The sequence below is a fragment of the Cupriavidus sp. FW306-01-F10A genome (genome assembly GCF_058782785.1).
Genome location: NZ_JBYSYA010000037.1, coordinates 1 through 42,161, shown reverse-complemented (window position 1 = coordinate 42,161; position 42,161 = coordinate 1). Strand labels below are relative to the sequence as shown.

34 protein-coding genes and 2 pseudogenes are annotated in these 42,161 nt (G+C 66.1%); 22 read left to right on the top strand and 14 right to left on the bottom strand.

The genetic code is table 11. The annotated features are described in order from the left end of the window. Nucleotides 1-371: 371 nt before the first annotated feature. The 8 genes and pseudogenes from AC3WLF_RS29945 to AC3WLF_RS29910 all read left to right on the top strand — a co-directional run. Nucleotides 372-1,673, top strand: a pseudogene (locus AC3WLF_RS29945) (type VI secretion system Vgr family protein); the annotation flags it as partial. Further along, nucleotides 1,615-1,776: pseudogene (locus tag AC3WLF_RS29940) on the top strand (hypothetical protein); the annotation flags it as partial. The pseudogenes AC3WLF_RS29945 and AC3WLF_RS29940, both read left to right, overlap by 59 nt. Nucleotides 1,777-1,785: 9 nt before the next feature. Continuing rightward, on the top strand, nt 1,786-2,982 hold the full coding sequence (locus AC3WLF_RS29935; protein ID WP_492359230.1) for a DUF2345 domain-containing protein: 1,197 nt from the start codon (nt 1,786-1,788) through the stop codon (nt 2,980-2,982). Further along, nucleotides 2,972-4,798, top strand: a complete 1,827-nt coding sequence (locus AC3WLF_RS29930; RefSeq protein ID WP_492356790.1) for an esterase/lipase family protein — start codon at nt 2,972-2,974, stop codon at nt 4,796-4,798. Before AC3WLF_RS29935 ends, AC3WLF_RS29930 begins: the two co-directional genes overlap by 11 nt. Further along, nucleotides 4,795-6,009, top strand: coding sequence for a T6SS immunity protein Tli4 family protein (locus AC3WLF_RS29925; RefSeq protein ID WP_492317693.1), 1,215 nt, complete (start codon nt 4,795-4,797; stop codon nt 6,007-6,009). The genes AC3WLF_RS29930 and AC3WLF_RS29925 overlap by 4 nt, the downstream gene beginning before the upstream one ends. Then, a complete protein-coding gene (locus AC3WLF_RS29920; protein ID WP_492317694.1) occupies nt 6,006-6,152 on the top strand; it encodes a hypothetical protein in 147 nt (48 codons plus the stop codon). Before AC3WLF_RS29925 ends, AC3WLF_RS29920 begins: the two co-directional genes overlap by 4 nt. A 101-nt stretch (nt 6,153-6,253) precedes the next feature. Beyond that, on the top strand, nt 6,254-6,898 hold the full coding sequence (locus AC3WLF_RS29915; protein WP_492317695.1) for a TetR/AcrR family transcriptional regulator: 645 nt from the start codon (nt 6,254-6,256) through the stop codon (nt 6,896-6,898). A gap of 7 nt (nt 6,899-6,905) precedes the next feature. After that, entirely contained in the window at nt 6,906-8,015 is a 1,110-nt protein-coding gene (locus AC3WLF_RS29910) for an alkene reductase (protein WP_492317696.1), read from the top strand. Nucleotides 8,016-8,169: 154 nt separating this feature from the next. Here the strand turns inward: AC3WLF_RS29910 and AC3WLF_RS29905 are convergent, their stop codons facing one another. Beyond that, complete coding sequence (locus AC3WLF_RS29905) at nt 8,170-8,553, bottom strand: hypothetical protein (protein WP_492359229.1); 384 nt, start codon at nt 8,551-8,553, stop codon at nt 8,170-8,172. Between the two features lie 360 nt (nt 8,554-8,913). On the opposite strand from AC3WLF_RS29905, the gene AC3WLF_RS29900 reads away from it, so the two are divergent. Beyond that, the gene (locus tag AC3WLF_RS29900; RefSeq protein ID WP_492359228.1) at nt 8,914-10,119 is read left to right on the top strand and encodes a M48 family metalloprotease; all 1,206 of its coding nucleotides are present in this window, start codon (nt 8,914-8,916) and stop codon (nt 10,117-10,119) included. Beyond that, nucleotides 10,116-15,638: an AAA domain-containing protein gene (locus AC3WLF_RS29895; RefSeq protein WP_492359227.1), complete on the top strand. Its 5,523-nt coding sequence runs from the start codon at nt 10,116-10,118 to the stop codon at nt 15,636-15,638. Before AC3WLF_RS29900 ends, AC3WLF_RS29895 begins: the two co-directional genes overlap by 4 nt. Nucleotides 15,639-15,668: 30 nt before the next feature. Here AC3WLF_RS29895 and tolA read toward each other — a convergent pair whose 3' ends face one another. The 3 genes from tolA to AC3WLF_RS29880 all read right to left on the bottom strand — a co-directional run bounded on the left by tolA (nt 15,669) and on the right by AC3WLF_RS29880 (nt 17,514). After that, the gene (gene tolA, locus AC3WLF_RS29890) at nt 15,669-16,421 is read right to left on the bottom strand and encodes a cell envelope integrity protein TolA (RefSeq protein ID WP_492317700.1); all 753 of its coding nucleotides are present in this window, start codon (nt 16,419-16,421) and stop codon (nt 15,669-15,671) included. A gap of 41 nt (nt 16,422-16,462) precedes the next feature. Further along, nucleotides 16,463-16,987, bottom strand: a complete 525-nt coding sequence (locus tag AC3WLF_RS29885) for a hypothetical protein (protein ID WP_492317701.1) — start codon at nt 16,985-16,987, stop codon at nt 16,463-16,465. 158 nt (nt 16,988-17,145) lie between these two features. Then, nucleotides 17,146-17,514: a VOC family protein gene (locus AC3WLF_RS29880; RefSeq protein WP_492317702.1), complete on the bottom strand. Its 369-nt coding sequence runs from the start codon at nt 17,512-17,514 to the stop codon at nt 17,146-17,148. A 217-nt stretch (nt 17,515-17,731) separates the two neighbouring features. Between AC3WLF_RS29880 and AC3WLF_RS29875 the strand changes: the two genes are divergently transcribed. Together AC3WLF_RS29875 and AC3WLF_RS29870 are read left to right on the top strand one after the other, a co-directional pair. Then, entirely contained in the window at nt 17,732-17,911 is a 180-nt protein-coding gene (locus AC3WLF_RS29875; RefSeq protein WP_492317703.1) for a hypothetical protein, read from the top strand. Continuing rightward, entirely contained in the window at nt 17,908-18,894 is a 987-nt protein-coding gene (locus AC3WLF_RS29870) for a tripartite tricarboxylate transporter substrate binding protein (protein WP_492352937.1), read from the top strand. The genes AC3WLF_RS29875 and AC3WLF_RS29870 overlap by 4 nt, the downstream gene beginning before the upstream one ends. A gap of 222 nt (nt 18,895-19,116) precedes the next feature. Here the strand turns inward: AC3WLF_RS29870 and AC3WLF_RS29865 are convergent, their stop codons facing one another. Continuing rightward, on the bottom strand, nt 19,117-19,941 hold the full coding sequence (locus AC3WLF_RS29865) for a hypothetical protein (protein ID WP_492352938.1): 825 nt from the start codon (nt 19,939-19,941) through the stop codon (nt 19,117-19,119). Nucleotides 19,942-20,058: 117 nt separating this feature from the next. Here AC3WLF_RS29865 and AC3WLF_RS29860 point away from each other — a divergent pair, with 117 nt between their 5' ends. After that, nucleotides 20,059-20,622 carry an NADPH-dependent FMN reductase gene (locus tag AC3WLF_RS29860; protein ID WP_492317706.1) on the top strand — a complete coding sequence of 188 codons (564 nt, stop codon included), beginning with the start codon at nt 20,059-20,061 and terminating at the stop codon, nt 20,620-20,622. Between the two features lie 64 nt (nt 20,623-20,686). Here AC3WLF_RS29860 and AC3WLF_RS29855 read toward each other — a convergent pair whose 3' ends face one another. From AC3WLF_RS29855 to AC3WLF_RS29845, 3 genes are all read right to left on the bottom strand, one after another. Continuing rightward, nucleotides 20,687-21,565 (bottom strand): SphA family protein, encoded by an 879-nt coding sequence (locus AC3WLF_RS29855; RefSeq protein WP_492359226.1) that lies wholly within the window; start codon nt 21,563-21,565, stop codon nt 20,687-20,689. Nucleotides 21,566-21,678: 113 nt separating this feature from the next. Beyond that, entirely contained in the window at nt 21,679-22,068 is a 390-nt protein-coding gene (locus AC3WLF_RS29850; RefSeq protein WP_492317708.1) for a DoxX family protein, read from the bottom strand. Nucleotides 22,069-22,173: 105 nt separating this feature from the next. Next, complete coding sequence (locus AC3WLF_RS29845; protein WP_035827404.1) at nt 22,174-22,812, bottom strand: hydrolase; 639 nt, start codon at nt 22,810-22,812, stop codon at nt 22,174-22,176. 333 nt (nt 22,813-23,145) lie between these two features. Between AC3WLF_RS29845 and AC3WLF_RS29840 the strand changes: the two genes are divergently transcribed. Beyond that, entirely contained in the window at nt 23,146-23,442 is a 297-nt protein-coding gene (locus AC3WLF_RS29840; RefSeq protein WP_492317709.1) for a putative quinol monooxygenase, read from the top strand. Nucleotides 23,443-23,464: 22 nt separating this feature from the next. Here AC3WLF_RS29840 and AC3WLF_RS29835 read toward each other — a convergent pair whose 3' ends face one another. The 4 genes from AC3WLF_RS29835 to AC3WLF_RS29820 are packed head-to-tail and all read right to left on the bottom strand — an operon-like array spanning nt 23,465 to nt 28,186. Beyond that, nucleotides 23,465-24,340 carry an efflux RND transporter periplasmic adaptor subunit gene (locus AC3WLF_RS29835; RefSeq protein ID WP_492359225.1) on the bottom strand — a complete coding sequence of 292 codons (876 nt, stop codon included), beginning with the start codon at nt 24,338-24,340 and terminating at the stop codon, nt 23,465-23,467. 29 nt (nt 24,341-24,369) lie between these two features. Further along, a complete protein-coding gene (locus AC3WLF_RS29830; protein WP_492359224.1) occupies nt 24,370-24,570 on the bottom strand; it encodes a DUF1656 domain-containing protein in 201 nt (66 codons plus the stop codon). An 18-nt stretch (nt 24,571-24,588) separates the two neighbouring features. Then, nucleotides 24,589-26,061 (bottom strand): efflux transporter outer membrane subunit, encoded by a 1,473-nt coding sequence (locus tag AC3WLF_RS29825; protein ID WP_492359223.1) that lies wholly within the window; start codon nt 26,059-26,061, stop codon nt 24,589-24,591. Then, nucleotides 26,051-28,186, bottom strand: a complete 2,136-nt coding sequence (locus AC3WLF_RS29820) for an FUSC family protein (RefSeq protein WP_492317713.1) — start codon at nt 28,184-28,186, stop codon at nt 26,051-26,053. The genes AC3WLF_RS29825 and AC3WLF_RS29820 overlap by 11 nt, the downstream gene beginning before the upstream one ends. A 256-nt stretch (nt 28,187-28,442) precedes the next feature. On the opposite strand from AC3WLF_RS29820, the gene AC3WLF_RS29815 reads away from it, so the two are divergent. The 6 genes from AC3WLF_RS29815 to aceE all read left to right on the top strand — a co-directional run bounded on the left by AC3WLF_RS29815 (nt 28,443) and on the right by aceE (nt 37,148). Then, nucleotides 28,443-29,402, top strand: a complete 960-nt coding sequence (locus AC3WLF_RS29815; protein ID WP_492359222.1) for a pirin family protein — start codon at nt 28,443-28,445, stop codon at nt 29,400-29,402. 266 nt (nt 29,403-29,668) lie between these two features. Next, nucleotides 29,669-30,619: a VOC family protein gene (locus tag AC3WLF_RS29810; protein ID WP_492317715.1), complete on the top strand. Its 951-nt coding sequence runs from the start codon at nt 29,669-29,671 to the stop codon at nt 30,617-30,619. 107 nt (nt 30,620-30,726) lie between these two features. Continuing rightward, complete coding sequence (locus AC3WLF_RS29805) at nt 30,727-31,590, top strand: fumarylacetoacetate hydrolase family protein (protein WP_492317716.1); 864 nt, start codon at nt 30,727-30,729, stop codon at nt 31,588-31,590. Between the two features lie 31 nt (nt 31,591-31,621). Further along, nucleotides 31,622-33,400 carry an FAD-dependent oxidoreductase gene (locus tag AC3WLF_RS29800; protein ID WP_492359221.1) on the top strand — a complete coding sequence of 593 codons (1,779 nt, stop codon included), beginning with the start codon at nt 31,622-31,624 and terminating at the stop codon, nt 33,398-33,400. An 80-nt stretch (nt 33,401-33,480) separates the two neighbouring features. Beyond that, the gene (locus tag AC3WLF_RS29795; protein WP_235205969.1) at nt 33,481-34,272 is read left to right on the top strand and encodes a GntR family transcriptional regulator; all 792 of its coding nucleotides are present in this window, start codon (nt 33,481-33,483) and stop codon (nt 34,270-34,272) included. A gap of 194 nt (nt 34,273-34,466) precedes the next feature. Beyond that, on the top strand, nt 34,467-37,148 hold the full coding sequence (gene aceE / locus AC3WLF_RS29790; protein WP_492359220.1) for a pyruvate dehydrogenase (acetyl-transferring), homodimeric type: 2,682 nt from the start codon (nt 34,467-34,469) through the stop codon (nt 37,146-37,148). Nucleotides 37,149-37,157: 9 nt separating this feature from the next. Here the strand turns inward: aceE and AC3WLF_RS29785 are convergent, their stop codons facing one another. Then, on the bottom strand, nt 37,158-38,120 hold the full coding sequence (locus AC3WLF_RS29785; protein ID WP_492352947.1) for a LysR family transcriptional regulator: 963 nt from the start codon (nt 38,118-38,120) through the stop codon (nt 37,158-37,160). Nucleotides 38,121-38,270: 150 nt separating this feature from the next. After that, entirely contained in the window at nt 38,271-39,167 is an 897-nt protein-coding gene (locus AC3WLF_RS29780; RefSeq protein ID WP_492352948.1) for a VOC family protein, read from the bottom strand. Between the two features lie 308 nt (nt 39,168-39,475). On the opposite strand from AC3WLF_RS29780, the gene AC3WLF_RS29775 reads away from it, so the two are divergent. After that, a complete protein-coding gene (locus AC3WLF_RS29775; RefSeq protein ID WP_492359219.1) occupies nt 39,476-41,104 on the top strand; it encodes an FAD-dependent monooxygenase in 1,629 nt (542 codons plus the stop codon). Between the two features lie 28 nt (nt 41,105-41,132). Then, nucleotides 41,133-42,161: CDP-6-deoxy-delta-3,4-glucoseen reductase (locus AC3WLF_RS29770; protein WP_492359218.1), on the top strand; the 1,029-nt coding region annotated here is incomplete at its 3' end.

The window sequence follows — 42,161 nt, the reverse complement described above, 5'->3', positions numbered from 1 at the left end:
CGTGTGAAAGTAGGTCATCGCCAGGCTCTTATTCCCAAAACCCCTCGACAGCGTGTGCTGCGAGGGGTTTTGTCTTTGGTGGTCCGGAAAACGTTCTGGCAACTTTCGACAAAATGTGCGCTGGCTACCCGGCGAGAGAGCCGCCCTTGATCGGGCTTCCGATCATCGGGGCTGGGCGGCACTGCTGGCAGCAGCGGAAAATGCTGCATGATGGCTAGGAATCGTCTTAATTTGCTGTGGCTTGGATAAACGTTGCAATCTTTGACACGTGTAACGTCCGTTTTGCGGATAACATCGCCTGCGCTCCGCAGATGGTGCTTCGCGCGTAACACGGGTGCCATGCGGTAATCCTCTCTCAGGAGGCCGCTCGCATGGGTATCCGCGACAATCTGCCTTTTCCCGCCCGCACCGTCACGGTCTCCGGCCCCGCCTTGCCGGAAATTCTCGGGCAATCCCCCTTCACCTTCGTACGCCTGGAGGGCAAGGAAGGCGTCTGCGGCCTGTTCGAATACGACATCGAACTGAAAACGCCAGACAAGGCCTACAACTTCCACGGCCCGGAAGGCAACTTCGACTTGCGCGAGATGAACGGGCGCGAGCTGACCGTGCATATCGAACTCGACGGCATGGGTACGGGGTTGGCGGGACACATTGGCGCAGGCACGCGCGAGATCAGCGGCATTGTCGATCGTGCCCGCTACCTGCGCGCCGAAGGGCGGCACTTCGTCTACGGACTGACGCTGCGTCCCTGGCTCTGGATCGCCTCCCAGAACAGGAACAGCCGCGTCTTCGAGAACCGCACCGATATCGAGATCATCGAAGAGGTCCTGTCTGCGTACTCCTTTCCGGTTGAGCGCAGGCTCGACGTGGCGAAATACCCCAGACGGGTCTACCGCACCCAGTGCGACGAGAGCGACTACACCTTCATCGCCCGCCTCATGCAGCACTGGGGAATATCGTGGTTCTTCGAACATTCTGACGGCAAGCACCGCCTGGTTCTGGTCGATCACGTCGGTGGTTATTTCAGCATGCAGAGCGAGGCGTATCAGGTGCTGGAAATCCTTCCGCCTGGCGTCAGGGTCGATCAGGAACACCTCGATGCTTTTTCGGTCGTCGATGCCGTGGTCGCAGGCAAGTACACGACCAATGCCTACAGCTTCACCCAGCCGCGCGGCAACCTGACCGCCTGCAGTTCGGACCCGCGAGACACGGGCCTGAACACTGGCGCGCTGCACCAGGAAGTGTACGACTTCCCTAGCGAGCATGCCCAGCCGGCCACGGACAACCGCCCGTGGGACGAAGGCGACATGATCGCGCGCATCCGCATGGAGGAGATCCGTTCGCGCGGCCTGCGCTGCTTTGGCACCGGCAACCTGCGCGCGGTGGTGCCCGGCTGCACCATGCACGTGAAGGGACACCCCCAGCAGGCGGCCAACCGCGAGTACGTGGTGCTTGGCGCCAACCTCAGGCTGGAAGACGTGGCCGAAGCCTCGGGTGAAGGCCAGCGGTGGCAATGCCGCGTCGAATTCGAGTGTCACCCCACCCATGAGGTCTTCCGCCCGGCACTGAGCATCCCGTGGCCAGTGGTCACTGGCCCGCAAAGCGCGACGGTAGTTGGCCCCGAAGGCCATACCGTATGGCCCGACCGCTTCGGGCGCGTGCGCGTGCAGTTTCCGTGGGACCGCTTCAACAAGATGTCCTGCTGGGTGCGCGTGGGCGACGCCATGGGCGGGTTCGCAGTACGGCCAGGTCAGCATCCCGCGCATCGGCAGCGAAGTGCTGGTGATGTTCCTGGACGGCGGCGACCCCGACAGGCCCATCGTGACGGGCGCGGTGCCGAACAGCCTCAACATGCCGCCGTGGCAGCTACCGCATCAGCATGCGCTGACCGGCATCCGCAGCCGTGAGCATGACGGCTCCAGCAGCGGTCATCTGGTGTTCGACGATACCAAGGGGCAAATCCAGTCCCAGCTGTCTTCGGACTACCAGCGCTCGCAACTGAGCCTGGGCTACCTGAGCCGCATCGAGGACAACCGGGGTCGCCAGGATCATCGGGGCAACGGCTTCGAACTGCGCACCGATGGGCACGGTGCCGTGCGCGGCGGCGATGGCCTGCTGATCAGCACCGAGGCCCGGCCCGATGCCAGGGCGCACCACAAGGACATGGGCGAGACGGTTGACCGGCTGCAGCAGGCCCAGCATGCCCACGACATCATGGGCCAGCTCGCGCAGCACCATCACGCGCAGGATGAGGAACAGCAGGACGTCGCCAAGGCGCTCAAGGCCCAGGATGAAGAAATCCGCGGTTCGGGCGAGGTCAATGGCGAGTTGACCGCGCCTCATCTCGTCCTTGCGTCGGCAGCAGGATTGGCCGCGACGACCGCCAAATCCACCCAATTGCACAGCGGCGAGCATCTGGCTGTCACGACTGGCAAGCACGCATCCATCGTCAGCAGCGGCGGCATCTTTGCCAGCGCGGCGCGACGGATTGCGCTGTTCGCGCACAGCCTCGGCATACGGCTGGTGGCCGCCACGGACCACATTGCGCTCGAAGCGCAGGATGGCGACATCAAGGGCACCGCCAAACGCAACATTCATTTCCGCGCGCTTGGCGACATCGTTCTCGAGGCCGACCAGGGCATTCTGTTGAAGGTCGGACAGACCTATATGCGCGTGACTCCCTCGCAGATCGTCGAGGGCATGAGCGGGGTAAGGCAGATTCACGCGACCGATTTCAGTGTCGATGGCCCGGATGGCATGAACCCCAGCGCCCTGGCGCTACCGCAGAGCGATTTCGATCAGGAAGTGTACTTGCATCTGCCCGACGGCTCGCCCGCCAGGAACCGGAAATTCCGCCTGACGCAATCCGACGGCAGCGTGATCGAGGGCGTCACCGGCCCCGATGGGCTGACCAAGCTCCAGCAAAGCCAGGGCGCCGAAAACATCATGATTCAGATTCTGGAGTCCGCAAGTGGCCGCTGATCGCATCCATCTGAAAACCGGCGAAGAAATTGGCGGGCACGCCGGAGCCGTCGTTGCACTCACACCTTCGACCGACACGCGCCGCGTCAGTCTGCCGGTGCCGCCTGACAAGGTGATTCCGGTCATCTTCCTGCCGGGCATCATGGGGAGCCACCTTCGCATGAGCCGGAAGCGGCAGGAGGATCTCAAGCGCGATGACAACATTGCCTGGCGGCCGGATGACACTGGGGACACGCTTGCCCGCCGCAACGACTCTCCGGGCCGGCGGCAAATGAACTTCGATCCCGACGAAACCGAAGTGGACCGTTACGAGATCACCGAGGACGCCGGAAGGTTCGACATGACCGGCAAAGAGACGGTCAATTCCGACAAGCGGCACGGCAACGTCCCCGATGGGCTGCCCGATATCGGCTTGCTGATGAGCGCGCCACTGCCGCCTGCCGCCGAGCAGTGGAAGGCCAGGCGCGGCAAGCACGAGGCCACCGCCGCGCAGAAGGCCCGCTGGCGCGGCTGGAGCGAAGTCATGTTCGAGACCTACGGCGAGGTGATCAAGCTCATGGAGGCTCACCTGAATGACATGCTGGTGGCCAGGGATCTCTCGCCGACCTGGAAGGAGGGCAAGAAGGTGGAAGTGCTGGGCGTCACCCCCGCCTATTGGGGCGGCGCCGGCGATACGCTGACCGAGGCCGATGTCCTGCGCGTGGCGAACTGCTGGTATCCGGTCTACGCGATGGGCTACAACTGGCTGGAAAGCAATGGCACGTCCGCAAAGAAGCTGGCCAGGCGCATCGACGAAATCATCGGGATGTACACGGCCAACGGGCGGCAGTGCAAAAAGGTGATCGTGGTCACGCACTCGATGGGTGGCCTGGTGGCTCGCGCACTGCTGCATCCGGACTACGGCAACGCGCAGGACAAGATTCTCGGCGTCTACCATAGCGTCCAGCCTGCGCTCGGGGCTGGGGCGGCCTACAAGCGCGTGCGCACAGGGTCCGACGTGCAGGACAATCTGGTTGGGAACATTGCCCGCAATGTCATGGGCAGAACGGGCAAGGAAGTGACGGCGGTATTTGCCAATGCCTCGGGGCCGCTGGAGCTGCTGCCGACCGCCTCCTATCCGCGAGGATGGTTGCGTCTGCAGACCGGCGACTACCGGCAGGCCATGGCGCTGCCGATTACCTCGGATGCACCGTTGAAGGCGTATCTGAGCGATCTGGACTTGCATCAGAAGCTGGGCGTGGACAAGCCTGCGCCGCCGATGGCGGTGGGCGATCCGGTCTACGATATCTACACGCGCAATCCTCAGGCATGGTGGCGGCTGCTGAATCCGGAATGGATTAATCCGGCAGATAAGGATCTTAGAGGGGCGGAGCCGTACGCACTTGCGAAGAAGCGGATTGCCGCCGCGCAGCTTTTCCACAAGAACATCAAGGACCTGTACCACCCCACGACCTATGCCAGCTACGGCGAAGACAGTTCGCAGAAGTCCTACGGCAGCGTGACCTGGCGGGCGGAGACGGCCGATCTGGCGCCACATGGCGACCCACTCACGTGGACCATCGAGAGCGAGGATGCCGAGGGCCGCATCGTGGTGCGCACCAAGAGCAGACAGCCGCTGACACTTTGCCTGGAGCCACCGATTGACGCAGGTGACCAGACGGTGCCTGCCAAGGCGTCCGCCGAAGCCGTGCGCGGTACGCTATTCCGGCAAACTGGCTACGAGCATCAGGGCAGCTATCAGAATGACCAGGTGCTGGCGAGCGCGCTGTATTCGATCATCAGGATTGCCAACACTGCGACATGGTGGGGCCAATGACCCGCCGCGGCTTCACCAAGGTCTTGGCTGGCCTGCTGCTCGCGGGCTGCCAATCGTTTGCGTATCCGGAGAACAAGATGTCGGAACCCGTTGCGCTGTCGCCGCGCCTGCAGACCCTTTTCGCCAAGACCAAACCGGTGTGCTTTGGCCGCTATGTGATGGAAGTCCCGGTCGAAGCCGAGATGCTGTGGGGATTCCGGGAGTTTCCCGGCAAGATTATTACGCACGTCGGACAAGCGGAGCGCTTGAAAGAACGAGCGGAGTCATTTCGCCGCGAGATTCTTAGTAAGGATCGAACTGCCAAGATTAGCTATTTTGGTCAGGCGGCGACTTCGCGAAGCTGGGAAATTCGATATTTTGAAGACCAGCTCTCGATCGACTACGGGGTGGAAATGAAGCATACCTTCGTAGCATCTGGTTCGAATCTGTTCGAGTGGTTTACTGGTGGCGATAAGCTCGCCCCCTTAGTGCGTGGTATCCGGGCACGCGACAACGCAGACATCCCCACGGCCCCCGGCGTCTGCATCGACCACGGCTTCGTCGCGGACGCGTCCGGCAGCTATCAGGAGATCTTTGGCGCAGGCATTCGGCTGCCCAGCCTGCCCGATGTCAGCTTTTCGGTGGACTCCAACAAGCTGGCCAGCGTGGACGGCGAACCTGGTCTGCTGACTTCGATTGCCGAGCAAAGGAAGTACCTGGGTAGCCGCTACCCGAAATTGACGACCCTGCGCGAGGGCAAGCGCACGGTCGGCGTCTGGCAAGGGGAAGAATCGCTGGTCCGCCGTGCGGATGGCACGCATGACTTCGAGTGGGAAGCTGTTGGCAGGGAGCGAACGACGCTGCATCCAGCGGTGATCGGCGCCAAGATGTACACCAAGGTGGCGGCCAATCGCATCGGCGCTGCGGATCAGGCCTCGCTGACGGACGAGGAAGCCGTGGCCCTCTGGGACAGGCTGCTGGATGGTGTGCGCTTCCGCGTGAACGCACCGCCGACGCAGACCGGCGATCCGGTCACGGTGCGCCCAGGCGAAACCACACCTCTGTCCGGCATCTGGCGCGCCTCGCTTCCGACCGGACACCCTCAGGCGGATTGGGTGGCCAGCAAGTCCGGCATCCTGCGGCAAAAAGGGATGCCGATGATCCGCTTCGGGCTTTCGCCATCTGATGAAGCGCTGGTTGTCTGGACGTGGATGGGCGAGGCCAGCACATGAGCCGACGCATCATCGCGGTTGACGATATGACCGACCATGGCGTGGTGGGCACGGGTTTTTCCAAATACCAGCTCCAGGGGCGCGCCGTGGCGCGGCCGCATGACGAGGTGGATTGCCCCAGAATACGCCCACGCCACAAGTAGCCCGCACCCAATTCTGGGTGCCCGCAACTGCATACCGTAAAGATAGCCGCGATGACCAGGATCGTTTGACTTTTTAAGACGACTGGTCATATTATTTAGCCATGGCACGCACCGCAGACAAGACCGACATCCCTGACCGCCTGACGAAGGCAGGGCGCGAACTGTTTTCGCGCCACGGCTACAACGCCACCGGCATCCAGCAGATCACCGACCACGCCGGCGTGCCCAAAGGCTCGTTCTACAACCATTTCGAAAGCAAGGAAACGTTTGCCGCGGTCATCGTCGCGCAGTACGCGGACTACCTGCAGCGGTCGTGGGAAGTCATGATGGAGGCCGCGCCGCCAGAGCCGATGGCGGCAATCCGCTACGTCTTCACCCAGATGATTGCCTACCACCTGTCCAGGACGGTGCAGGCAGGGTGCCTGATCGGCAACTTTGCGGCGGAGATTGCCTTGTCGAGCGACACCTGCCGGACCGCCCTGCAGGCAGCCCAGATGGCCTGGCGCGAACGCCTGGCCGGCATGATCAGCGAGGCCCAGGCGCACGGCGCAATCCGTACGGACATTGCGCCTGCCGACCTCTCCGGGCTGGTCTGGGATGCCTGGGAGGGCGCCTTGCTGCGCATGAAGCTCGAACGCTCGGTCGAGCCGCTGCGCCGCAGCGTCGACCTGATGTTCGACCACCTGTTCCAGCCGGCCGCTACCAACGTTGTGGCCGCTGCAAGCCATAGACCAACCACGGAGTAAGCCATTCATGGGCGCACAGAAAGAAGCCTTTCTCGCGGATGCTTTGTTCCAGCCGATCAGGCTGGGCAAGCTCGAACTTGCCAACCGCATGGCCATGGCGCCGCTCACGCGCAGCCGCGCCGACGACAACCTGGTGCCGACCGACATGGTGGTCGAGTACTACAGCCAGCGCGCCAGCGTCGGCCTGATCATCGCTGAAGCCACGCAGGTCTCGACCACAGCCCAGGGCTACACCAATACGCCGGGCATCTATACCCCCGAGCAGATCGCCGCCTGGACGAAGGTGACCGACGCGGTCCACGCGCAGGGCGGCAGGATCTTCCTGCAGATCTGGCACACCGGCCGCATGTCCCACACGCACTTCCAGCCGGACAACCAGGCCCCGGTCGCACCGTCGGCCATCGCTGCCAATGCCAAGACCTATATCAACGGCAAAGGCTACGTCGAATGCTCGGTCCCGCGCGCGCTCGAGACGGCCGAGATCGCTGGTATTGTCGATGACTTCCGCACCGCTGCAGCCAATGCCATCCAGGCCGGCTTCGACGGGGTCGAAGTCCATGGCGCGCACGGCTACCTGCTTGACGCCTTCCTGCGCGATGGCACGAACAATCGCACCGACGCGTATGGCGGCAGCATCGAAAACCGCGCGCGCTTCCTGCTCGAAGTCATGGCTGCCGTGGTCAATGAGATCGGTGCCGACCGGGTCGGCATTCGCTTGGCACCGGTTTCGCCCGTCAACGACGCGCTGGAGAGCAACCCACAGCCACTGTTCGAACATGTCGTGCGTGAACTGGAGAAGCTGCATCCGGTGTATATCCACGTCGTAGAAGGCCACACCGGCGGCCCGCGCGACAACGCGCCTTTCGATTATGAAGCGCTGCACCGCCTGTACACCGGCGTATGGATGGTCAACAACGGCTACTCCAGGGAGATGGCCGAAGAGGCGATTCGCAGCGGCAGTGCCGACATGGTCTCGTTCGGCCGCAAGATGATCACCAACCCCGACCTGCCGCGCCGCTTCCGCGAAAACAAGCCGCTGAACCGCCCCTTTGAGGACGCTTCACTGTACGGCGGCAATGGTGCGCACGGTTACGTCGACTACCCGGCGCTGGGCTGACGCGGGCTCCGGCCCGGACGCCGGCGGCGCGCCGCACTGCCGGCGTCGTGCCAGCAAAAAAGCGCCCTTTGGAGCCGGGAGAAATACGTTCCAAAGGGCGCACAAGCGCGTTTGACGATGGCTGCCTGCCTGGGGCAGGCTCACTGAGCGTGGGCTATGCCAGGGCGCCGTCGGTATAGACGTCGAACTTGCGCGCGGGATCGGCTGAAGGACCGCTGCGGTCCATGCCGGCCAGGGCGCCGTCAGTGTAGATGTCGAATTTGCGGGCAGGATCGGCCGACACGCCACTACGGTCCAGGCCAGAAACCGAGTGCTCCTTGACGGGTGAAGCCTCGACGCGGGTGCCGTCGATGAAGACGTCGAAGCGGCCGGCCCGCGCACTGTTGCTATAGACGTCGCGCATGTCGACGCGGAAGGTGCAGCCGGACCTGTCGCCGGCAGCAGCGCTGTCGCGGGCGGCGGCATGGGCAATGCCGGCAGTGCAGGCGACTGCAATCGCGGCGGTGGCGAAGATCGTGTTGGCGAGCTGGCGGATCATGGCGGTACTCCGATTTGCGGTAAGAAGGGCAGAACGCGGCGGCGTCCTCTCGCTTATACGCAGAAGCTGTGCCACCGGATGCGGACCGACAAAAATGGAGCGGCAGCCCCGTCATCAGCGAATTCCGCCCGATTGGCGGAGCAAATGTTGGGCAGAAACAGACTTGCGGCGTATCAGCCGCCCACCCAAACCAACAGCTTCAGCCGTCAGCCACTTCCCGCGCCGGCATTCCCGTCTCCGACTACCCCCGACAGCGTCAAGCTGGCCATGCCCATACGGGCATGGCCCGCGCTGATGGATGGCGCCAACGCCATGCTCCCCCTGTAGAATCGGCTTCCACGCAACCCTGGAACGTCCCGCATGGACTCTCACGCCCCGGATCGCGGCGCGCTGGTGCCGCCGGCCTATCACGCAACGGTGGTCGACTACCTGCGTCGCCATGAGCCCGAGGTCTGGCGCTGGGCCGGCGCCCGTGCAACCGGCGCCGATCACCGCGAGGCACTGCGCTCGATGCTGCTGCGCGACACCTACCGCATCGAGGCGGACGCGCACGCCGACGTGCACGCGGCGCTGGCCGAGGCGATGGCGCGGCTCGGCATCGACGCGCCCGCCACGCTCTACCAGTCCCCGGGCCTGGACATGAACGCCTCGCTGGTCTACGTGCCCGCGGAGGTCCACATCGTCCTGCAGGGGCCGCTGCTGGAACGGCTGTCGCCGCCGGAGCTGCTGGCGGTGTTCGGCCATGAACTGGCCCACTACCTGCTGTGGTCGCGCGACGACGGCCAGTTCCTGCTGGCCGACCGCATCCTGAACGATGCGCTGGCCGCGCCCGGCGCCAGCGCCAGCCATCGCGAGACCTGGCGCCGATACGCGCTGCACACCGAGCTGTTCGCCGACCGCGGCGGCGCCGTGGCCGCCCGTGCGGTGGCGCCGGCCGTATCGACGCTGGTCAAGGTGCAGACCGGCATAGGCAGCGTGGACGCGGCCGCCTACCTGCGCCAGGCGGCCGAGATCGAAGCCCACGAAGCGGGCGCGAGCGCCGCCCACAGCCATCCCGAGACCTTTATCCGGGCGCGCGCGCTGGCGCTGTGGTGGGAGGGCGCGGCCGGTCTCGATCCGTGGATCGAAACCCGCCTGCACGGCCCGCTGGCGCTGGAGAAGCTGGACCTGCCGGGACAGATCCGGCTGCAGGCGCTGACGCGCGGCTTCCTCGCCCACTTCCTCGCCGGCACGCCGCTGGCGAGCGAGGCAGTGCTCGCGCAGGTGCGCATGATGTTCCCCGACTGGCGCGACGACGAACCGGCGATCGGCCCCGAGGGGGTGGGGCCGGACGTGGCCGACGACAGCGTGCGCGGCTACCTCAACGCGCTGATGATGGATCTGGCGCTCGCCGACCCCGACCAGCAGGACGCGGCGCTGCTGCGCGCCGGCCAGGTGGCGCAGGCGCTCGGCAGCCTGGAAGCGCTGCAAGGCAACCTGCGCCGCGACGCCGGCTTCGGCAAGCGCGAGCTGGACCGCTACCAGCGCCAACTCCACCGCGAACTGGCCAGGGAGGGCCGGGCATGACTGACAGCACGACCCACGGCACCAACACCATTCCGGATATGGCCGGCAGCAGCGAGCCGCGCACGCTGCGCGCCCTGGTCGACGCGCAGGCTGGCGCGGCGCTGCCCACCGACGACGTCCTGGTGCTGGTGCTGCCCCTGTTCGCGCAGGTTGCCGCGCTGCACGCGCAGGGCAGGGTGGCCGCGCTCGATCCCGACAGCATCCTGGTGGACGAGGAAGGCGCGCTGCGCCTGCGCCGGCCCGATGGTGAAGCACCGGTCATGGACATCGGCGCGGTGCATCGCGTGCAGCCGCATCCGGCCTCGGGCCTGAACATCGTCGGCGCGCTGCAGCTCGGCCACGCCGACGACGGGCAGCGCGACCAGACCGACCTGGTGCTGCAGCTTGACGCTACGGCGCCGGTCGAACGTCCGGTCTATCTACGCGGCCCGGCCAGCTGGGAACGCCTGCTTGGCCACCACGACGAGATCGGCGACGTCTTCCTGCTCGGCATGGTGCTCGCCAGCCTGGCCTGCGGCCTGGACTTCGCCGACGAGGACGACCTGCGCAGTTTCGTGGCGCATCGCCGCAACCTGTTCCTGCTGCACGAGCGCTTGCATCCGATCGTCGCCGCGGTGATCGTCGAGATGACCGAGATCAACCGCCACGACCGCGCCACCGATGTCGCCGCGCTGGCGACCCGGCTGCGCACGTGGCGCGAGCAGCCGCTGGGACTGGACGTCGAACGCGCGCTGGCCGGCACGAACGGTGCCACGCCGCGCCGCGCCGCCGTGCTCACGCACCTGCGCGACCGCCTGTTCGATCTGTCGCGGCGCAACCGCCTGCTGCACTTCCGTCCGACCGCGGCCACCGTCAACGTGACCGTGGCCAGCGTGCCGCTGATGCTGCAGATCGAAAGCGTGCGGCCCGAGCATATCTGCACCTGGGGCGGACCGTTCGCCGCCGACCTGGTAGCGGGCAAGCCGGTGTCGCTGCAGCGCTGGCTGCGCTTCGACGACCAGCCATACCTGCCGGCGTCGCTGGACCGCCTGATCGCCGAGACCCGCCGCGACCGCGCCGAGTACGGCTTCAGCAACCTGCGCCTGGTGGTGGCGTTCCTGCGCTGGCACAACCTGAAGGAGGCGCCGGACGAGCGCATCGTGACGCCGCTGCTGTGGCTGCCGGTGGAGCTGGTCAAACGCAAGGGCGTGCGCGACCAGTACGTGATCCAGTGCGCAAGCGGCGAGGCCGAGTTCAACCCGGTGCTGCGCCACTACCTGAGCCAGCTGTACGACATCCGGCTGGATGAGACGGTGGATCTCGGCAAGACCTCGCTCGAGGAGATCCATGCCGGCATCCTTGCGCAGATTCGCCGCTCGGAGCCCTCGGTGGAGCTGCGCCTGGTCGACAAGGCCGCGGTGCGGCTGGTGCGGCAGAAGGCGCTGCAGCGGATGCAGCAGTTCCAGCGCCGCAAGCCGGGCCCGGCCGCCGCGCGCACCGGCGGGTGGCGGCCGCCGTACAGCTATGCGCAGGACGACTACCGGCCGCTGGGGCGCGCTCTGTTCGAGCATTGGGTGCGGCCGAGTGAGCTGCCACAGCGCTTCGAGGCGGGCGCCACACCGGGAGCCGGTCCGCGCCAGCCGCACATGAGCGGCCCCGCCGCCGCTGAAAGCGACGAGCGCCAGGGCTACGTGCTCGAGGAGTCCGAAGGCCACCGTTATGCCTGGGACCTGGACCTGACGCAGGTGACGCTCGCCAACTTCAACTACCGCAAGATGTCGCTGGTGCGCGACTACACGCAGTTGCTGGACGAGCCCGGCGCCAATCCGGCGTTCGACCGCGTGTTCTCGATCGATCCGCGCGACGTGGAGACCGAAGTGCCCGCGCCGCTCGCACCGGGCGAGCAATGGAACGTGGTGGCGGCCGATGCGACGCAGAACGCCGCCGTCGGCCTCGCGCGCAGCCAGCGCAGCTTCATCATCCAGGGCCCGCCGGGAACGGGCAAGTCGCAGACCATCACCAACCTGATCGCCGACTACGCCGGACGCGGCAAGCGCGTGCTGTTCGTCTGCGAGAAGCGCGCCGCGCTCGACGTGGTGTTCCACCGGCTCAAGCAAAGCGGACTGGATTCGCTGTGCTGCCTGATCCACGACTCGCAGACCGACAAGAAGGCCTTCATTGCCGACCTGCGTGCCTGCTACGAGCAGTGGATCGCGCAGCCGCACGATGGCGACACGCTGGCGGCCCGCCGCACGCAGGTCGCCGAGGCGCTGGACGCATTCCAGCAGCGCATCGACGCATTCGAGTCGGCGATGGCCAGCGCGCCCGAGGCACTCGGCGACAGCGTGCGTGCGCTGCTGCGCCGCGTGGCTGCGTTGCCCGCTGTGCCCGAGGCAGGGCCTGCGCTGCGCGAACGCCTGCCGGCGCTGGCCGCCTGGGACCGCCAGCGCGATCTCGCGCACCGCGTGCACCGCGCGATGCGCGAGCGCTTCGGTGTCGACAGCCTGGCCGCGCATCCGTTCGCGCGCCTGTCGCCGCAACTGCTGGCCGACGAGCGCGCCTATGGCCGCGCCGAGCAGCTGTGCCATGACGCCGAGGCGCTGTTCGATGCGCTCGACCCGCTGCTCGACAGTACCGCCAGCCTGACCGGCCAGGACACCGCGCTGGAACAGGCACGCGCAATTGCCGCCGACAGCCAGTGGCTGCTCGACACGGGCCTGGCCGCGCATCTGGACCTGCTCGATCCGGCTTCGCCGGCGCAAGGCGCGCTGCGCGAGATCCGGGCGGACCTGGAGCGGCGCGCGCAGGCACTCGCCGACGCGCAAGCCGCAACGTCGAACTGGCAGGACAAGCTGAGCCCCGGCGATACCGAATCGGCGCTGGCGCTCGCGCGGCGGCTGGAGCCGTCGTTCGCGCGCTGGCTGCAGCCCGCATGGTGGCGGCTGCGCGGCGAACTGAAGCGCCGCTATGACTTCGGCAAGCACGCCGTCCATCCGGGCTACGGCAAGGTGCTGGAAGCGCTGGCCGCCGAGCATGCCGCGAGCGCCGCGCTGGCCGCGGCCGATGCCGACAGCCGCCGGCGCTACGGCGTCAGCGAGATGCAGGCCTTCCTGCGCGCGCTCGGCGAACTCGAGCAGCGCCTGCAGTCAGGCGCAGGCCCGCGCGAACTGGTCGCGCACCTGCGCCAGGCCGTCGACCCGGTCGCAGCGGCGCGCGCCGAGGCCGGTGCGCGCGAGGCGCTGGAGAAGCTCGCGCAGCGCGTGCGCGACGGCCTGGTGCTGGCCGACGACGCGCGCCTCGGCGACATCGCCGAACTGCTGCGCGACCTGCGCGAGGCGCTCGACGACCTGCCCGACCTGTTGCCGCTCTTGCGCGCGGTGCATGCGGGCGACCCCGCCTGCGCCGCCACGCTGCAGTGGCTCGATCACGCACCGGTGCAGCTCGAGGCGCTGGTCGCCGACGAGGCACTGCGCCGTCTCGCGCGCGAGAACCCGGTGCTGGCGCGCTTTGGCGGCGCGGCGCTGGCGCAGGCTGCGCGCGCCGTGGCGCAGAGTCAGCGCGAGCTGCTCGCGCTGAACGCCCAGGTGGTGCGCGCCACGCGCCACAAGCAGTTCGCCGAGCATGTGCGCGTGTCCTCGCTGTCGGCCACGATGCTGGACGCCGACGGCAAGGCGTTCAAGAAACGATACGCCACGGGTCGCCGCGAACTGGAGCACGAGTTCGGCAAGAGCATGCGCCACCGCTCCATCCGCGATCTCTCCGACGACGAGACCGGCATCGTCATCAACGACCTGAAGCCGATCTGGCTGATGAGCCCGCTGTCGGTGTCCGATACACTGCCGTTGTCGCCGGACCTGTTCGACGTGGTGATCTTCGACGAGGCCAGCCAGATTCCGACCGAGGAGGCGGTGCCCGCGCTGAGCCGCGCAAGCCAGGTGGTGGTGGTCGGCGACGAGATGCAGCTGCCGCCGACGAGCTTCTTCACGGCCGGCGGCGCCGAGGGCGACGACGAGATCGTCGTGGAAGAGGAGGGCGAACGCATCGCCATCAACCTCGATTCGGACAGCCTGCTGAACCAGGCCGCGCGCAACCTGCCTGCCACGCTGCTGGCGTGGCACTACCGCAGCCGTCACGAATCGCTGATCAGCTTTTCCAACGCGGCGTTCTACGACGGGCGCCTCGTCACCATCCCCGACCGTTTGCTGGAGCAGGCCGAGGACGAGGCGCCTGCGCTGCGCTCGGACCAGGAGGATGCCGGCATCGCGGGCGCCGACGCGCTGCTGGCGCGGCCGGTCAGCTTCCACCGGCTGGCCGACGGCGTCTACGCCGACCGCCGCAATGCGCCCGAGGCGGGCTACATCGCCCGGACCGTGCGCGAGCTGTTGCGCCGCGAGACCGGGCTGAGCCTGGGCATCGTGGCGTTTTCCGAGGCGCAGCAGGGCGCCATCGAGTCCGCGCTCGAGGCGCTGGCAGCCGAGGACGCGGACTTCGCGATGCGCCTCGAGCGCGAGTACGTGCGCGAGGATGACGACCAGTTCAACGGACTGTTCGTCAAGAACCTGGAGAACGTGCAAGGCGACGAGCGCGACGTGATCATCCTGAGCATCTGCTACGCGCCTGGGCCGGACGGCAAGATGCTGATGAACTTCGGCCCGATCAACCAGCGCGGCGGCGAGAAGCGCCTGAACGTGATCTTCAGCCGCGCGCGCCATCGGATGGCGGTGGTGTCGACGATCCAGGCCGAGGCCATCACCAACGTGCACAACGATGGCGCTGCCGCGCTGCGTGCGTTCCTGCAGTTCGCGCAGGCCAGCGCGCGCGGACAGTTCGAACGCGCCCAGTCGGTGCTCGGCGCGCTGAACCCCGGCGCGCGCGACGCCTTTACGCGCGAGCCCACGCCAGACAGCGTCCGCGACGCACTGGCCGAGGCGCTGCGTGCGCGCGGCCACCAGGTGCACGCCAACGTCGGCCGCTCGCAATTCCGCTGCGACCTGGCCATCGCCGCTGCGTCGGGACAAGGCTACGCGCTGGCGATCCTGCTCGATGCGCCGTCGGAGGCGGTAACGGACACCGCCGAGCGCTATGTGTTCCGCCCCGGCATCCTGCGCAGCTTCGGCTGGCGCGTGCTGGACATCCCCGGCAAGGACTGGCTCGACGATCGGGACGCGGTGCTGGCCCGCATCGAGGCCATGCTGGCCGATGGCGAGGATCGCGCGCTGGACGTGGAGGTCGAGATCCCGGTGCCGTTGGCGAAGCCGGCCGCGGTGCAGGATGCGGCGTCAACGGGCGAGGCCCGGACGGACGCGGCGATGGCATCGGCTGCGCAAGCGGAACTGGTGCGGACGCTTCGCTTCGAGCAGGGCACTTCGCGCAAGTTCTGGCGCGCCAGCGTACGCGGGGCGGAGCTCTCCGTCACCTATGGCCGCATCGGCAGCACAGGGCAGACCAGCGTGAAGACGTTCGACAGCGCCGAGCGGGCACGGCGCGAGGCGGACAAGCTGGTGGCGGAGAAGCTGCGCAAGGGCTACATGGAGGCGTAGCGCCGGGACAGGGCACAGGAGGCGGCGCTACTAGCCGCCTTCGTCCCTGGGCCAGAAGGTAATGAGGATATTGGAGGGCGCGACGCCGTTCTCGTCGCGCGGCAGCGGGTCGGAGCGCTGCACCGCGCGCAGCACGGCGTTGTCCCAGGCCGCATTGCCGCTTGACTTGGCGAGCCGCGTCGACAGCACCGAGCCATCCGGCGCCATGCCCACGGCCACCACCGCCGCCGGGTTGCCGCTGACGTCTTCATTGAAGATGATGTTCGGCTTGACCCGCTGCCGGACCCGCTCGGCATAACCGGACGAAGGCTTGGTGCCGGAGCCGGAGCCGACCCGTGTTCCCGAATTGCCCGCCTGCGACCGCAAGCGCGCCAGTTCGCCCTGGCGCTGGGCATTGTCGGCCTGGCGCTGCGCTTCCGTAGCCTTGCGCTGCGCCTCCTTGCGGGCCGCTTCGGCACGGGCCTGGTTCTCGCGCTGCCGTGCTTGTGCCTGGTCGCGCGCGGCTTGCTCGGCCTTGCGCTGCTTTTCCTGCAGCGAGATGTCGGCGTCTTCCTCTTCGACCGGCTTCGGGCTTGGCACCGGCGTGATTGCAGGCGCTGGCGTTGCGGCTTCCGGGATCGCCTCCCACAGTTCGGCCGCGACACCTTCAGGCGCCGCGCTGCGCCAGCGCACGCCGTAGTAGAGCAGGGCACCCAGCAGCAGGTGCATGAACAAGGCCAGCAGGAAGCACCTCAGGGTGCCCCGTTCAGGCACTGGCTGATAGGGATAGGCGACGGCCTGCATGGATCGCGCGCCTTGCCGCTGCTCGTTTTGCGCTTGCTCTCCTATGTACCGCCAGTGCCGCCGGCGGACGCATCCACGTGCCGCTCCAGTTTCAGGTACGAGTCAGCCGCGACCAGGCCGAACACGATGTGGGCAATGGCGGTCACCCAGCCTCGCGCTTCGGCAAACCATGGGAAGACGGCAGTCATGCCGTGAAAATTGACGAGGTACAGGACCAGGCCGAACAGCGCTCCCACCACCGAGGCCATGCCGACGCTCGAATCGAAACGGAACGGCGCCATGATCGCTGCCAGGATCACCGCGAACACGACAGAGAGCACGAAGTGGACCACCACGGCCGCTACCAGCACGCTCATCTGGAAGGTGGCGGCTTGCGCCAGCACATCAGGGCCCAGCATGATGGCCGCGATCATGGTCAGCGGCTTCCACACGCCGGCCCCCATCAGCATGGCCGCCAGCAAGTCGAGCACCAGGAATACCACCCCGGCGACGAGGCCCGCCAGCGCCGCCGCACGCCAGTCCGGCCACCGGTGCGCGTAGCGATGCGATTGCATATGAAGTTCCATGACATCCTCCTTTGATGCGGCAGAAACCAGAGCCGCTTTCCAAGGCGCAACTTCATTCTATGGGGTGCAACCGCATCAACCAAGCGCAGTCAACGCTGCAAAGCATCGAGCTGGCGTGGCAGGGCGCCAGTGTCTCGTCAAAGGCTCATGGCAGGACACTAGCCCATCGTAAAGATCTCCAGAAAGTGCTTGCTCGGATCCTCGAAGTAGATCCGGCGGCCGCCATCGTCGGTGTTGACCTCGCCCGGGCGGCGGCGGTACGGGTCCGCCCAGTAGGTCAGGTTGCGCGCGCGGACGCGGGCAAAGCCCTGATCGAATTCGGCGTCGCTGACCAGGAAGGCATAGTGCTGCAGAGCAACATCGCCCTCCGCGTCCATGAAGTCCAGGGTCACGTCATTGTCCAGCCGTACGCCGAGAAACGGCCCGAACGGCTCGGCCGGGGGACGTCCGAGGATCTCGCAGAGGAAGTCGGCGGAGACCTTCTTGTCGTGAGAAAAGACGATGGTGTGGTTGAGCTGGATGGCCATGCCGCAATCTCCGGGAAGGATATGTGCAAGGAACGGCGAGCAAGCCGGCCGGGGACGGCCAGCCGGCCGTCACGCAGAAGCTGGCGTGCGCCACGCTTGCAGCGTAGCCAGCGCGGGCAATGACGGCAACCTTGCCTTGCAGGCCAGGCTTGGCTGGCGCCTCCGTTCAGCCGTGGCGTTAGCGCCTGAAAGTCCGGCCGGGTCAGATGCATCCTGCATGGCTTCACTTCCCACCCATCCGCCCCGTAGCCACCATTCGGCCATCACCAAACGCGATGGCACGCTCGCCATTTATTGCTTTACGACACCCTTCACCTCTTTCATCCTCATCGAATCACGGCTTGCTGCTTATGCTTCACAAGTGGTGGCATGCCGCTTCAAAGGAGACATGAATTGAAAGGTATCAAAGGGAAGGCATTGCGTCTTCTCCGTACTGGAGGCTGGGTTCCCGCGCTACTGATAAGCGGCTCAGGCTGGGCGACTGGGTATCCGGTGAAGCCGGTGACACTGATCGTTCCACAAGCGCCTGGTGGTGCCAACGATGCCGTGGCGAGAATCGTGGCGCAAAGACTCGGTGCGGTGCTGGGCCAGCCAATTGTCGTCGACAACCGGCCCGGCGCCGGTGGGAATATCGGCATCCAGGTCGCTGCGAAGGCACCGCGCGACGGCTACACGCTACTGCTGACAGTCGGCAGTTCGTTCACCATCAACCCGTCGCTATACCGGAAGATTCCGTTTGATCCGCTCAAGGACTTCGAGCCGATTACGCTGGTGGCGACGGCGCCGTACCTGCTGGTCACGAACCCGGCAATCCAGGCCAGGTCTGTTCAGGATCTGATTGGCCTGGCCAGGTCGAAACCAGGAAAACTGGACTATGCCTCCGCGGGCAATGGCACGCTGAATCATCTGCTCGGGGAAATGCTGAAGGCAAAGGCTGGCATCGATATTACTCACGTTCCGTACAAGAGCGCGGCTGCAGCGGCTACTGACGTGGTTGCCGGCCAGGTTCCCATAACGTTCGGCAGCTTGCCGGGTGTGATGCCGTTCGTGAAAGCAGGGCAACTCCGCGTACTTGGCGTGGCCACAGAGAAGCGGTCAAGACTGATTCCCGAGGTGCCAGCGATAGGGGAGGCCATTCCCGGGTACAGCGCGGTCTCCTGGTATGGGTTGCTTGCGCCAGCCGGTACGCCAAAGGAAATTCTTGCCCAGCTTCATGCGGAGGCCACCAAAGTCCTGAATAGCAAGGACGTGCAGGACAAGCTGGCCGCGCAAGGGGCCGAGGCCGCGTCCAATACGCCAGAGCAGTTCCGCGCTCTGATCAAGGACGATCTGGTGAAATGGGCGAAGGTCGTCAAGAACTCGGGAGCACAGGTCGATTGAGTGACGGGGGGCGAGACAGCCGGCGTGTCCATCGGGCCGGACGGCATGTCGGCCCGCCTTGCTATCCCTGCAGCCGTTTGCTGCGACATTCATTCTGGAGCCGGGCTTGCTTTACCTCCGTGGTCGTCTCCGTTTGCGCCCGTTGATCGGGCGCTTTTTTCCGCCACAGATTGGCGCTATGCAATGCAGGTGTTCCAATGGCGAAACCCTTCAGCGGCTGCCCTATTCAATTTCCACCACATCGACAACCTGGTGCTGATTTTTGTAGCGAACTTCCTGGCGCATGACGAATCGCCGGGCGGGACAATACCAGTCAGTCATGTCGAGCACCGTTGGCTCCAGTTCGATATCGGTATCGACCAGCCGAAAGCGGCCAGGATCCACGAACTTGGTATATCGGATCGGCCAGCAGAGCAGTGTGCCGGTGGCAAGCTTCAGGCGCTGCAGCGGACCCACCGTCCGCTCAGACAAGGTCAGGCGAACATTGGAACCAAGGAAATCAGAGACAGTGGTGCCGGTGCGGCGATCCACAATACGAAAGTCGTAGCGGGACGCGAACGTTTCCGCGGGGAGTACCTGGCCCTCTGTCAGCGCCGGCGGATACAGCAGCAGTCCGTTCGAGTTGGTACTCATTTCCCCGACCAGCTCGGTGTACTGGCCGTGGGCCTGAACGCGTGCATTCAGACTGCGCACGACAGGCTGTCCCGAGCGTTCGTCGATCACGAGCCGGTGACGCTGCACGGTCTCGACGGGCGGCCCCATCAAGCGCCGGAGGGCGGACTTGGAATAGATGTCCAGATCGAACGAACAAAGGTCGCGCTCGAGGTCGTTGACGTTGCGGAAGAAGGCAATGGTTGTCATCGGCGTCAATCCGTCCGCTTCGAAGCGGATCTGTCCGCCGTCATGGACATAGGGCGCATCGCATATCTGTCCGGCGTGCACGCGGTGCGACGCGGTCCCGAGCAGACCGCCTGCGGCGAGCCAGGCCGCGGCAAGCGAACGCCAGACTGGGGCCGCTCGTATCTTCATCACGGTTCGTTTCAACATTCGAGTGGGAGTTCAAGTGTGTAGGCGCGGTGGAGTCATTCCGCGCCGGCAAGGCTCTATCATGCTGGATAATGAGCAAAGCCGTATCCTTCATCCTCATGAAAAGAGGTGTGACAAATGATCCAGATCCTGGGAATTTCCGGCAGCCTGCGGGCACAGTCGTACAACACCGCACTGCTGCGGGCGGCGCAGGCTGAGGCGGGCACGCAGGTCCGGCTTGATATCGCCACCCTCCATGGCATTCCGCTTTACGATGCGGATCTGGAGGCGCGTGAGGGCTTGCCCGCCGCCGTGGTGGCGTTGCGCGACCAGGTCATGGCGAGCGATGGCCTGATACTGGCCACGCCTGAATACAACAATGGCATCCCCGGCGTCTTCAAGAACGCTATCGATTGGCTCTCGCGGCCGGCCGGGGATATTCCCGTGGTCTTCGGCAATCGGCCGGTTGCGGTCCTCGGTGCCTCGGCCGGGGGCTTCGGCACGGTGCTGGCACAGAACGACTGGCTGCCGGTGCTCAAGACGCTGGGCACGCGGCACTATACCGGCAACCGGCTGCTGGTTGCGCGCGCCGGCCAGGTATTCGACGCGCAGGGCGAACTCACCGATGCCGGCATGCGTGCGCGGCTCAGGGAGTTCGTTGCCGGCTTCGCCGCGTTCGTGGAGGGCCCGCGCGCGGGCTGAGTACAATCGGGCCGGCGCATCCTTGCCGCGCGCCATGATTCGCGCTTCGCGCGCGGCCCCAAACTCAAAGTGGCGCCAGCACCCGCAGGACGATCTTGCTCCCTTCCGGGCGATTTCTTGCACCCCATTCCTTGTATGCGTTCAGCAAGACCTGCCAGCCATCCCCTTGCACCAGCAGTCCGGGCCCCGCGCCGAAGACGCGCTCGCGCGAATTTGCCTGACGGATGCCGTCGATGCGGTCCTCGCCGAGCTGCGTCAGCATGTAGCTCGCCACACCTACCCGCAACTGCTTGGTGATCGCATAGGAAGCGGAGAGGTTCAGCGACAACGCGTCGCCTGGCTGGACCGGGCCGGCGTTCAGTGAGGCCGGCGGCTGCGTGTTCTTGCCGCTCCACTGGTAGTTGAGCCTGCCGCTCACCTCCAGCTTGCCGGTCGGCATGAGGGTGAAGGCATAGTGGGGCGTCACCGTCCAGACGTTGCTGCCAGCATTGGCGAGGCGGTTGTGGTCATACTGCCCGGTCGGGGCCGAAAAGAGCAGATCGATGCGCTGGAAGAACGGCATGCCGAACAGCGCCTGGCCGGACCACTGGACAATGAACGGGCTGAACTGGATATCGCCGGCAGCGAAGTTGTGATCGCCTGTACCGGGGGCCGGGCGGATATTTGCGTACACCAACGGCAGCAGCACCTCGGCGCCGACGTTGCCGCCGAGCAGCGTGACATCGGGCGATATATAGGCGATATGCGGCACGATGGCTGCTGTCTCGATGCGTGGATTGCCGGGGACGGCATTGCCGGCGTCGTCGCGGATGCGCGTGGCACGGTAGTAGCTGGTGGCCAGCTCGAACAGGAAGCCCGGTCCGGCGACGCCATCCAGGAAACTGGTATTGCCGAGGTTCATCGGCGGGAGCCCGACCACGTCCGCATGCGCGACGGATACCATCAGTGCGCTGCAGGCCGCGGCCAGGGTGGGTAATGCAGATTTCATGGGGTGAGCTTGGTCGGGTCCCGCTGCGCAGCGGCTTCGGAACACGGCGGTGGGACCGTCGCGAACGGTCAACGCAAGGGCAGTACGAGGTTTCCGGGCCCCGCCGCCATCAGGATGACAAAGCCCCCGATGATGCTGATGTGCTCGAGAAATCCCGTGAACAGCAGCGTGCGCTGTGCGCCTTTCTGGTTCCAGAAGTCATAGAAGACCACTGCAGTCGCCAGCGTGAAGGCCGCCAGCAGGAGGGCGGCAATCCCGGTCTGGTAGCCGGCCACGATGGCCAGGCCACATGTCAGCTGCACGAGGATGGTCAGCGACAGCACCAGGCGCGGGAACGGCAAGTTGCGCGAGCGCACTTCGTCCAGGCCGTGGCTGAAGAAGATCAGCTTGTTTGCGCCGCTCAGCACGAACATGAAGGCAATGAACAAGCGGCCCGAAAGGAGATAGTAGTCGGCCATGCCGGCTCCCGTCTGAACGGTGTTGGGTGAGAAGGAAGAGGGATGGCGCCCCGCGCAGCGCGAGGCGCATGATGGAACGGGCCGGCATGCCGGCCCGCCTGCACGTCAGGTGCGATCGTAGGAGAACTGGATGCCCGCGGTGCCGCCGGTCTGGATAAAGAGATCCATGAACGCCGGGACGGTCTCGCTGCGCGACCAGTCGCGCTGCAGTTCGCAGAACAGCTGCGGCACGCTGATCATCTTGCCGCCGGCCTGTTCGATGCGGCGCAGCGCAGCCTCGTGCGCGGCCACGGAAGTGCCGCCCACTGCATCGGCCACGACATAGACTTCATAGCCTTCCTTGAGCGCGTCCAGCGCCGGGAAGGTAAGGCAGGCTTCCGTCCACAGCGCGGTCATGATCAGCTTCTTGCGGCCTGTTGCCTTCACTGCCTCGCGGAACTCGACGTCTTCCCAGGAGTTGATGGTGGTGCGGTCGTAGGTGGGGAAATCGCCCAGCACCTTCTGCAACTGCGGGATCGGCGGCTTGTTCAGGCCGGTCTTCACATTGACGGTGGAGTGCACGATCGGCAGCTTGTACGCCACGGCGGCACGCGAGGCGCCAACGATGTTATTGACCAGCAGCTGCCGATCCATCGAGGCGATCGAGTTCACCTGGACCGGTTGGTAATCGATGATCACGAAGGCAGCGTTCTGCGGAGTCAGCAGGTGGTCTTTTGCGGGATCGCGAATGGGTTCGCTGGCCATGGTTATCTCCAGATCAAAGGGATGGGATTTCTGCTACTCGGCGCTTCAGGGCAGGCGTTGCATGTACCGTGCGCGACGTGTGCCCCGCTCTTCGGCAACGGGCGCTGACATCGCGGACCCTGCAAGGGGGATATGCCTGCAAGTGCGCTGCAATCGATCGTCGCGTGGAGCCCTTGCAGCATAAGTCATGCATCGGAACAAGCGTGATAGCCGTATGCCAAACATGCTGTTCTCGTTGGCAGAACAATGCATAGGACATCCCGATTCTGCTTGCCCGCACTCCGGCATTTGACTAGGCTGTGCTGACACGACATGCGCGGATGGACACGAACGATGAGCGATTTCTATGTGTTGGTGGTCCTATATGCCAAGCCGGGGCGCGCGACAGAACTGCGGGAAAAGCTGCGCGCCGTGGTGGAGCCTTCCCGCCGCGATGCAGGCAACCTGCGCTATGAGATGTTCGAGCATCAGGATGATCCGCGCCGGTTCATCTTTGTCGAGCATTGGGAGAGCCCTGCCGCGCAGGAGGCGCACCATACGCAGACCGACCACATCCGCCGCTTCCAGGAGGAGGGCAGCGATGCGGTGGAAAGCATGGAGCTGTTCTACCGGATGAAGCTTGTGGCGTGAATGGCGACAGCCGGAAGCTGCGCTATTTCTGCTCCGGCAGGATGGTGATGGTGCACGTGGTGCCCATGGCCAGCAGCAGGCCGTCGGGCAGCGCGTCCAGCCGGATGCGCACGGGAATGCGTTGCGCCAGCCGAATCCAGGTGAAGACCGGGTTCACGTCCGCCAGCAGGTTGGCGCTGGTGGGATTGTCGCGATCGGCGATGCCGCGCGCGATGCTTTCCACGCGTCCTCGCAGTGGCTTGCCGCCCGAAAGTAGCCTGACCTCCGCCCTGGCGCCGACGTGCACGTTTGGCAGCTTGGTTTCCTCGAAGTATCCGTAAATCCAATAGGAGTGCTTGTCGATCATTGCCATGCGCGCGGCGCCTGCACTCACGAAGTCGCCGGCGTGCAGGTTGAGGTTGGTGACGTAGCCGTCCACCGGCGCGCGCACTTCGCTGCGGCTCAGGTTCAGCCGCGCCGTGTCCAGCGCGGCCAGGCTGGCTTCGTAGTTCGCCCTCGCCTGCTTCTCCTGCGCGCCGATGTCTTCGCGGCTTTCGACCGAGACCACGGTGCTGTCCAGGCCCTTGCGCCGCGACGCCTGCTGGTGGCGCAAGTCCAGCTCGGCCTTGCGCGCGCGCGCCTGCGCCTCGGCCTGTGCCACCGCCTGCCGGAATCGCTCCGGGTCGATCGTGAACAGCAACTCGCCCTTGCGGACTTCCTGGTTGTCCCGCACCAGCATTCGGGAAACCGGACCGGAGACATCGGCGGCGATGTTGATCACGTCCGCCCGCACGCGGCCGTCCCGGGTCCAGGGTGAATACATGTAGTGCTGCCAGAGGCTGTAGCCCAGCGCGATCGCGGCAGTGAGCAGCAGGCACGTGGCCAGCACACGCGTCACGGCAGGTCCGTTCAGTTTCATGTTTCAGGTCCGTTTTTCTTGCGCGGCACTCAGCGCCACAGCGCCAGCCCGATGCCACTGAAGATCGATATGAACAGCGACACCCGGAACAGCGGCGGATGCCACACCCGCCGGTAGACGCCCAGGCGCACAAGCAGGCGGTCCACCAGCAGGTACAGCAGCAGGCAGCCGACAAATATCGGCAGCAGCGACGGCATCAGGATGGAAACCAGTGCGATCTCACGTGGCATGGTGGGCGTCTGCGTGCATCATGTCGGCTCGCTGGCGACCGCGGCAGCGTCGAAGCCGCCGCCCAGCGCCTGCATCAGGCTCGCCCATGCGTCCAGGCGGGCCGCGCGCACCAGCGCCAGGCCCTGTTCCTGGCGCCGCAACTCGGTCTCGGCGGCGAGGACGTTGAGGTAGTCGGTAAAGCCGCTGCGGTAGCCGCGCTCGGCCAGTGCATAGGTTTGCCGGGCCGCGCGCAGCGCCTGTTCGATGCCAGCCTGCTGGCGTGTCAGCGATTGCAGCGAGATTACCGCGTCGGCCACGCCCCGGAAGGCTGCCAGCACGGCCTTGTTGTAGCTCTCGACTGCGATGTCGTAACTGCGCGTGGCCACACCGTGGTTGCCCTGCCTGCGGCCGCCGTCGAAGATTGGCAGCGAGATTGCCGCGCCCACGTTGTGCCCGATCGCATCGCGGTCGACAAAGGTGAAGAAGTTGCCGAAGGCTGCCGATGCCAGGCCAATGCTCGCCACCAGGTTGATATTCGGGTAGAAATCCGCCCTGGTGACCTTGATGCCCTGCGCGGCTGACTCGACGCGCCAGCGTTGCGCCACCACGTCCGGGCGGTGCCCGACCAGTTCCGCCGGCAGCGACGCAGGCACCGCGATCGGCGCCGCCAGGACCAGGGCGGGGCGCGCCAGCTTGTCGCCCGCGCCGGGGCCGTCGCCACTGAGCACCGCGAGCTGGTTCTTCACCAGCGCGATGGCGCGGTCTGCCTGCTGTACCTGCGCCTGCAGTGCCGGGATCGGTGTGCCCGCCTCGCTCAACTCCAGTTCACTGGCCAGGCCGCGGCTGTTGCGCTTGCGAATGATCTCGTGGATGCGGGTCTGGCGCGCAAGGTTGGCCTGGCTGACGTCGCGCAGCGCGTACTGCAGTGCCAGGTCGATATAGGCGCGCACTACGGTTGTCTCCAGGCTCAGCTGCGCCATGCGCGCATCGGCCGCCGCTGCTTGCACGTTGTCCAACGCGCCTTGCAGGGCTGCGCGGTTGCGTCCCCAAAGGTCCAGGTCGTAGGAGAGATCGGCGGCGAGATGGTTGTTCCAGGTGGTATGCCCGCCGATGGGCTGTGGCGAAGACAGCCGCGGAAAGCGCGTACGACCGAAGGCACCTCCCGCAAGCACGTTGGGCTCGATGGCAGCGCCGGCGATCTTTGCCTGCGCCAACGCCAGTTCGCTGCGCGCCTGCGCGATGCGCATGTCGGGCGAGCCGGCGACCGCGTGCGCCACCAGAGCATCCAGGTTTGGGTCGCCGAGTTGCGACCACCATGCCCGCTGGGGCCAGCCGGCATCTTGCTGCGTGGCGCGCAGCGCAGCGCCGGGGTCGACCGCGGCAGCGTCCAGCGGCGTGGCCGCGGGTTCGATTCCGCCGGTGTTGGCACAGGCTGCAAGCATGGCGATGCAGGCGCCGGCGAGCGCGAGCATCCGTAGTGCCGCCTTTGCCGGCGTTGCCTCAGCGCGCATCTGGTCCCTGAGCAACGCCGACCAGCGGCAAGGCATCGTCAAGCAGCGACAGTCGCATCGCATGCAGGGTGGCGCGCGCCTCGCCGGCAGCCGGCGACGCGTTGCGGCCGGTCCACGCGATGGTTTGCTCCAGGACCAGGACGGCCGCCCCGAAAGTGGCCGGCAACGGTGCGCGGAACAGCGCGGAAAGGGCCGCCAGCAGGTCCGCCTGGCGGCGCTCCCAGGTCACGGGCAGCACGCCGCGGGCCGTGATCTCGCGCAGGGCGATCGTGCCCAACCCGATCTCGAGCGCGGCAAAGGCCCAGCCCAGCAACTCGGCCTGGCCGGCTCGCCCGGCTGGCGGGCGCGAGCCGGCAAACTGGATGAAGTCGCGGATATGGGTTTCGAAGTGAAGGCGCAGTCCTGCGAGCGGGGAGCGGCAGATGTCGGCCGCGACCAGCTGGCGCAGCTGCTTCAGGTACTGCTCGGCCAGCCAGTGGCCGCCCTGCGGCACGATGGTGGCGAACGCCAGCGAGGCGATGGCGATACCCATCAGTGTGGCGATGCCTGCGTCGAGGTAGCCGGCCGGGTTGAAAACCATCGGATTGCCGAGGTTGCCGAGAAAGCAGAAATAGATGCCGAAGCCCAGTCCGATCGCCGCAGTCGGCGGGAAGGTCCCGACGTAGCTGCCGATCGCAATGAACGGCGCCAGCGCCACGGCCAGCAGCAGGAAGCCGTCGAGATGCGGCAGCAGGAAAAAATTGAAAAAGAGGCCCGCCACCCACGCCAGGGCGCACCCGATCAGCATCTGGCGGGCAATGGCGATGGGCTGGGGCATGATCGAGTACAGCGAGATGGCGATGGTTGCCGCGATCACGCCGGAGTTGCCGCCGGCCCACCCCGAGACGATCCACAGCCACGCGCTGACCAGTACCGCCACCGTGGCGCGCATGCCCGAGGCGAGGGCGAAGGCCCGGTTGGCCGGGTTGGCACGCCCGCGCGGCCGCTCGCGTGGCGCCGGCGACGCAGCGATGCCAGGGGCCCGCAGCGCCAGGAAATTGTCGGTATATGACAGCAAGTCGGACACGGCTTCGCGCAGCGCCGTGGCGCCGGCGGCAAAGCGGTCGGCTGCCAGCAGCGGCGCATCGGCCAGGGTTGCCCTTGCCGCAGCGATGTAAGCGGGCAGTGCCGCATCGAGGCTGAGAAGGCCCCGGTGCAGTGTGGCGATTTCCTCCAGTTCCAGTCGCGTACGCCCCGCTGTGGCGGGCAGCACCGCGGCAAGGCGCCCGAACAGAGCGTCCAGTGCATCGCCCGCACGGTGGTCGGCAGCCTTGGCCAGGCGGGCCCTGAGCTGGTGGATGGTATGGAAGCGTGCCAGTGCCTCGAGGAAATCGTGGTTCAGGCGCAGCATCAGCGCGTTGTTCGCGCGCATTTCCGGATCCTCGAACACCGCTGCGCTGCGCAGGCTTTCCAGCTGTGCGCGCTCGCCGGCCAGGCGCAGGTGCAGCGTGCCAAGTCGCGCGGTGGTCTCACTGCCCTGCAGCGCGCTGCGGATGAAGCCGGCGAAGGTGGCGATATGCTGTTGCCCGGCGGCCAGCAGCATCGATGCCACGCGCTGCGGAAACAGCAGGCCGCTCACCATGCCGGCGCAGGCAATGCCGACCGAGACCTCGCTCATGCTGATCACGACGTTGTCGAAGATGGCGTAAGGGTTGGAGATCGACGGCACTGCGGCAATGCAGGTGGCATAGCCCGACAGCACGAACCCGTACGACTGGTAGTTGCGGAAATATGCCGCGCCGCCCACGCACAGGCCGATCCACACGGCCAGGGCCAGCAGGAACAGCATGCGCTCCTGCGGGAACGCAAAGAACAACAGCAGCGCGGCCACGCTGCCTACCATCATGCCGACGGCGCGGTAGAAGCCCCTCGCCAGCACCATGCCGCTGTGCTGGTGCATCATCAGGATGACCACCGACACCATTGCCGTGCGCGGCGAGGCCAGTTCCAGGCGCATCGACAGCCACGTTGCCATCAGCACGGCAATGACGGTCTTTGTCGCATGGAGCAGGCGGCCGCGGTCGGCTTGCCACCAGGCCCGGGCCGTGCCGGCCAGCCCTGCGCTGGCATAGGCTGCGGCGCTCACGCGTGCAAGCGCGGGGCGCGCCAGGGGGCGGTGCGCAACAGGTGCGCGGTGGAATGGCGCCGCATGGTCTCGGTCATGGAAGTGTGGACTTCTGTGGCTTCTGTCACGGCGTGATCATAGTTCAAGAAGGCGCTTGGGAGCGTTCGCTCAGCGCGAACATGGTGTTCGATCTTGTACGCCTACCGGCTGCGCCGGGCCGCCTGTAGGCTGGTCAGCCTGGCAATCACCGCGCCGCGTCGGCGGCAAGGAGTCCACCATGAGCAACACCACGGCACAATCCACGGCTTCGCTGTCGCGCGACTGCGCGCCGTGCCCCGGCCAGCCGGTCCTGGAGCGTATCCAGACGCGGCCGGCGGAGGTCGGAGAAGGCCTGATCATCCACCGCGCCTTGCCCAACCGGCAGCGGCGCATGGTCGGCGCCTGGTGCTTTCTCGACCATGCGGGTCCGATCGACTTTCCCGACGGCCACGGGCTGAACGTCGGGCCGCATCCACATATCGGTCTGCAAACCTTTACCTGGATGATCGAGGGTGAGGTGCTGCACCGCGACAGCCTCGGTTACGAGCAACTGGTCAGGCCGGGGCAGGTCAACCTGATGACGGCGGGCAACGGCATTGCCCACGCAGAGCATTCGGTAGCCACCGGCGGCCGCTTGCACGCCGCCCAGCTCTGGATTGCACTTCCCGAAGACAGGCGGCATATGGCGCCGGCATTCCAGAACTATCCGGACCTGCCGCGCGTGGTGTCGGGCGGGTTTGACATCACGGTGCTGGCAGGAACAGCGTTCGGCCGGACCTCTCCGGTGGCGGTGCACTCACCGCTGGTCGGTATGGACCTCGCGACCAGGCAGGCCGCCAGCACGGATGTTGCGGCCGATCCTGCCTTCGAATACGCGGCGCTCACGTTGAGCGGCGAAGCGGTCGTGGAGGGCGAGGTGCTGGGCCCTGACACGCTGCTCTACCTCGGCACCGGACGACAGCAGATCGCCGTGCGCAGCGACGGGCCGGCCGAGTTGCTGCTGATCGGCGGGGCCCCGTTTGAAGAGGGGATCGTGTTGTGGTGGAACTTCGTTGCGCGCAACGCGGCCGAGATCGAGGCCGCCACGAATGACTGGAACAGCGGCGCCAGCCGCTTTGGCGAAGTTGCCGGGGATGTCGGTGCACGCCTGGTTGCGCCTGACGTGACCGGCATGCACCTCAAACCGCAGCGACGCTGAAGCCAGGTCGCCGCGTACCGGCACCGCCTGCCAGTGTCGGGCCGGTGATCTTCAGGTTGCATCAACCTCTCTAGCCATCAGGGCCGGATGTCCCGTTGCCATGCCTTACGGATTCGGATGCCGGTCCGTGCGCATTGTTCAATAGATATGCAAAACTTGTTTTTATATATTTTATTGAATAGTATAGCCACCAGGCCGAAGCCAGACGTGAGTGCAGGGAAGAGCAGGCACGGCGCGGCAAGTCATAAGAACGACAGGAGACAAGGATGAATACGAACGGAGCACAGCCAGCCGCTGCTGCAGCCGGTCCGAAGTACGCGGTCCATTCAATCGACCACTATGCACTCGAAGTGCCGGACCTGTCCGTGGCAGAGCACTTCCTCGATGCCTTCGGGCTGACGCTGCGCCACAACACGGGCTGGCTCGAAGCCTATGCCGCGGACGGGCATTGCTGGGCGCGCTTCCGTGAAGGCGAGCACAAGCGCCTGGCCTACCTGAGCTTCAATTGCTATGCCGAAGACCTGGCCGGCATCCGCCAGCAGCTGGCCGATGCCGGCGCGGCATTCGTCAATGACGCACCGCATGGACAGGCCGGAGGCATCTGGTTCTTCGATCACGACGGGAATCTCGTGCAGGTCAAGGCCGGCCCGAAGACATCGCCCGATGCCAAGCTCAAGGCCGGGCTGGAAAGCGTGCCGGCCGGCCAGCGCGGCGCCGTGGTACGCAGCCAGGTGCAGAAAGTGCGTCCGCGCCGGCTCTCGCATGTGCTGCTGTTCTCGCCCAACGTGCCGAACCTGGTTGGGTTCTATCGCGACGCGCTGGGGCTGCGCCTGTCTGACAGTTCGGCCGATATCATCGCCTTCACCCACGCCCCGCACGGCAGCGATCATCACCTGCTGGCATTGGTGAAGAGTTCCGCCAAGGGCTGGCACCATGCCGCCTGGGACGTGGCCAGCGTCAACGAGGTGGGGCAGGGCGCGGCCCAGATGGCCAATGCCGGCTACTCCCGTGGCTGGGGTACCGGGCGCCACGTACTGGGTTCGAACTACTTTTTCTATGTGCTGGATCCCTGGGGCTCGTTCTGCGAGTTCTCGGCGGATATCGACTACATCCCCGCCGGCTGCGAATGGCCCACCGGCGACTTTGCGCCGGAAGACTCCCTGTACCAGTGGGGGCCCGACATGCCCGACTACTTCATCCGCAATACGGAAGCCTGAACGCCGGCTGCGCAGTGGCGCTTTGCGTCTTTTTTCTGAAAATATATTTTCAGTTGATATTTATATCGTAGGCCGATGGGCCGCGATCATTCCCCGGAGCTTGAAGCATGAAACTTGCAACCTTTTTGCTGGATGGGCGCGCGCGCGTTGGCGTAGTGTCCGCCGATGGTGTACTGGCCCTGCCCGAGGCGGCGGGCAACGATGTCGGCGCGCTGGTGGCCGTTGGCACGGACAGCGAGCGTTGGCGCGCCCTGTACGCACAGGCCACGCCGGTGGCCGATGCTGACAGCCTGACCTGGCTGCCACCCGTGGGCCGTCCGCCCAAGATTCTGTGCGTCGGGCTGAACTATGCCGACCACACCAAGGAATCGCCCTACGATCAACCGGACTATCCGACCCTGTTCCTGCGCGTGGCGACCAGCCTGGTGGGCCACAACGGCGCGATCGTGCGGCCGCTGGTTAGCGATTCTCTCGACTACGAAGGCGAGCTGGCCGTGATCATCGGCAAGGGCGGCCGGCATATCGCCAGGGATGAGGCGCTGGGCCACGTGTTCGGCTACTCGATCTTCAACGACGGTTCGGTGCGCGAATACCAGTTCAAATCGCCGCAATGGACCGTGGGCAAGAACTTCGATGCCACCGGCGGCTTCGGCCCGGTGGTGGTCACCGCCGACGAGCTGCCGCCGGGCGCGGCGGGCCTGCAGCTGGAAACGCGCCTCAACGGGCAGGTGGTGCAGTCGGCCAGCACCTCGGACATGCTGTACGACGTGGCCTCACTCATCTCGATCATCAGCGAGGCAATCACGCTCGAGCCGGGCGACGTCATCGTGGCCGGCACGCCGTCCGGCATTGGCTGGGCACGCAAGCCGCAGCTGCTGATGCGCCACGGCGACGTGTGCGAGGTATCGATCGAGGGCATCGGCACGCTGTCGAACCCGATCGTGGATGAGCCGGGGCGGGCGGCGCGATAAGCCCGACACCTGAGATCCGAGGAGACAACCCATGAAGACCATTGAAGTACCTGTGCTGGTGGTGGGCGCCGGGCCGGCCGGCCTGGCCACGACCGCGCTGCTGGCAACTTACGGCGTACCAGCGCTGACGATCACCAAGTACGCGGGCACGGCCAACTCGCCGCGGGCTCACATCACCAACCAGCGCACCATGGAGGTGTTCCGCGATCTCGCCATCGAGGATCGCGTGCTGGCGCTGGCCACGCCCAACGCGTTGATGAGCAACAACGTGTGGGCTACCAGCTTCGCCGGCACCGAGATCGCGCGGCTGCAGACCTGGGGCAGTTCCGAGCAGCGCAAGGCCGACTATGCGATGGCCAGCCCCTCGCCGATGTGCAACGCGCCGCAGCACCTGCTTGAGCCCGTGCTGCTGGATTGCGCGCGCGAGCGCGGCGCGCAGTTCCTTTTCAATACCGAGCTGACGGAGATCTCGCAGACGGCGGATGCGGTCACCGCCGTGCTGAGGGACCGCATCACCGGTGAAACCACGCAGGTGAAGGCGCGCTATGTGGTGGGCGCGGACGGTGGCGCCAGCACGGTGGTGCCGCAGTGCGGCTTCGAGATGGAAGGCCAGATGGGGCTCGGGGCCGCGGTCAACTGCTGGCTGGAGGTGGACCTCGCCAAATACTGCGAGCATCGTCCCGGCGTACTTTACTGGATGACCCAGCCGGGCAACGACTACTGGGTGGGTAGCGGTACGTACATCTGCGTGCGGCCGTGGAACGAATGGGTGCTGCTCTTCATGTACGACCCGGCGCAGGGCGAGCCCGATCTCAGCGAAGAGGCTGTGATCCGCCGCGCGCGGGCAACCATTGGCGACGACTCGCTGCCCATCCGCGTAAAGGCGGTCAGCAAATGGCAGATCAATCATGTTGCGGCGAAGGACATGCGCAAGGGCCGGGTATTCATCGCCGGCGACGCAGCTCACAGGCATCCGCCCGCCAACGGGCTCGGTACCAATACGTCAATTCAGGACGCGTTCAACCTGGCCTGGAAGCTTGCCCACGTGATCCGCGGCAACGCCGACGACAGCCTGCTTGACACCTACTCCGCCGAGCGGCAGCCGGTGGCCCGGCGCGTGGTTGACCGGGCGATGCAGTCGGTCCGCAATATGCTGCCGATTGCCAAGGCGCTGGGGTTCGAGCCCGGCCAGAGTGAAGCGCAGGGCTGGCAGAACGTTGACGAACTCTTCGGCGATACGGAGCGGGGCCGCGAGCGGCGCCACGCCTTGCAGGAGGCCGTCAGGCTGCAGAATTACCAGTTCAACTGCCACGGCGTGGAAATGGGGCAGGTCTATGCTTCGGATGCGGTGGTGTCCGATGGCCGGAGCCGGGCCCCCTGCACGCGGGATCCGGATCTCTACTATCACCCGGACACTGCGCCGGGCGGTGTTGTGCCTCACGCATGGCTGGAGCGTAGCAAGGAGCGGGTCTCCACCCTGGACCTGGTGGGGCACGGCCGCTTTACGCTGCTTACCGGTATCGGTGGCGATGACTGGCGCCGCATTGCCGCAGACGTGTCAGCCGCGCTAGAGATTGAGCTCGAAGTCGTCAGCATCGGCGGGCCGAACTGCGATGCCCACGACGTCTATGGCACCTGGAGCGAACTGCGCAGCATCTCGGATTCCGGGGCCGTCCTGGTGCGGCCGGACCGGATCGTCGGCTGGCGGCATGCGCAGCTCGATGCGTGCGCAGCGCAGGGCCTGGAACACGCGATGCGCAGCATGCTTGGCCGGGCGGCGCTGGCGGGCGGGCGGCGCCAGGCGGCGTAGCGAAAAGCACAAGGTGCCCGCCCATGCGTCTCGCAAAATATATAATGTTTGACACTATCTATCATCTGCGAGACCAAGCCGTGGCGAGAACAAAGTCAGCGAAGGCTGTTTCCGACGAGGCTGCAACGGCTTTGCCGGAAGCCCCGGACCTGGGCGGGCGCACCTGGGCTTCCGTGCTGGAGCAATCCGTGCGCGAGGACATCATCAACGGCAAACTGCCCGCCGGCAGCAAGCTGCGCCTGAAGGATCTGGCCGAGCGCTACCAGGCCGGCGTGATTCCGCTGCGCGAAGCCCTGTCGCGGCTGTGTACCACGGGCTTCGTGCTGGCCATCGACCAGAAGGGATTCCGGGTGGCGCCGCTGTCGGCGGAAGAACTGCTGGACATCACCCGCGTGCGCCAGCAGATCGATACCAGCGCGCTGCGCGACGCGATCGAGGCCGGCGATATCGCATGGGAAGCGCAAGTGGTCGCGATGCATCACCGGCTGACGCGGATCCCGATGGTGCTGCGCGGCAAGGACGGGGCGCTCAATCCTGAATGGGAAGAGGCGCACGCCGCCTTCCACGAAGTGCTGGTGGCCGGCTGCCGCTCGGCATGGCTGCGGCGCTTCTCAGTGGTGCTGCGCGACCAGACCGCCCGCTATCGCTTCTTGTCCCTCGCCGTGCCCAAGGCTGCGCGGGCGCGCGACGTCGCGGCCGAGCATGAAGCCATCGTCAACGCCATCGTCGCGCGCAATGCGCGTGAAGCGTGCCGGTTGCTGTCAGAGCATTTCCAGGCGACCACAGACCTGGTGTTGAAGTACCTGGAGCAGCAGAAGGTGAAGGCAAGGCCATCGCGCAGGGCGGCAGTGCCCACTGAGCTGGCTACCTGAGGTAGGCAGGCGGCTGCCCCGACAGCAGTTACCAAGCGCGCGCTGCGGGGTATGCGGTGTTTCTCCTGCGGAAACACCGTGTTCGCCATTCCTTGCCTTACGGTGATGCGTGGCGAATGCTAGCCTTGAGTCCCTTTCCCGCGGTACCGCGAGACGGACCGCGGGGCATTCTGCCGATACCCAGGAGTTCCCCCATGGCGCAAGCTCTCCCAGCCAGTTCCCGCAACGATGACCCCGACGCCCAGGAAACCGCCGAATGGCTGGATGCGCTTGAGGCGGTGATCGAGCAAGAGGGGCCGGAGCGCGCACATTACCTGATCGAGCGGCTGATCGAGCGCGCCCATGGCGCCGGCATCTACCTGCCGTTCAGCGCCAACACCGCCTACCTCAACACCCTCCCGCTCGATGCGCAGGCGCGCAGCCCGGGCGACCATGAGCTCGAGCACCGCATCCGCTCCTATGTCCGCTGGAATGCGATCGCGCTGGTATTGCGCGCGGCGCGCGACACCAATGTCGGCGGCCATATTGCCAGCTTTGCCTCGGCGGCGACGCTGTATGAGATCGGCTTCAACCACTTCTGGCACGCGCCCTCGCCGCAGCATGGCGGCGACCTGGTCTTCTTCCAGGGACACTCGGCGCCAGGCTTCTATGCGCGCGCGTTCCTGGAGGGCCGGCTGACGGCCGAACAGATGGACAACTTCCGCCAGGAGGTGGACGGCAAGGGCATCTCGTCCTACCCGCACCCATGGCTGATGCCGGACTTCTGGCAGTTCCCCACGGTGTCGATGGGGCTGGCGCCGATCATGGGCATCTATCAGGCCCGCTTCATGAAGTACCTGCAGGACCGCGGCTTTGGCCAGCATGAGGGCCGCAAGGTGTGGGTCTTCTGCGGCGACGGCGAGATGGACGAGCCCGAATCGCGCGGCGCGCTGGGCATGGCCGGGCGCGAGCAGCTGGACAACCTGGTCTTCGTCATCAACTGCAACCTGCAGCGGCTGGACGGGCCGGTGCGCGGCAACGGCAAGATCATCCAGGAGCTGGAATCGGAGTTCCGCGGCGCGGGCTGGAACGTGGTCAAGGTGGTCTGGGGCAGCAAATGGGATGCGCTGCTGGCGCGCGACAAGGCCGGCATCCTGGCGCAGCGGATGATGGAATGCGTCGACGGCGACTACCAGACCTTCAAGTCGAAGGACGGCGCCTACGTGCGCGAGCACTTCTTCAACACTCCCGAGCTGAAGGCCCTGGTCGCGGACTGGTCCGACGACGACATCTGGGCGCTGAACCGCGGCGGGCACGATCCGCACAAGGTCTACGCCGCCTACCAGGCCGCCAGCCAGCACCGCGGCCAGCCGACCGTGATCCTGGCCAAGACCATCAAGGGCTACGGCATGGGCGAGGCCGGCGAGGCGCAGAACATCACGCACCAGCAGAAGAGCATGCGGGTGGAAGCGCTGATGCAGTTCCGCGACCGCTTCCGGCTGCCGCTGTCCGACCAGCAGCTGGACGAGCTGCCCTACCTCAGCTTCGAGGAAGGCTCGCGCGAACACAGCTACCTGCATGAACGGCGCCAGGCGCTGGGCGGCTACCTGCCGGCGCGGCGCCGGCGCGGGCCGTCGCTGCCGGTGCCGGCGCTGTCGGCGTTCGAGGCGCAGCTCAAGGCCAGTGGCGACGGGCGCGAGTTCTCCACCGCGATGAGCTTCGTGCGCATCCTCAACACGCTGCTGCGCGACCAGGCGCTGGGCCGGCGCATCGTGCCCATCGTCTCGGACGAGTCGCGCACCTTCGGCATGGAAGGGCTGTTCCGGCAGATCGGCATCTGGTCGCAACAGGGGCAGACCTATACGCCGCAAGACGCTACGCAGCTGAGCTTCTACAAGGAATCCAAGGACGGGCAGATCCTGCAGGAAGGGATCAACGAGGCCGGCGCCATGGCTGACTGGATTGCCGCCGCCACGTCATACTCGACGCACGGCGAGCCAATGATCCCGTTCTTTATCTTCTATTCGATCTTCGGCTTCCAGCGCTTCGGCGACCTGGCCTGGGCCGCCGGCGATCAGCGTGCGCGCGGCTTCCTGCTGGGCGGCACCGCCGGGCGCACCACCCTGAATGGCGAAGGGCTGCAGCACGAGGACGGACACAGCCTGGTGTGGGGCGGCACCATTCCCAATTGCATCAGCTACGACCCTACCTTTGCCTATGAACTGGCGGTGATCATCCAGGACGGCCTGCGCCGCATGGTGCAGGAGCAGGAGGATGTTTACTACTACATCACCGTGATGAACGAGAACTACGAGCACCCGGCCATGCCCGAAGGCGCCGAGGGCGACATCCTGAAAGGGATGTACCTGTTCCGCCGCGGCAAGGAGGGCGGTGACGGGCAGCCCCGCGTGCAGCTGCTCGGCGCCGGCACCATCTTCCGCGAAGTGATCGCCGCGGCGGCATTGCTGGAGCAGGACTGGGGCGTGCAGGCCGACCTGTGGGGCTGCCCCAGCTTCACCGAACTGGCGCGCGAGGGCAATGCCGCGGCGCGCTGGAACCTGCTGCATCCGGGCGAGACGCCTCGCCTTTCCCACGTGGAGCAATGCCTGGCGCCGACGCAAGGACCCGTGATTGCGGCTACCGACTACGTGCGCGCGCTGGCCGACCAGATCCGTACCTTCGTGCCGCGCCGGTATGCGGTGCTGGGCACCGACGGCTATGGCCGTTCCGATACGCGTGAGCAGCTGCGGCATTTCTTTGAGGTCGACCGCTACTGGATTACGGTCACAGCGCTGAAAGCGCTGGCGGACGAGGGTGCGATCGGCGCGGCGGTGGTGCAGCAGGCGCTGCGGAAATACAGCCTCGATGCCGACAAGCCATATCCGCTGCGCGCCTGAGCGGGCGGATCAGCCCGGGAGGACGCGGGTGACCGCAGGCACCCTGGCGAAGCGCGCGGCCAGCGCCTCCCACGGCGGTGGCGACAGAGACTGCTGCAGGAACTGGATCAGGGTGCGCAGCTTCTGCGAGGGAAACTCGGAGCGCGGATAGACCGCGAACACCCCGTCGTCGAGCGGGGCCTCGTCCGGCAGCACCTGAACCAGGCTGCCCGCCGCCAGCGCTGCCGCGACAATGAACAGCGGCAGCACCGCGATGCCGTGCCCGGCCAGCGCCGCATCGCGCAGGATTTCGCCGTTGTTTGCGGTGAATACGCCGCGCGGCGTGATGATCCTGGGCGCGGCTTGCGGCGTGGTGCCGCGGAACGCCCAGATCTGGCCCGGCGGTGAATTGCTGTATGACAGGCACGCGTGCCGGGCAATGTCGTCAAGGCTCTCCGGCACGCCGGCCCGTTGTGCATAGTCGGGGCTGCAGCATACGATGCGCCGGCTGACCGCCAGCTTGCGCGCGATCAGCGCGCTGTCGGCCAGGCGCGTAATGCGGATCGCCACGTCGTAGCGCTCGTACCCGGTATCGACGAGGCGGTCGTCCAGTTCCATGACGACGTGCAGGCGCGGATGCTGCTTCGCGAACTCCGCGATCAGCGGCGACAGCCACAGTGTGCCGAAGCTCATTGGCGCCAGGATACGTAATTCACCGCACAGGTCGCCTGAGGTTTCCGAAATGCTCTCGGCGGCATGGGTCAGCTGCGCCATCGCGGCGCGGGCCTGCTCGTAGAAGTGGCGGCCGCTTTCCGTCGGCTGCACCCGGCGTGTGGAGCGCTGCAGCAAGGTGACGCTCAGGCTGCGCTCCAGGTCGCTGATGCGCTTGCTGACGACGGATTTCGACAGCCCCATGTGACGCGCTGCGCCGCTGACGCTGCCCATTTCGACGACCAGGAGGTACGCTTCGATGTCCTCGGTCCTGATTTGCATGTTGGCCTTTGCGCTTTGATTCCCTGGTACGACAGGATACTGAACGGTACTGTGTCCCTGCAATGAGGTATTGCACCGTGCAGGAAATCGCGGTGCTGGCCGCGTCGCCCCAGCGGCCCTGACGACTTCGTTCTTCTCGCGGCGCGCCCGCTACGCTTGCTCGATACTGCCCTTTGCACCAAACGCCGGGCTCGGCGAGCCGCCCCAGAGATCGGCTGCGTCCTTGCCGCGCTCCATCATGCGCGCTTCACGCGCGGTGGCTTCCGGGAACTCTTCCATGCCATAGCTGTACTCCGCAGTCAGCCCATCCGGATCGGAGAAGTAGAGAAAGATGCTGCCGGAATTGTAGTGGCGGCCCGGACCAAAGCTGATATCCACGCCGGCATTGCGCAAGCGGTTGACGGCCTTCCCGATATCGTCGATTTCAGAAACCATGAAGTTGACATGATGAAGCTGGTTTTCGCTGGTTTGGCCCACGGCGAAACTATGGTGATAGGGATTCGGAAAGCACCGAAGGAAGGCAAACCTTCCCGGCGTGTAGTCGGATACCTTGAAGCCGAAGTCGTTGAGCAGGGACTGATAGGTGGCGTCGAACGAGCGCGCCCCGATCACGACGTGGCCTAGTCTCGCGATCTTCGTGTGTGGTGAGGAGAACGGCCGGATCATTTGCATCACCTCCGCATAGAACTCGAAGGTAAGGCCACTGGATGGTTCCCGTACGCGGAAGCTGCGGCCTTGCCTGAGCGCTTCGCACTCGGCCGTCGTGAGTTCGACGGGGTGGAGGCCGCGCGCCTCGAAATGCGCGAAGGCATCGTCGAGCTGCCGGGCGTTCTCCAGCTCAAAGCCAACCCGGCAAAGTCCTGGCAGCGGCGACTCGAGCAGCACGAGATTGTGATGGTCCGACGAGCACCTGAGAAACGCTGCTTCGTCCGTGCGTTGCGTCAGCTCCAGTCCGACCAGGTCGCGATAAAACGCTACGGACCGGTCCAGGCTGGTCACGTTGAGCGCGACGTAGCCAAGCCTTCGATAGCGGAATGGTTGATTCACTGTCTTCTCCTTGGATTGCCTGCTTCCCTTAAGCCGCAAGTTCGTATCACCAGACGGATTAAATGACCGCACGGTGATACTGTACATCACTGGCGTTTGCCGATGCAATCGATCGGCAAGGGTCTGGTTGGCACCCGCCTCGGCGTGCCAGGCCCCGTGCCCGCCTGGGTCGTGCCCCCATGCCGGCAATGTCTTTTCGCATCTTGACAATGCCCTGAGCGGTGGCTAGAGTTGGCAGAAATGAAACAACGTGTCCGAGAGGTGAAACTAAAAACTCAACTGGACGCACGCCAACAAGGAGCAATCGGGTGTCGCAGACAGAGGTGCTGATCGTAGGGGCAGGGCCGGTGGGTTTGACGCTGGCGATCGATCTGGGGCAGCGGGGCGTGCGTTGCACGCTGGTGGAGCGCAACCAGGCGCCCGGGCGCTTGCCGAAGATGGAGCGCTGCAATGCGCGGACGATGGAGATCTACCGGCGCCTGGGGATAGCGGAGCAGATCCGGGACGCTGGATATCCGCGCGATGAGCCGATGGATGTGTTCATCGTGACTTCGCTGGCGGAGCCGCCGCTGTTGCACCGGGCGTATCCGTCGGTGCGTGAACTGCAGGCGCAGGGCAGGCGCCGCAATGACGGTGGCGCGCCGCTGGAGCCGTATCACCTGATCTCGCAATACACGCTGGAGCCGCTGCTGAAGGCGGTGGCAGAGCGCACGCCGAATGTGACGGTGCGCTTTGGCTGCGAGCTGACGGAGTTTGCGCAGGATGAGGACGGGGTAAGTGCGAGCGTTGTCGATAGCGAGGATGGCGCGCAGGAGATCCGCGCACGCTATCTGGTGGGATGCGATGGCGGCTCCAGCACGGTGCGCAAGCAACTGGGGATCCGCTTGAGCGGCGAGGGCAACATCCTGCGGCTGCGGCAAGCGCTGTTCCGGTGCGACGACCTGTATGCGCGCATTCCGATGGGGCGTGGGCGGCATTACCACGTGGTGGACGACCAGGAAACGCAGATCGTGGTGCAGGATGACTGCCGCCACTTCACCATGCACTCGGTGGTTGCCGACGATGCGCAGATGGTCGAGAAGTTCAGGCGCGTGGTCGGCCTGCCGATCGAGTTCGAGACCCTGTACGTGGGGGAGTGGACCCAGCACCTGCTGCTGGCGGACCGCTACGGCGAGGGACGGGTGTTCCTGGCTGGGGATTCGGCGCATCTGGTGATCCCGACGGGCGGCCTGGGGATGAACACCGGCGTTGGCGATGCGATCGACCTGTCGTGGAAGCTTGCGGCGACCCTGGCCGGGTGGGGCGGTCCGAACCTGCTGGGCTCGTACCAGCGCGAGCGCCGGCAGATCGGCGCGCGCAATGTGGCGGCGTCGCGCTATGCGGCCAACGGCAAGCGCACGTGGCGGGCGGCCTACCGGCCCGAAATCGGCGATCAGACGGCCGAGGGCGCCCAGGCACGGGCGAACCTGGTGCGCATCGCGGAAGTGGAGCAGCGCAAGGTCAACGAGCAGACGGGGACGGAACTGGGCTACCGCTATCTCGATTCGCCGCTGGTCTGGCCGGAGCCGGGAGAGAGCCCGGACCCGGACAGCTACAGCTACCGCCCGACCACCTGGCCGGGCGCGCGCCTGCCGCATGTGTGGCTGGATGACGGCAGCGCGCTGCATGACCGGATCGGGCCGGGCTACACGCTGCTGCGGCTCGGTGGCACGCGCACGGACACCTCGGGGCTGGCCGCATGCATGCGCGAGCTGGGCGCCCCGCTTGAGGTGATCGAGATCGGGGACGCGGCGCCGCGCGAGGTGTATGGGTGCGACCTGCTGCTGCTGCGCCCGGACCTGCACGTGGTCTGGCGCGGCAATCATCTGGATGTGGATCCGAAGCGGCTGGCCGCGGTGGCCACGGGGCACCGGCTGGCCCCGGCGGCGCAGGGCTGAACCGTTCCCGACTGACAGGACAGACGACATGACGTTCAAGGTGACCTTACAACCGAGCGGGCACAGCTATACGGTGCCGGCGGGGACGACGGTGCTGACGGCGGGGCTGAACGCCGGCTGGATCATGCCCTACAGCTGCCGTGCCGGTGGCTGCCGCACGTGCCGCGGGCGGATTCTTGAGGGACAGGTGGACCACGGCCGGGCCCACGCGGCGTACCTGACCGAGGCGCAGCGCGCCGAAGGGCTGGCCTTGCTGTGCCAGGCCAAGCCGCTGAGCGATCTGGTGATCGAGGTGAAGGAGCTGTCGCTCAAGCAGGTGAAGCCGCGCAAGACGCCGTGCCGGGTGCGGCAGATCCGGCGTGTGGCGCCGGACGTGGCGGTGCTGGAGCTGCGCCTGCCGATCAACGAGAACCTGCGCTACGCGCCGGGGCAATACCTGGACTTCCTGCTGCCGGGTGGCGAGCGGCGCAGCTATTCGATTGCGACGCCGCCGTCGGCGGCGGGGCAGATCTCGCTGGAGCTGCACATCCGGCATACGCCGGGCGGGGTGTTCACGGACCGGTTGTTCGGCGGGGAGATCGAGCCCGGGCAGATCCTGCAGTTCGAGGCGCCGCTGGGGACCTTCTCCCTGCGCGAGGAGAGCAGCGCGCCGATCGTGTTCGTGGCGAGCGGGACGGGCTTTGCGCCGATCAAGGCCATCATCGGCTACATGATCGAGCGCAAGCTGGAGCGGCCGATGACGCTGTACTGGGGCGGACGGCGGCGCCAGGACCTGTACCTGGACGAGCTGGTGCGCAGCTGGGAGTCGGCGTGTCCGTGGTTCCGGTATGTGCCGGTGCTGTCGGAGGCGCAGCCGGAGGATGGCTGGTCAGGGCGCACGGGCTATGTGCACCGGGCGGTGATGGAGGATCTGCCGGACCTGTCCGGGCACCAGGTGTATGCGTGCGGGGCGCCGGTGATGGTGGAGGCGGCGCGCGAGGACTTCGTGGCGCGGTGCGGGTTGCGCGAGAGCGAGTTCTTTGCCGACTCGTTCCTGACGCAGGCGGAGCTGGCGGGG

Bases quoted from the DNA above. Each gene is read 5' to 3' on its own strand.
- AC3WLF_RS29935 (WP_492359230.1), top strand. From the start codon at position 1,786: ATGTTCCTGGACGGCGGCGACCCCGACAGGCCCATCGTGACGGGCGCG.
- AC3WLF_RS29925 (WP_492317693.1), top strand. From the start codon at position 4,795: ATGACCCGCCGCGGCTTCACCAAGGTCTTGGCTGGCCTGCTGCTCGCG.
- AC3WLF_RS29920 (WP_492317694.1), top strand. From the start codon at position 6,006: ATGAGCCGACGCATCATCGCGGTTGACGATATGACCGACCATGGCGTG.
- AC3WLF_RS29915 (WP_492317695.1), top strand. From the start codon at position 6,254: ATGGCACGCACCGCAGACAAGACCGACATCCCTGACCGCCTGACGAAG.
- AC3WLF_RS29910 (WP_492317696.1), top strand. From the start codon at position 6,906: ATGGGCGCACAGAAAGAAGCCTTTCTCGCGGATGCTTTGTTCCAGCCG.
- AC3WLF_RS29905 (WP_492359229.1), bottom strand. From the start codon at position 8,553: ATGATCCGCCAGCTCGCCAACACGATCTTCGCCACCGCCGCGATTGCA.
- AC3WLF_RS29900 (WP_492359228.1), top strand. From the start codon at position 8,914: ATGGACTCTCACGCCCCGGATCGCGGCGCGCTGGTGCCGCCGGCCTAT.
- AC3WLF_RS29895 (WP_492359227.1), top strand. From the start codon at position 10,116: ATGACTGACAGCACGACCCACGGCACCAACACCATTCCGGATATGGCC.
- tolA (WP_492317700.1), bottom strand. From the start codon at position 16,421: ATGCAGGCCGTCGCCTATCCCTATCAGCCAGTGCCTGAACGGGGCACC.
- AC3WLF_RS29885 (WP_492317701.1), bottom strand. From the start codon at position 16,987: ATGGAACTTCATATGCAATCGCATCGCTACGCGCACCGGTGGCCGGAC.
- AC3WLF_RS29880 (WP_492317702.1), bottom strand. From the start codon at position 17,514: ATGGCCATCCAGCTCAACCACACCATCGTCTTTTCTCACGACAAGAAG.
- AC3WLF_RS29875 (WP_492317703.1), top strand. From the start codon at position 17,732: ATGGCTTCACTTCCCACCCATCCGCCCCGTAGCCACCATTCGGCCATC.
- AC3WLF_RS29865 (WP_492352938.1), bottom strand. From the start codon at position 19,941: ATGTTGAAACGAACCGTGATGAAGATACGAGCGGCCCCAGTCTGGCGT.
- AC3WLF_RS29860 (WP_492317706.1), top strand. From the start codon at position 20,059: ATGATCCAGATCCTGGGAATTTCCGGCAGCCTGCGGGCACAGTCGTAC.
- AC3WLF_RS29855 (WP_492359226.1), bottom strand. From the start codon at position 21,565: ATGGTATCCGTCGCGCATGCGGACGTGGTCGGGCTCCCGCCGATGAAC.
- AC3WLF_RS29850 (WP_492317708.1), bottom strand. From the start codon at position 22,068: ATGGCCGACTACTATCTCCTTTCGGGCCGCTTGTTCATTGCCTTCATG.
- AC3WLF_RS29845 (WP_035827404.1), bottom strand. From the start codon at position 22,812: ATGGCCAGCGAACCCATTCGCGATCCCGCAAAAGACCACCTGCTGACT.
- AC3WLF_RS29840 (WP_492317709.1), top strand. From the start codon at position 23,146: ATGAGCGATTTCTATGTGTTGGTGGTCCTATATGCCAAGCCGGGGCGC.
- AC3WLF_RS29835 (WP_492359225.1), bottom strand. From the start codon at position 24,340: ATGAAACTGAACGGACCTGCCGTGACGCGTGTGCTGGCCACGTGCCTG.
- AC3WLF_RS29830 (WP_492359224.1), bottom strand. From the start codon at position 24,570: ATGCCACGTGAGATCGCACTGGTTTCCATCCTGATGCCGTCGCTGCTG.
- AC3WLF_RS29825 (WP_492359223.1), bottom strand. From the start codon at position 26,061: ATGCGCGCTGAGGCAACGCCGGCAAAGGCGGCACTACGGATGCTCGCG.
- AC3WLF_RS29815 (WP_492359222.1), top strand. From the start codon at position 28,443: ATGAGCAACACCACGGCACAATCCACGGCTTCGCTGTCGCGCGACTGC.
- AC3WLF_RS29810 (WP_492317715.1), top strand. From the start codon at position 29,669: ATGAATACGAACGGAGCACAGCCAGCCGCTGCTGCAGCCGGTCCGAAG.
- AC3WLF_RS29805 (WP_492317716.1), top strand. From the start codon at position 30,727: ATGAAACTTGCAACCTTTTTGCTGGATGGGCGCGCGCGCGTTGGCGTA.
- AC3WLF_RS29800 (WP_492359221.1), top strand. From the start codon at position 31,622: ATGAAGACCATTGAAGTACCTGTGCTGGTGGTGGGCGCCGGGCCGGCC.
- aceE (WP_492359220.1), top strand. From the start codon at position 34,467: ATGGCGCAAGCTCTCCCAGCCAGTTCCCGCAACGATGACCCCGACGCC.
- AC3WLF_RS29785 (WP_492352947.1), bottom strand. From the start codon at position 38,120: ATGCAAATCAGGACCGAGGACATCGAAGCGTACCTCCTGGTCGTCGAA.